This is a genomic window from Stenotrophomonas sp. 10N36, assembly GCF_056395005.1.
On sequence record NZ_JBFTIS010000004.1, the window covers coordinates 1 to 56,367 of the forward strand.

Genomic DNA, 56,367 nt, shown 5'->3' on the forward strand with positions numbered 1-56,367 from the left:
TGATACATGCACCGCGCCATGCGCGATGCAGCCGACCAACGGTCGGCTCTACCGAGATGATGGGTGCCCTCAGGCAACAGCAGCCGACCAACGGTCGGCTCTACCGGGATGATGGGTTCCCTCGGGCAAGAGCAGCCGACCAACGGTCGGCTCTACCTCGATGAGGGGCGTCCTCGGTCGTCGTGCGGCGCGATGATTGGCGCCCTCAGTCCTCGTCCACCGCCGGCAATGCCACCGGCGGTGCGGTGTTGGCGCGGCGCTGCTCTTCGTGCGTGCGGAACGCCTGGTGGATGTGCTTGCGCAACTCGTCGTCGTTCCACGGCTTGGTCAGGAACCGGTAGATCGCGCCGCGGTTGATCGCGTCGGTGACCGTGTTCAAGTCGGTGTAGCCCGACAGCACCAGCCGGATCGTGTCCGGGTACAGCATTTTCACCCGGCCCAGGAACTCGGTGCCGCTCATGTCGCTCATGCGCTGATCGGACAGGATCACCTGCACGTCGTTGATGGCCAGCAGGTCGAACGCATCGCGTACGTTGCCAGCCGCCAGGATCCGGTAGCCGTCGCGACGGAACAGCCGCACCAGCGAGCGCAGCACGTTCTCTTCGTCGTCCAGCAACAGCAGCGTGCGGTCGGGGCGGGTCTCGGCGAAGGCTTCCGGGCGCAGGTAGCGGCGGCGCAGGGTCATGCCCGCCGCGTCGGCCGACATCGGCTCGCCGAACAGGTAGCCCTGGAATACGTCGCAGTCGTTGCGCCGCAGGAAGCCCAGCTGCGCCTGCGATTCCACGCCGTTGGCGATCACCGTCATGCCCAGCTGGTGGCCCATGGCGATAATGGCGCGCGCGATGGCCGCCTCGCGGTTGCCGGCCGGTGCGCTCTTGATGAAGCTGCGGTCGATCTTCAGCTTGTCCACCGGGTAGCGCACCAAGGCGCTGAGGCTGGAATCGCCGGTGCCGAAGTTGTCCAGGCTCAGGCTGATCCCTTCGTTGCGCAGGTTGACCAGGGTTTCATGCACGAAATTGACGTTGTTGGTCAACGCGCTTTCGTTGATCTCCAGGGTCAGCATCTGCGCCGGGACGCCGGCGGCCTGCAGCACCGACATCACTTCGGCGAAGAAGTTCGGGCGCAGCAGCTGCAGGGTGGACACGTTGACGGCGATGGTGAAATCGTCGAAGCCCTGGTCGCGCCACAGCTTGGCCTGCTTCAGCGCGCCTTCCAGCACCCACGTGCCGATCTGCACGATGATGCCCAGCCGCTCGGCGGTGCGCATGAAGCGCTCCGGCACCAGCATGCCCAGCGTGGGCGACTGCCAGCGCAGCAAGGCCTCCATGCCCACCACGTGGCCGTCGCGCGCGCTCACCAGCGGCTGGTAGCGCAGCTTCAACTCGCCATTGGGAATGGCGTCCACGATCTGGCGCGCGATGATGCTTTCGCTGTGCGCACTGGAGGGCGTGTCCACGGCGTGGATGCGGACCGCGTTGCCGCCTTCGCGGGCGGCCTGGTGCAGGGCGTCTTCGGCGTGGTCAAGCAGGCGCGAGGTGCCGGTGGCATGTTCCGGGCACAGGCTCACGCCCAGCTTGCCGGTCATGAACAGCGTGTACGGCAGCACCGACAACGGCAGTTCCAGCTGCTGGCGGATTTCCTCGGCCAGGTCTTCCGGCAACGGCACCCCGGCACTGCGCGGCACCGCAATCAGGAACTCGTCGCTGCCATGCCGCCACAATTTGCCGCGGCCGCGCAGGTGGTGCTGCAGGCGTTGGGCCACCAGCACCAGTGCTTGGTCGCCGACTTCGGCACTCATGTTCTCGTTGACCGACGCGAAATGGTCGATGTCCACGTGCATCAGCATCAGCGGCGTGCCACCGGAGGCGGCCTCGGTGACCATCGCCTGCAGCTCGGGATTGCCCGCACCCAGGCGCGGCGGTGCGTCCTCGATGCTGACCAGGGGCAGGGAAGGGTTCCACATGTTCAGTGTTCCAGTGTATCGGGAGTGGCCGCAGCGCTGCTGCGATACGGCAGGTACAGGTCGATCAGGGTGCCGGCGCCGTGCGCCGATTCGATGCGCAGGGTGCCGCCCACGCTCTGCGCGCGTTCGCGCATCACGATCAGCCCCAGCCCGCGCGGGCCTTCCGGGTCGAAGCCTTCGCCATCGTCGCGCACCTGCAGGTGCAGGCCGCTGTCGCCCACGTCATGCAGCTGCAGGCTTACCTGGCTGGCGCGCGCGTGGCGCAGCACGTTGGTCAGGCTTTCCTGGGCGATGCGGAAACAGGCCTGCTCGATATCGCCCTGCGGGCGTCGCGGCAGCGCCTGGATGTCGGCCAGCAGTTCGATCGCCGCCGAGCGGAACAACATGCCGGCCTGCCAGCGCAGCGCGGCTTCCAGCCCCAGCGCGTCCAGCTGCGGCGGGCGCAGCAGCGTGGAAATGTCGCGCAGCTTGCCCACGGTGGCGTCGGCCAGCTGGATGATCTGCTCCAGGTCTTCGCCGCGGCGCGTGTCATCGGCCTCGTCCTGTGCGGCGTACGCCGACAGCTTCATCGCGGTGATCGCCTGGCCGATGTCATCATGCAGGTCGCGCGAGATCGCGCGGCGCTCATCTTCCTGCAGCGAGAACAACCGCCCGGCCATCGCCTGCAACTCGCGGTTGCTGGTTTCCAGGGCTTCGCGGATCCGCTCGGGTTCGCTGAGGTCGCGCACGATCAACAGCTTGCAGTTGCGTCCGCCATAACGCACATCACCCACGGCCAGTCCGGCCTGGAAGCGCTCCCGGTCCAGCCGACGCATGCCGATCACTTCACCGGCGCCGGTGCTCGGCAGCGGGATCGGCGCAAACAACTGCGCCCGCACCCGCGCCAGATCACCGGCGTCCACCAGCGCCGACAGCGGCTCGCCCAGCAGCGTGTGCTGGCCATAGCCGAACTGGGCGGCCGCGCAGGCGTTGGCATACAGCACGTATTCGTCGGACAGGATCACCACCCCATCGGGCAGCACCCGCACCAGCTCGCGGAACTGCTCTTCGCGCTCGCGCAGCAGGCGGCGCGACTGCTCGCGCTCGGTGACATCCTGCAGGGTGCCCAGCACGCGCGGCCGGCCGGCGTCGTCGTGCCCGCTTTCGGCGCGCAGGTGCACCATCAGCGCACGCCCGTCCATCGCCAGCAGCGGCAGCAGCACGTCGATCTGCACCTGCTCGCCGGTCATGTCCTGCAGCAACTGTTCGCTCAACGCGGCCGTGGCCGGGTCGGCCGGCACCAGCAGTTCCTCGAAGCGATGCCAGCGGCGCGCTTCCGGCGGGCGGCGGCCCAGCAGGTGGTAGACCTGGTTGGAATAGCGGCCCAGCCCGGTGGCCGGGTCCACTTCCCACGCGCCGATGCGGGCCATTTCGTGCGCTTCCTCAACCCGGGCCAGGGCCATGTCACGGCGGCGCAGGGCCTGGGTTTCGCTGGTGCGGTCGATGGCGATCAGCAGCCGGGCAGGCCGCCCGCCGTAATTGATGGCGTTGCTGCGCATTTCCATGCGCCGGCGGCTGCCGTCACGCAGTTGCAGGTCGGCCGTCAATACACACAGTTCGCCGGGCTCGGCGCGGATCTCCGCCAGCTTGGCGGCCAGCTGGGTCTCTTCGCCGGGGGGCCACAGCGCGCTGATCGGCATGGCCATGAACGCCTCGCGGTCCCAGCCAAACAGGCTGCTGGCGGCCGGGTTCACATCCAGGATCGCCAGGGATTCCAGGTCGTAGACCAGGATCGGCCCGGGGTTGCCCTGGAACATCTGTCGATGGCGGGCTTCGGAGCTTTCCAGCTGCGAATGGGCGTGCAACACATGCTGGGCCAGCGGTCGCAGCAGCAGATAGATCAGCCCGGCGCTGGCCACCACGAAAAAGGTGCCCTTGGCGGTCTGCCACCGCGCCGCGGTGGCCATGTCGCCGGCCAGCACCTGCACCGCGGCATCGCTGCTCAGGATCCACACCAGCGCCAGCACCAGGTAACCGGCCACCACCCGCCAGCGGTCGCGGCGCAGGGCCTGGGCGAGCGGGCGTTCGGGGGCGGTGGGGTGGGGCAGGCCGGAGGGAACGACAGGCATGGACGGGTCGGGGACCTTCGGGGCGGGCGAACTGCATCTTAGTGGGTGTCATGCCATTTGGGGGTGCACGCCGCGCACCGCTCAATAATTGGCGAAATCCGCCGCTAACGATTGCGTTCCCGGTCGTCGGGTGCGTTATCGGAGTCTTACCGCGTGGACCAAGGGATTATCGCGAGTCTGCTGCAGCACCCATTGGCGTCGGCCTTGGTCATCCTCGACCGGGCCGGGCGGCCGCTGGCGGCCAACCCGGTCGCGCGCGAGCTTGGGCTGCCGGCAACCGTGGCGGCCTATGGCGAGCTGCTGGAAGACCTGCGCCTGCTGGCGGCTGATGGAGGCCTGGTGCCCTGCCAGCTGCCCGGCGGGCCGCGCGGTCGCCTGGATGGTTGGCTGCGGGCCGTGCACGACCCGGACGGCAACCTGCTGGCGTTCACCCTGAGCGTGCCCGAGCCGGTGGCCAGCTACGCCGGCAGCCGCTGGGAGCTGGCCCTGGACCACGCCGGCCACGGCCTGTGGGACTGGGACCTGCCCAGCGATGCCGTGATCCGGTCACGGCGCTGGGACGACCAGCCGGTGCCGGCCGAAGAAGTCACCCGGGGCGATGTCACCGCCGCCTTGCTCGCCCCGGTCCACCCGGATGACCAGCCGGCCGTGCGCGCCGCCCTCGACGCGCACCTGCGCGGCGACGGCGAGGTGTACGCCGCCCAATACCGACTGCGCCACCCTGACGGGGACTGGCGCTGGGTGCTCGACCGTGGCCGGGTGGTGGCGCGCACCGCCGACGGCCAGCCCTTGCGCATGGTGGGCACGCACACCGACATCCAGGCCCAGAAGCAGTTGGAGGCGCAGCTGCTGGAGCAGCAGGTGCACCTGCGCGAGGCCCAGCGCATCGCCAGCATGGGCAGCTGGTCGTGGGACCCGGCCCAGCGCCAGTTCTGGTGGTCGCCGGAGTTCCGCGCCCTGCTGGGCGTGGGCGAAGATCCGCTGAGCGGTCGCCGGCGCTGGTTGCGCCAGCTTGAACCGCGCTCGCGCAGCCTGCTGCGCCACGCCTGGCGGCGCATGCTGCGCGATGGCAAACCGACCACCCTGGAGCTGGAACTGCCGCGCGAGCGCGAAGGCGCGCTGCACCTGCGCCTGTGGATGCAACCCCTGCTGGGCGCCGACGGCCGCATCCAGCGCCTGCTGGGCCAGGTCCAGAACATCACCGAACAGCACCAGACCGACGCGCTGATCCGGTGGCGCACCGAACTGCTCAACCGCGTGTCGGCGCTGGGCCGCATCGGTGGCTGCGAAATCGAAGTGACCACCCGCCACATGCAGTGGACCGAGGAGTGCTACCGCATCCACGGCCTGCGCAAGGAGCCGATCAGCCTGGACCAGGCGCTGGCCCTGTACACCCAGGACTCGCGCAATGCCTTCGAGGCGGCGCTGGAGCGTATCGCCGACGGCGGCCTGCCCGAGCAGCTGGACCTGTGCTTCTACCGCCAGTCCGGGCTGCGCATCTGGGTGCAGGTGCTGATCGAACTGGACCGCCGCGATGGCCTGCCGACCCGCTTCGTGGTGCTGTTCCGTGACATCACCCGCGAGCGCGAAGCCAACGAGCGCATCGAATTGCTGGCCCACTACGACCTGCTTACCGGCCTGCCCAACCGCATGCTGCTGCGCGAGCAGACCGCCGATGCCATCGAAGAGGCGCGTGACCGTGGCGCGCCGCTGGCGATGCTGTTCATCGACCTGGATGGCTTCAAGACCATCAACGACACCTTCGGCCACGCCACCGGCGATGCGCTGCTGAAGGCGGCGGCCAGCCGCCTGCACCAGAACCTGCGAAACGCCGACCTGTTCGGCCGTTTCAGCGGCGACGAGTTCATCGTGGTGCTGCGTGACCTGGCCGACCCCGAGGACGCCGGCCATGTGGCGCGCAAGCTGATCGCTTCGCTGGCCGAACCGCTGCAGCGCGGCGAGACTACGCTGAAGGTGGGCGCCAGCGTGGGCATCGCCATGCTTGATCAGAGCCACCACGACTTTGAATCGCTGCTGCGCGCGGCCGACGCGGCGATGTACGCCGCCAAGGAAGCGGGGCGCAACACCTACCAGTATTACAGCCAGGACGCGCTGGCCAAGATCCAGCGCAAGCTGGAGATCGAGCACGCGCTGCTCGGCGCAATCGACCGCGAAGAGTTCACCCTGGCGTACCAGCCGCTGCTGCATGCCGAGAATGATCAGCCACCGGCGATCGAAGCCCTGCTGCGCTGGCATCGGCCCGGTATCGGTTACTGCAGCCCGGCCGAGTTCATTCCGATCGCCGAAAAATGCGGTGAGATCGTCCGCATCGGCGACTGGGTGCTGGCCGAGGCCTGCCGCCAGGCCGCCGCCTGGGATGCGGCCGGCCTGGCGTTCGACCGCGTGGCGGTCAACGTCTCGGCGGTGCAGCTGCGCGACCGCGGCTTCGCCGAACGTGTGATCGACATCTGCCATGCGCACGGCTGGCCGCCGCAGCGGCTGGAGCTGGAGTTGACCGAGTCTGCGTTGATCCGGGACACCGACGTCCTGCGCCACTGCTTCGACGTGCTTGAACGCCACGGCGTGCCGTTGGCAGTGGATGACTTCGGCACCGGCTTCTCCAACCTGCATTACCTCAACCGCTTCCCGGTGGGCCGCCTGAAGATCGACCGCAGTTTCGTGCAGGGGATGCTGCACGACACCGGCACGGCCGAAGTCACCCAGGCCATCGTCCACCTGGGCCATGCGCTGGGCATGAAGGTTGTCGCCGAGGGTGTGGAAACCGAGCAGGAAGAAGCCATGCTGCGCCGCCAGGGCTGCGACGAAATCCAGGGTTACCTGTATTCGCGCCCGCTCACCCCGCGCGACCTGGCCCAGTGGCTGAAGACCGGCGGCACCCGCATCGCGCCGCGCGAAGCGCTGGTCGCGCTGACCCACGCCATCTGATCGCGCGCGATCCCGCAACGTGCGCGGGGTTCTGTTGGCCGCGCACCGCCGATCCGCGCGACCTGATCGCCCGCGATCCCTCACCATGCGCGGCGTTCCGTTGGTCACGCACATTTGGCGGGTAGAGCCGACCGTCGGTCGGCTCTACGTTTGTAGATGGCCTTACCCCAGCAGCCCCGGCATCTCCGCCACCGCGTCACCGACCCGCGCAATTTGATCGCACGCGCCCCCCGGTAGAGCCGACCGTCGGTCGGCTGCTCCCGGTGCAGCCGACCAACGGTCGGCTCTACCAGAGAGGGTGGCTTGACGCGGTCTCATCACGCGCCGGCTTCCGGCCCCGAAACGATCATCAGCAGGTCCAGGAACACCAACATCGTCAGTGCGCGCGTCCGGCCGGGGTCCGTGTCGTCAACGGTCAGCGCGCGTGCACTCTGTCCGGACCTGTGCAGCAACGTGCCAGCGGGCAGTCCACGCCATGGGGCCTCCAGCACGAGATAGTCCTGCACATCCTCGGCCCCGTCATCTTCGATGAGGATCGCAGGGGGGCCGTCATCGAGCTGCACCGAGGAAACCTCAACGTTCGCATCGACACTGCCGGCGTCCGCGTCATCAAGGTCCTCCAGTGCGGCATACGGCTGCTGGAAGTCGCCCGTTTCATCCAGGGTGCGCCGGAGAATGTTCAGTTCCATGGGCTCAAGAAGCCACGGCTCGGCACCGGCGGGTAGGGGCTTCAGGTCAATCGAGAGGTGTGGCGTGAATTCAGCCATGGGGAAGCAACTCGTCTCAGGGGGAGCCGATGTTGGAAAAGTCCCGGGGCTGTGTCGATGCAACTTGTTGTAAAGCGCGTGTTTGCCTGGGGGATTGCCTGCCGGTGCAGCCGACCAACGGTCGGCTCTACGCTTGCGGGGTTCCGTGTGGGTGGTGTCCCCGGGGCTGCGGCCATGCCCCCGGCCCACGCGATCTGATCGCGCGCGATCGCTCAACGTTCGCGCGGGTTCCATTGGCCGCACACTCTTGGCGGGTAGAGCCGACCGTTGGTCGGCTGCTCCCGGTGCAGCCGACCAACGGTCGGCTCTACCGCGGATCGCGTGGGTGCGCTTACCCCTGCGGGCCCGGAATCTCCCCTGCCGTGTCGCCTTCGTAGGTCTGCACGGAGATGCGGTAGATGTCGGTCCAGCCAGCGTCGGGGCCAGGGCCCAACCGGTGTCGCCCTCCGAACATGTAGAGCGTTTCGCCCAATGACATGTGGCCGATCAGGTGTTGCGCGGCACTGCTGACCTGGAACTGGTGCAGGAACACCATCGGTTGCCCCTGGTGGTACAACCAGGCCGGCTCACCCACCCACTTCGGCTTGGCATCCATGCAGGGAAAGGCGTTTGCCAGCCGGGTGGCCAGCCATTTCTTGCGCGGCTTGGGTGCGCCCTGTTCCAGGTACTCGCGATAGAGCTGCTGGGCGAAATCTTCGGCGCCATCGGCTTCCATCGAGGCGGCATGCCGCTCCGCCGCCGCCATCGCTTCGCCCCAGAAAAGATGGAAATCTGTCAGTTCGGCCATGCTGTTCCTTGTGGATGCCGACACCCTTGCAGGCCGGCGCAGCAACAGAGGATACCCCCCGTGGCAAATCCGGATCGACGGCTGATAGACTGCGGCGCCTCAGACAATTATGGGGCGGGGCGCACAAACGTCGCCGGCCAACACCCGATGCCACAACTATCGGCCGTCGGCAGGCATTCAACCGCTACCGCAGCGCCATCCCATCCACGGCGCGTGCGTCCAGCTCCGGACATCGATTGAACACCGCGAACCGGTGCAGCGCCTTGCGCAGTGCCGGCAGGAAGTGATCGCGATCCAGATCGTCGCGCTCCACGTGCAGGCGTATCACCTCCAGCCGCTGCTCGCTACGGTGCGCCTTGCAGTCCACCCGGCCCACCACCTGGTCTGCGTACAGCACGGGCAGACAGAAGTAGCCATGCACGCGCTTGCCCGCCGGCACATAGCACTCGACCCGGTAGTCGAAGGCGAACAGGGCGCTCAGGCGGTCCCGGTGGATGACCAGGTTGTCGAACGGGGACAGGATCTTCACCTCGCGACGCAGCCGCATCGGACGGTCCAGCGCTGCCACGTCGACGTAGGTGGTCACCTCGTCGTTGCCCTTGCACACGCTCACCTGACCCGCATCGACCCGTTCGTCGACCACTGCGCGCATCGCATCGCGCAGGTCCTTTCCGGCCTGCAGGTGCAGCAGCTGTTTCAGGGTGAACACGCCGTGTGACCGTCGCGTAGTCTCGAACAGATAGGTCGCGTACTCACCCAGCGTGGGAACACGCAGATCGACGTCGTCGGGCAGGCAGCGCTCGGCCAGGTCGTAGGATTTCTCCATGCCGTTGCGCTCGCACACCATCAGGTCGCCGCGCATGAACAGCGTCTCGAAGGCGCGCCGGCCGGGCCCCTGGTTCCACCAGCTGCCGGCTTCCTTGGTGCCCGGGTCCAGGTGGCGCATCCGCATCGGGCCGTCGGTGCGGATCCGCGCCAGGATCTGCTTCATCAGCTGCGGGTCGCCGCCACGGAAATAGCGGCTTTCTCCCGTCCGTATCGCGTGCATCCGGCGCAGCGCGTAGCGGTAATCGCACATCGGAAGATAGGCAGCCGCGTGATACCAGTACTCGAAAATCTGCCGCTCGCCGACCAGGCGGTTCAAGTGCGCCGGGTCGTAATCGGGCACCCGATTCCACAGCACGTGGTGATGCGCGCGCTCCACCACCGACAGCGTATCGATCTGCACATAGCCCAGGTGGGCGATGGCGCGGTGGGTGCCCGCCGGGCCTTGGCCGAACGGCGCCCGTGACGCCAGCCCCTGCGCATGCAGTGCCACGCGCCTCAAGCCGGATGTCATGGACGGTGCGGGGAGTACGTCAGGTCCGGGGAAGCGGTCACCACGGCATCGCCACTCAGTCCCAGGTCCCAAGCCAGGCCGATCAACGCCGGGTCCATAACAGACGGGCCCAACGACCCGGAAAGCCCGACCTGTGCCGCCAGTTGCGCCAGTTCCCGCTGCGCCAGCTGCTCAAGCTGGGCCAGCAATGCGCGGCCGCGCAGCGGTTCGGGCGTGCGGGCAGGCGAGGGCGGGTGGTTGCATTCCTCTGGCGCAGCCACTGCCTCGGGCAGGGGGGCGGACGAGGTGAGTGCGGCATGGGGGGTGTTCGTCAACAGCATGGGTCGATCATCTGCAGCCAGGACGGATCTTGCAAGCACAACGGCCCCGGGGAAACCGGGGCCGTTGTGGGCGCCGTTGCCGGCACGGAACATCTGGGTCAGAACAGCTCGACCGCGCCAGCGGCCATGCTCTGCTGGGCAACCGCCTTGTGCGGCGGGCGTTCCCACTCGCTGCGCATTTCACGCAGACGGCTGCCGGTACGCTGCAGGGCGCTGACGACTTCTTCGTCGAACACGCCGCCATTGCGGTGCAGCAGTTCCTGCAGGGCCACCGCTTCGCGGTTGATGGCGGTCAGGCGGTCCAGGTGGGTATGCACCCCGCCCAGCGCCTGGGTGGCGATGTCTTCGAACTGCAGGGCGCGGACCGCTTCGGCCACGCTGCTGTCGATGGCACGGCCACACTCGGAGATTTCGCGCATGCCGTCGCCCAGCGAGGCATTGATCTGGGCCACGTTGTCCAGCATCTGCGCCGCTTCGTGGCGCGCTTCGCGGGAGCGGTCCATGTCGCGCGAGGCCATGTGCGAGACCGTCTCGCGGACCTTGGCGATGGCGTCCTTGGAGCTGTGCGCCAGCTTGCGGATCTGCTCGTTGAACGTGGTGGAGCGCTCGGAGAGGTTACGCACCTCGTCGGCGACCACCGCGAAGCCGCGACCGGCCTCACCGGCACGGGCCGCTTCAATGGCCGCGTTCAGCGCCAGCAGGTTGGTCTGGTCGGCAATCGACTTGACGTCTTCCAGCAGGGCGAAGATGCCATCCAGGTGCTGCGCCATCTGGTCGATGTGCTGCACGGTGTTGCTGCTCTGGCCGCTGACCTGCTCCAGGGCTTCCACCAGCTGTTCCATGCGATGGCTGGCATGCTGGGCGAAGCGGGCGACGTCGACACCGGCACCGCCGTCTTCACCGGCACGGTCGACGATGCGGGCCAATGCCTGGCTTTGCTGGCGCGACTTGCGGTTCATGGCGTCGAAGCTGCCACCCAGGCCGCTGACCGCATGGCGGATCAGATCACGGGCGCGTTCGACTTCGCCGCGGGAGCCGTCCACTTCGTTGGCAACGAAGCTGCGCAGCTCGGTAAGCAGCTGGTCCTGCTCACGCAGGATGCGGGCATGCTCGGGTGACCGCTGGGTCTGGGCCCGGGCGGTCCACCAGGCAAAGCCCAGCCAGCTGAGCGTCATCGTGGTCAGGATGGCCCAGCGCAGCGCGGCGGGCCATTCGAAACCGATGGCGAAAGGAAGAAGCAGGGTCAGGACCAGGGGGGCGGCCAGACGGATGAAGATGCGTGAGTACATGGACGTTCTCGGGAAGTGCACGGTTGAGGTATCGGCCGTACCCCCATTTGCTTTAGTGCTGCACTGCACATTCCATCGAAAAACCTCCCCGCGGTAGCGCCTCCCTACGGGTGGCTGCGGGATCCTCGACCGCCCAACCCAGCCACCCCTGGGGTGGCTCTACCCGCATCCATCAACGGTAGCGCCATCCCACGGGTGGCCGCACGCTGCGCTCGGGGCGCCGTGAGTCAGCGCAGCTGGCGGTCCACCGCTTCGATCATCGCCTTGCGCGAGAACAGGAAGTCCCAGTACTGGCCGCCGGTCTGGCGCCACAGCACCGCCGACCGCACCGCCGCCAGCAGCAGGGCGCGGATCTCGGCCACCACCCCGGCCTGGCCCAGGTAGTGCGGGTTGCCCTGGACCATCACCCGCGGCTTCAGATTGCTGATGGTGTCCGCGTACAGCCCGCCCAGGGCGGCCAGCACGTCCGGGTGGGCGCTGTCGCCCAGCTCGGTGGCCTGGCGCTGGGCGCGCTCGATGCCCTGGCTCACCTTGTCCACCACCGCATGCTCACGCACGAACCGGCGCTCCAGCTGCAGCACGGCCAGCGCCAGCCGGGGCAGGGCGTCGTCCTGGCCCTGGTTGCGGAAGTAGTTGTGCAGCAGGCGCAGCCCCGGGGCCACGTTGGCCGGGCTGCCGTAGATGGCCTGCGGCGTCTCGGCATCGATGCGGAACACGCTGTCTACAGCGGTGCGCACCACGGCCGCTTCGGAGTGGCCGGTTTCGGCGATGCGGCGCACCTGCTGCAGGGCCTGGGCGATGCCGGCCAGTGCAAGAACGCGGTCGTCGACGGAAAAACTCATGCAGCAGATACCTCGAAGGGGGAAGGGGCAGTCCGCAGCCGCTGTTCCAGCGGCGCGTCGGTGGCGGCGATCACCGCGCCACCCAGGCAGACCTCATCGTCATACAACACCAGCGATTGACCGGGGGTGACGGCGCGTTGCGGGCGCGCAAACAGCACCTCCAGGGTGCCATCGTCGCGCACCGTCACCGTGCAGGGTTCATCGGGCTGGCGGTAGCGGGTCTGTGCGGTGCAGTCGAAACGGCGGGCGGGCGGGGCGCCGGCGATCCAGTGGGCGGCCTCGGAATGCAGCCGGGTCGAGAGCAGCCAGGGGCTGTCACGGTCCTGGTCCACATAGAGCACGTTGCTGGCCACGTCCTTGCCCACCACATACCAGGGCGCGGCCGGGCGGCCACGCACGCCGCCGATGTTCAGGCCCTCGCGCTGGCCCAGGGTGAAATAGAACACGCCGGGGTGTTCGGCGATCAGGGCGCCATCCGGGTCGCGGATCTCGCCGGTCTTGGCGGGCAGGTAGCGGCCCAGGAACTCGCGGAAGTCGCGCTCGCCGATGAAGCAGATCCCGGTGGAATCCTTCTTGGCATGGGTGGGCAGCCGCGCGTCGCGGGCGATCCGGCGCAGGTCGTTCTTCTGCAGGTCGCCGATCGGGAACAGGGTGGCCGCCAGTTGTTCCTGGCCCAGCTGGTGCAGGAAGTAACTCTGGTCCTTGCTGCGGTCGGCGCCGCGCAGCAGCGCCCAGCGCCCGCCGACCTGGGCTACGCGGGCGTAGTGGCCGGTGGCGATGCGTTCGGCACCCAGCTCGCGGGCCGCGTCCAGGAAATGCTTGAACTTCACTTCCCGGTTGCACAGCACGTCCGGATTGGGGGTGCGGCCGGCGGCGTATTCGGCCAGGAAGTGCGCGAACACGCCCTCCCAGTATTCGGAGGAGAAATCGCGGAAGTGGAACGGGATGCCCAGCAGGCCGCACACCGCCACTGCGTCGCGGCGGTCGTCCTCGGCCCGGCAGTCGCCGCTGCCGTCGTCGGCCCAGTTCTGCATGAACAGCCCGGCCACCGGCTCGCCCTGCTGGACCAGCCGCCACGCCGCCACCGAGGAGTCCACGCCGCCGGACACGCCGACCATCACCCGGGGGGTACTCATGCGGTTTCCTTCAGCAGCGACAGGGGATGGCGCTGGCCGCCCAGGTAGTCGGCTACGACCTCCCAGACCAGCGGGCTGCGCAGGCGTGCCGCGCTGGCCTGCAGCTCGGCCGGGGTCATCCACAGCGCGCGCAGGATGCCCGTGTCCAGCGGCCGGGCCGGATCGTGCTCGACCGGCGCGGCTGCGAAGGCGAAGCGCAGGAAGGCGGTGCCGTCGGGCGCGGTCCACTGGTAGACGCCGATGAAGGCGCTCAGGCGCACCGTCCAGCCGGTTTCTTCCAGCGTCTCGCGCACCGCTGCGGCGGCCAGGCTTTCGCCCGCCTCCAGGTGCCCGGCCGGCTGGTTGAGCACGTCACGGCCGTCGATACGCTCTTCCACCAGCAACAGGCGCCCGTCACGCACCACGACGGTGGCAACGGTGACATGGGGCGTCCAGCGCGGGTCCTGCACGGCAGTCACCTCAGTATTCGTCCGTCTCGGTCAGCTCGTTTTCCATGGCATCGGCGGTGCGCATGGCGGCATCGATGGCATCGCTCAGCGCGGCCGAACTGGCATTGGCATCCACCTTGACCACGAACATGGCCAGCTGGTCCTGCTTCACCCAGGCGCCCAGCTTGGCGTCCTGCGAGTCTTCCAGCAGGCGGTTGGCCACCGCGGCCGGGAACTGCTTGCCGGGGGAGTTGTAGCCGGGCGACCAGATCTCGCGGATCTTGTGGCTGCCGAACTCTTCCACCGACGAACGCACGAACACCAGCTGGGTACGGTCCTCGCCGGCATCGAAGACCAGCTTGTAGTCGCCGTCCTCGTCGATCTCGTAGGGGTAGTCCAGCTGCTTGAGCACACGGCCGACGGCCTTGTCGGGTTCGGCTGCGTGGGCGCCGAACATCGTGGCGGTCAGCAACAGCGCGGTGACGATCCTTTTCATGAAATCCCTGTGAAAGTGTGGGGTGGATGTGCAGATTGTGAAGGGCGACAGAGGCGGCGTCCAATCCCGCTATAATGTGCGGATGCCCCGCGAGCCCAACCAAGAACCCCACCACGATCACGGCGTCATGCTGGAACCGGCCCGGCCGGAGGTGGCGCCGCCGCCGTTCTACCAGGTGATGCTGCTGAACGATGACTACACCCCGATGGATTTCGTGGTGACCGTCCTGCAGAGCTTCTTTGCCATGGACCTGGACAAGGCCACCCAGGTGATGCTCCACGTCCACACCCGCGGTCGCGGCGTGTGCGGGGTGTTCACCCGTGAGGTTGCCGAGTCCAAGGTGGCCCAGGTCAACGAATTCTCGCGCATGAACCAGCACCCGCTGCTGTGCACGATGGAAAAGACCAGCGGCTAGCCGCCGGCGCGTGCCAGTTGGCGCAACGCCATGGCCGTGACGGCCAGGTCGACGTCGGCGTTGCAGCCATCCTCCAGGAACCACACCGCCGACAGTCCGGCGCTGGCCGCGATCCAGCGCAGCAGGCGCGTGCGCTCCAGCCCCGCCAGCGCGCTGACCTGGTCCACCCGGCGGTCAAAGATGGCCGGCTGGGTGGCCACGTGGATGCCCGGCCCGCACAGATCCGGGTTGCAGAACAGCACGGTGTAGTCGAAGGCGCGGTCGCCAAGCAGGCGCTTGGGGTCGATGGCGAGCCAGCCGCGCGCACCGCCGTCGAGCACGTTGTCATGGTGCAGGTCGCCATGCAGTGGGCGCACCTCGATCTGCGTGTCCAGCAATGCCAATGCCAGTGATCTGCACTGTTCCAGCAATGGCGACAGCGCCACGTTGGGCTCCAGCAGTGCCTGGAACCAGTCCTGCAGTGGCACCAGCCCCTCCGGCACCGTGCTGCGCGGGCGGTGGAGGCGTTCGGCGGCCGTACACAGCAGCGCGGTGGCCTGCGCATCCTGGCCGGCGATGGACATCGCCCGCAGCGACCCGCCCGGCTGGGCGCGCTCCAGCAGCACCGCCTCGTGGTCATGGGCCAGCAGCCGTACCGCGCCGTCGCCGTCCCACCAGCGCAGCAGCCGGTGGCCGTTGCGCTCCTCGGTCTCCGTGCTCACCTTCAACATGGCCGCGGAACCGTCGGGGAGGCGGACCGGCCACAGCCGGGCGTGCGGGGTGGTGATGACGTCGCCATCACGGACAAGCTGCCATTTCGTGAGCTGGAGTTCAGGCATCATGGAGTCGCTGGGAAGCGCCTTGGGGAAACCGGGTGGGGTTGGACCGCTAACGCCGTCTGAACGCACCGATCCGCTAGGGTGATGGAAATTGCGCAGCTAGGCCGCATATTGTTCCCACCTGCCGCCGGAGTAGAACATGTTCAGTAAAGACCTCGAACACACCATCGGTCAGTGCTACAAGCGCGCCCGTGAGGCCCGGCATGAATTCATGACGGTGGAACACCTGCTGCTGGCACTGCTCGACAACCCGTCCGCCCAAGCCGTGCTGAAGGCATGCGGGGCCGACGCCGAGCGCCTGCGCCAGGAGCTGGAACAGGCCATCGAGGCCTCGGTCTCGCGCCTGGCCGAAGATGATGGCCGCGATACCCAGCCCACGCTTGGCTTCCAGCGCGTGCTGCAGCGGGCCGTGTACCACGTGCAGTCCTCGGGCAAGAAGGAGGTGACCGGCGCCAACGTGCTGGTGGCCATCTTCGGCGAGAAGGACTCCCACGCGGTCTATTACCTCAACCAGCAGGACGTGACCCGGCTGGATATCGTCAATTACCTGTCCCATGGCATCGCCAAGCTGGGCGAAGACGGCGAAGTGCCGCCGGCGGCCGATGGTGAAGGCCGCGCCGAGGGCGGCGAGGGCGAGGGCAAGGGCGATGCGCTGGCCGAGTTTGCCAGCAACCTCAACGAGGCCGCCCGCAATGGCCGGATCGACCCGCTGGTGGGCCGCCGCGATGAAATCGAGCGCACCATCCAGGTGCTGTGCCGCCGCCGCAAGAACAACCCGCTCTACGTGGGCGAGGCCGGCGTGGGCAAGACCGCCATCGCCGAAGGCCTGGCCAAGCGCATCGTCGAAGGCTCGGTGCCTGACGTGCTGGCCGATGCGATCATCTACTCGCTCGACCTGGGCGCGCTGGTGGCCGGTACCAAGTACCGGGGCGACTTCGAAAAGCGCCTCAAGGGCGTGCTGACCGCGCTGAAGAAGATGCCCAATGCGGTGCTGTTCATCGACGAGATCCACACCATCATCGGTGCCGGGTCGGCGTCGGGCGGCACCATGGATGCCTCCAACCTGATCAAGCCGGCCCTGGCGTCGGGCGAGCTGCGCTGCATCGGCTCGACCACGTTCCAGGAGTACCGCGGCATCTTCGAGAAGGACCGCGCGCTGGCGCGGCGCTTCCAGAAGATCGACATCGTCGAGCCGACGGTGGGTGAAACCTACGAGATCCTGCAGGGCCTCAAGCCGCGTTATGAAGCGCACCACGGCGTGACCTACGCCGATGACGCGCTGCAGGCCGCGGTGGACCTGTCGGTCAAGCACATCGGTGACCGGCTGCTGCCGGACAAGGCGATCGACGTGATCGACGAAGCCGGTGCCCGCCAGCGCCTGCTGCCCGAGGGCGAGCGCAAGGAGCTGATCGACATCGAGGAGATCGAAACGATCGTGGCCAAGATGGCGCGCATTCCGGCCAAGCAGGTCAGTGCCACCGACAAAGACGTGCTGCAGCACCTGGAGCGCAACCTGAAGATGGTGATCTTTGGCCAGGATCCGGCCATCGAGACGCTGTCGTCGGCGATCAAGCTGGCCCGTTCCGGCCTGGCCAACCCGGAGAAGCCGATCGGCAACTTCCTGTTCGCCGGTCCCACCGGTGTGGGCAAGACCGAGGTGACCAAGCAGCTGGCGCTGCAACTGGGCATCGAGCTGGTCCGCTTCGACATGAGCGAGTACATGGAGCCGCATTCGATCAGTCGCCTGATCGGTGCGCCCCCGGGCTATGTCGGCTTCGACCAGGGTGGCCTGCTCACCGAGAAGATCGTCAAGACCCCGCACTGCGTGCTGCTGCTGGACGAGGTGGAAAAAGCCCACCCGGACATCTTCAACATCCTGCTGCAGGTCATGGACCGTGGCGTGCTCACCGACACCAATGGCCGCGAAGCCAACTTCAAGAACGTGGTGCTGGTGATGACCACCAACGCCGGCGCGGCCCAGGCCTCGCGGCGTTCGATCGGCTTCACCCGCCAGGATCACGCCACCGACGCGATGGAAATCCTGCGCAAGAGCTTCACGCCGGAATTCCGCAACCGTCTTGATGCGGTGGTGCAGTTCCAGCCGCTGGGCTTCGAGCACATCCTGCGCGTGGTCGACAAGTTCCTGATCGAGCTGGAGATGCTGTTGCAGGAAAAGCACGTCAGCCTGTCGGCCACGCCGACCGCGCGCGATTGGCTGGCCCGCCATGGCTTCGACCCGCTGATGGGCGCCCGCCCGATGGCGCGCGTGATCCAGGACAAGGTCAAGCGCCCGCTGGCCGACGAACTGCTGTTCGGCAAGCTGGTCAATGGTGGCCGGGTCAGCATCGACGTGCGCGACGACGAGCTGTTCGTGGAAACCCAGGCCGAACCGGAGCGCCTGCTGCCGGCAACGGTGTAGGTCACGACCGTTGGTCGTGACGGCTGGCCGGCGCGTCTTGGCGCCGGCCTGAAGCCTGCGGCGCCTACGCTGCAGGCGGCACATGAAAAGGCCCCGCAAGGGGCTTTTTCATGTCCGCCCCGCAGTCCTCAGCGGCGCGCGCGCGCCCGCGAGCTGAATTCCTGGGCGGTGATCGTCTCCACCTCGCTGACCACGCACCTCTGCGATTTGGTGCGCAGGCTGCTTACGCCGCCACCGCACAGCTGTCCGTCGCGCTCGGGGGTGGCAAAGCGCAGGTCCGACGTACGTGCGGCGCTGGTGCAGCTGTCCTTGAAATGCACGATGTAGTGCTGGTCGGCATTGCGCAGCAGGATGTTGCGATCGGCGCCTGCGCGCACGATCTGTTGGTCGCCAGACAGCGTGATGCATGCGGCATCGGCGGCCGGCAGCGGTTCGGCGGCCTGGGCCGCAGTGGCCAGGCAGGTGCAGGACAGCAGGGTGAGCAGGGAAAGGGTCTTCATGGCAGGGGCCGGGGGATGGCGATCCGGATTGGATCGACAACCAGCGTGCCGGGTGCGGCGCCAGTGCGAATCTGCGGCAAGGCAGGCTTACCGATGTCAGGGTGCACAGGGTCAGGGTGCCGCTTGGCAGGGGGTGGCGGCTTTATCGCGGCCACGCAAAAAGGCCAGCTCCTGGCTGGCCTTCTGGCGGGGCTTCTGTTGGGAAGCCGCCCCGAACCGCTTACTTCATGCGGTACGTGATACGACCCTTGGTCAGGTCGTAGGGCGTCATTTCGACCTTGACACGGTCGCCCGTCAGGATGCGGATGTAGTTCTTGCGCATGCGGCCGGAGATGTGGGCGATGATTTCATGCCCATTTTCCAGTCGTACGCGGAAAGTGGTGTTCGGCAGCGTCTCGCTGACGGTGCCTTCGAACTCGATGGAGTCGTCTTTCGACATGTAGTCCTGTGCAGTTCTGTAAACGGCCGAGCTGGCCTTAAGAGCGGGCATTTTACGCGCGTTCGCCCGTTCATGCAAAGTTTGCGTTAAGCGGCCCGATTTACCAGCGATTCACCCGCCGCGCACCCCGCACTTCCGGCCGCTGGCGGGCTCCCCGCGATCCCGACCGATCACCGGTAGTGCCGGCCGCTGGCCGGCTCCTCCTGTTCTCGACCGCGCCGGGTAGTGCTGGCCGCTGGCCGGCTCCTCAGAATTCCTCGCTTGCCAGCACCGCCGCCGCCATCTCACCAAACGCCGTCGTCCAGCTCCCCGCCGCTGCATCCATCCGCACCTGCTCCCGCACCAGCGCCAGAAAGCGCTCACGCGGCCAGTGTTCGGCCCCCATGCTCAGCAGATGATCGTTCTCCACCTGGGCATCGATCAGTGGCCAGCCCCACTGTGCCAGGTGGTGGGCCAATGCGGCCAACGCCACTTTGGAGCCACCGCTGACCGCGCTGAACATGCTCTCCCCGAAGAACATCTGCCCGATCGCCACACCGTAGATGCCGCCCACCAACCGCTCGCCATCGAACACTTCCACCGAATGCGCGTGCCCCATCCGGTGCAGGGCCACATACGCGTCTCGCATCCCATCGGTGATCCACGTCCCATCCTGGCCCGGGCGGAAACTGCCCGCGCAGGCGGCGATCACCTCGGCAAAGCACGTGTCGGCACGCACCACCCACGGGCTGGCACGCAGGCTGCGGCGGAACCGCGACGACAGGCGCACGCCGTCGGTGCGGAACACCATGCGCGGGTCCGGTGACCACCACAGCAGCGGCTGCCCGTCGGAGAACCACGGGAACACGCCGCCGGCATAGGCATTGAGCAGGCGCACCGGCGTCAGGTCGCCACCGACGGCCAACAAACCATCCGGCTCGCGCAACGCGGTTTCGGCAGGAGGGAAGGGAGCGTCGTGCGCGTCGGCCAGGCGCCAGGGATGCGAGCGGGTCATGTGGGAAGTGTAAGCGCTGGCCACGCGGCCCCGGGCGTCATGCTCACGCCGCTGGCGTCACAGGCTGGCGTGAGCGGCGCAGCATTTCCCAAACGCGCGCGACCGGCTCAGACTTTGCGCCCCGTCCCGCCTGTTACCCACTGCATGAATCCCCTGATTGACGGCATCCTGTCCCGGCATGCGCGCGATGGTCATCGCGTCGACAGCGTCATCCCGATGCTGGACTTGGCCGAGCAGGATCCCGCCGCCCTCGAGACGCTGTTGATGCAGTCCATGCGGTGCGATTGCACGCCGGCAACATTCCTGGACCGTGCGCTGGGCCTATTGACGGACGATCGGCTGATCGCGGTGGCCGACGCCGCATGGCGAACACTCCTGGGCGACCCGGCCCACCGACAGGCGCGCCAGATCGTGGGCTACGCGCTGTACCAGGCCTGCGATGTGCTGATCGACGATTGGGAGGCTCTGCTTGCGGTAGCCGGGCAGCAGGGATGTGCGGCGACCTACCCATGGCGCGGGCTGCCGGCGGACGTGGCTGCGCGTTGGGCGGTTGCGCTGGAGGCGGCGGAAGGGCGGGACGACGTCGACCGGGCCCTGGCGCTGGTCAAAAGCGGGCGCGTAACCGTGCAGGACCGGGCGCTGGCCTATCTGGTGCGGGCGACGGGGCAGGCGGCGGACGCGTGGGCGCACGAGGCGGGATTGGATCGGAAAACCGCGGCGCCACTGCACACCGATCAACCGCTGCACCTGCGTTTCGCGCCCGCACAGCGGGCGGCCCAGAACGCGGATGCAGGGCCGTGGCGTCGGCGGCTCTGGCGGCTGCATGCCACCTGGAGCCAGGGCGAATCACGCGGCCACGCTCACATGGGTGGGCATCTGCAGGCTCGCTGCGGCGTGTGTCACGCGCCGTTGCAGCGGTTGTTGTCGCTGGACGCACGGCACGTGGGCGCCACGGCCGAGGGCGTGTTGACGCTGGGCCTGTGCCTGGACTGCTGCGGCTGGAGCGGCATCGGGCCGCTCTTCTACCGGCATGCCGCCGAGGGACTTCCGCAGGCGCACCCGAGCCAGTGCCGCGATGTGCCTGCTGCGGATGTCGAGGGGTGCGGGGTGCTGATGGAGGCGGACGTTGAGCTGGTGTCGCTGCCCGGGCAACGCTGGCGGGAACAGGATTGGGGGGTGTCCAACCATGACGAAAACCTTTCGCGAGTGGGCGGTGCGCCGAGCTGGGTGCAGTCCGCGCAGTACCCGTCGTGCCCCGACTGTGGTGCGGCCATGCCAGTGGTGATGCAGCTCGACTCCGTTCTGCCCACCGTCGACGGCGGCATCCTGCTGTGGGGCAGCGGGGGCATGCTCTACACATACTGGTGCGATGGGTGCGCGGTCAGTGCGCACCTGTGGCAGTGCACCTGAGGCACGGTTCCCGGCGCCCGCCCGCCGGGTCTCAGGGATCCTGACGGAACGGACTGTGCCCGGCGAGCGTGTGCGCATAGCGCGCCACCTCATTGCGCTCGTGCTCGCACCAGTCGGCCAGCGCTTCGGCAAAGGCGGGCTCGGCCACCCAGTGGCGGCTGCGTACCGTCTGCGGCAGGAAGCCGCGCGCCAGCTTGTGCTCGCCCTGCGCGCCGGGCTCGAAATGCGCCAGGCCTTCGCGCAGGCAGTACTCGATGCCCTGGTAGTAGCAGGTTTCAAAATGCAGGCCGGGCAGGGTGGCCCCGCCCCAGTAACGTCCGTACAGCGTGGTCGTGCCGCGCAGGCAGAGCGCGCCGGCCACGGGCGCGTCGTCGATCAGGGCCAGGAAGATCACCAGCTGGCGCGGCATCCGCGCAGCCAGGTGGCGCAGGAACGGCAGCGTGAGCGCCGGTGCGTTCCCGTACTCGGCAAAGGTCTGCAGGTAGAAGCCGTGCATCGCCAGCAGGTCCTCCTCGCTGGCCTCATCGCCATGCACGATCCGGTAAGTCACGCCGGTACGCGCCAGCTTCGCGCGCTCCTGGCGGATGTTCTTGCGGTGCTTGTGGTCCATCGCCGCAAGGAATGCGCCGAACTCCCGCCACTGGCCGGTGTTGTGCCATTGGAACTGGATGTCCTCGCGCAGCATCCAACCCGGTCCGAACGCGGCGTCCTCGTCGGCCGGATGGAAGTTGATGTGTGCCGACGACCAGCCCATGCGCGCCACTTCACTGCGTAGCCGCTCGGCGAGCACGGCGCGGTCGGCATCGCCACGCGCGAGCAGGCGCGGCCCGGTCACCGGCGAGTACGGCACCGCCCCCAGCCACTTCGGGAAGTAGTCCAGGCCATGGCGCGCGTAGGCATTGGCCCAGGCGTGGTCGAACACGAACTCGCCGTGCGAGTTGTCCTTCAGGTAGCCCGGGATGGCCGCAAGCAGGGTGTCGCCCTCCCACAGGGTGAAGTGGCGCGGTCGCCAGCCCCATTCCGGGCGCAGGCAGCCGTGGTCTTCCAGGCCGGCCAGGAAGGCGTGGCTGACAAACGGGTTGCTGCCGTCATGGAGGGCATCCCAGGCCGCAGCGGGGACATCGGACAGGCGATGCAGAAAGCGTGGATCGGGCATATGGGAAGGATAGGGCAGAGCGATGAGGAGCGGGTGCGTGACGGCGCGCCATGAAAAAGGCCGACGCTTCCGCGCCGGCCTTCTCCTTTCAAACGGTTGGGGCCGGGATCAGCTGGCCATGCCCTTCGCGTCCAGGTAGCGCTCGGCGTCCAGCGCGGCCATGCAGCCGAAACCGGCCGAGGTGATCGCCTGGCGGTAATGCTGGTCGGCCACGTCGCCGGCGGCGAACACGCCTTCCACCGACGTCTGGGTGGCGTTGCCGCCCAGGCCCGAACGGATGTCCAGGTAGCCGTTGTTCATGGTCAGCTGGCCGTCGAACAGGCTGGTGTTGGGGTGGTGACCGATGGCCACGAAGAAGCCGTGCGCCTCGATGTCGCGGGTGCTGCCGTCCAGGGTGGACTTGACGCGCACGCCGGTGACGCCGGCCTCGTTGCCCAGCACTTCGTCCACCTGGTGGTGCCACACGGTCTCGATCTTGCCGGCGGCCACCTTGGCAAACAGCTTGTCCTGCATGATCTTTTCCGCCTTGAGGGTGTCGCGGCGGTGGACCAGGTAGACCTTGCGGGCGATGTTGGACAGGTACAGGGCCTCTTCCACGGCGGTGTTGCCGCCGCCCACCACGACCACGTCCTGGTCACGGTAGAAGAAGCCGTCGCAGGTGGCGCAGGCGGAGACGCCGCGGCCCTTGAATTCCTCTTCGGTCGGAATGCCCAGGTACTTGGCGGTGGCGCCGGTGGCGATGATCAGCGCGTCGCAGGTGTACTCGGCGCTGTCGCCGATCAGCCTGAACGGACGCTGGGCCAGGTCGGCGGTGTGGATGTGGTCGAAGATCACCTCGGTCTCGAAGCGCTCGGCATGGGCCTGCATGCGCGCCATCAGGTCCGGACCCATCAGGCCATGTGCATCGCCCGGCCAGTTGTCCACTTCGGTGGTGGTCATCAGCTGGCCACCCTGCTGCAGGCCGGTGATGACCACCGGCTTGAGGTTGGCGCGGGCGGCGTAGACGGCGGCGGTCCAGCCGGCCGGGCCGGAGCCGAGGATGACGAGCTTCTGGTGGCGGGAGGGCGTGGAATTGCTCATGTAGACTCGCGTAAAGGTGACGGGATGGGGCGCCGGCGGTGCATTGCGGGACGTCCGGGACAGGTCATAGAGTGGCGGCAGGGGCAGGGCGATTCAAGGTGAACGGTGGAACGGTGGAACCTGCAGGGCGTGTGGCGGGCTCCGTGCCGGCGTTTTGACACGGGCCGGGCAGGGTGGGCGTGCCGACCAACGGTCGACACCTACCGGGGTGCCTGCCAGTCGTTTATTATCAAGCACTAACAGTGCATTCCCAAGGTGTGGTCTAAGGTGGCGAAGCAGCTCCCGGAACGATCCAAGTCTCCTGACAGCAAACCGTCGCGCAAAGCGGCAGCCGCGCCTGCGCCTGCCGACAATCCGCGTCGCCAACGGCTGTGGCGCGACCTCGGGCTGATCGCGATCGCCCCGGCGCTGCTGTACCTGGTGGCCAGTCTGTTCACCTATTCGGCCGCCGATCCGGGCTGGTCGCATACCGGCAGCGTGGTGGCCCCGGTGCACAACATGGGCGGCCGCGTGGGCGCCTGGATCGCCGATGTGTTGCTGCAGTTGTTCGGCTACATCGCCTTCGTGCTGCCGATCGTGCTCGGCGCGCTGGCCTGGATCGCAATGTTCGGCCTCAAGCGCGAGAGCAAGGGCGAGCATGATCTGGACCCGGCGCTGCGCCTGGTCGGCCTGGTCGGTTTCCTGATTGCCGGCACCGGTTTCCTGCATGTGCGCCTGTTCACCGGCGACGTGGCCCATGCCGGCGGCATTCTCGGGCGGCTGGTCGGCAATTCGCTCAGCGCCGGTTTTGGTGCACTGGGCGCGAACCTGTTCGTGCTGGTGCTGCTGCTGGCGTCGATCACCCTGGCCACCGGCATCTCCTGGTTCGTGGTGATGGAGAAGATCGGGCGCTGGGTGCTGGCGCTGCCGCCGCTGTTCAACAAGAAGAAAGAGCAGGCCACCGAGTGGCAGCAGACCCGCGCCATGCGCGAAGAGCGCCAGGAAGTGCGCAAGGTCGATGCCGAGGTGCGGGCCAAGCGCGAGCCGGTGAAGATCGAGCCGCGCCCGGAGCCGGTGCTGGAAAAGAGCGATCGGGCCAAGCGCGAGACCCAGATTCCGATGTTCCGCGGCGTCAACGGTGATGGTTCGGACCTGCCGCCGCTGGCGCTGCTGGACGATCCCAAGCCGCAGCCCAAGGGCTACGACGAGGACACCCTGGAAACCCTGTCGCGGCAGATCGAGTTCAAGCTCAAGGACTTCCGCATCGAGGCGCAGGTGGTGGGCGCGTACCCCGGCCCGGTGATCACCCGCTTCGAGATCGAACCGGCACCCGGCATCAAGGTCAGCCAGATCAGCTCGCTGGACAAGGACATCGCGCGCGGGCTGTCGGTGAAATCCGTGCGCGTGGTCGACGTGATCCCCGGCAAGTCGGTGGTGGGCCTGGAGATTCCCAACGTCACCCGCGAGATGATCTACCTGTCCGAACTGCTGCGCTCCAAGGAGTACGACAAGTCGGCCAGCCCGCTAACCCTGGCGCTGGGCAAGGACATCGCCGGGCGCCCGACCGTGGCCGACCTGGCGCGCATGCCGCACCTGCTGGTGGCCGGCACCACCGGTTCGGGCAAGTCGGTGGCGGTCAACGCCATGGTGCTGAGCCTGCTGTACAAGGCCTCGCCGAAAGATCTGCGGATGCTGATGATCGACCCGAAGATGCTCGAGCTGAGCGTCTACCAGGGCATCCCGCACCTGTTGGCGCCGGTGGTGACCGACATGAAGGAAGCCGCCAACGGCCTGCGCTGGTGCGTGGCCGAAATGGAACGACGCTACAAGTTGATGAGCGCGGTGGGCGTGCGCAACCTGGCCGGCTTCAACAAGAAGGTCAAGGACGCCGAAGACGCCGGGCAGCCGATGATGGACCCGCTGTTCAAGCCGAACCCGGAGCTGGGCGAAGCCCCGCGCCCGCTGGAGACGCTGCCGTTCATCGTGATCTTCATCGACGAATTCGCCGACATGATGATGATCGTCGGCAAGAAGGTCGAAGAGCTCATCGCACGTTTGGCGCAGAAGGCGCGTGCGGCCGGCATCCACCTGATCCTGGCCACCCAGCGCCCGTCGGTGGACGTGATCACCGGCCTGATCAAGGCCAACATTCCCACCCGCATCGGCTTCCAGGTCAGCTCCAAGATCGATTCGCGCACCATCCTGGACCAGTCCGGCGCCGAAACGCTGCTGGGCCACGGCGACATGCTGTACCTGCCGCCCGGCACCGCGCTGCCGGATCGTGTGCACGGCGCGTTCGTGTCCGACGAGGAAGTGCACCGCGTGGTCGAGCACCTCAAGGCCAGCGGCCCGGCCGACTACATCAGCGGCGTGCTGGACGAAGTGCAGATGATGGGCGATGGCGTGGTGGTGGGCGCCGGTGGCCTGCCCGAAGCCAGCAGCAGTGCCGGTGATGAGTCCGACCCGCTGTATGACGAAGCGCTGCGCATCGTCACCGAAACCCGCCGTGCCTCGATCTCCGGCGTGCAGCGCCGGCTCAAGATCGGCTACAACCGCGCCGCGCGCCTGATCGAGGCGATGGAAATGGCCGGCGTGGTCAGCCCGCCCGAACACAACGGCGACCGCAGCGTGCTCGCGCCGCCACCCCCCAAGTAGCGCCGGGCTCTGCCCGGCTGCTCCATCCCCGGGCTGTCCCCGGCTGCGGCATCACCCGGCTCCGTCCGGGTACGCGCACCCGGCGATACACCCAACCAAAGCCTCGCCGGGCTCCGTCACCGGCACCCCTGTCCCAAGGAAGCGCAATGAAGCCGATGGTCTGGTTGATGGTGGGCGGGCTGGCGCTGATGACGGCCGCCGCGCATGCCGGGGTGACACCGGCAGTCCCGGCCGCGTCCCCGGCGGCAGTGGCGCCGGCACAGCAGGGCGCCGACGCGCAGGCCAGCAACAACTTCAGTTTCGTGCGCTATCGCGCCGACTATGCCGTGCGCCCCGATGCGGGCAACGTGCAGACCGAAGAGTACGAGATCCTGCTCAAGACCAAGGCGGCCGTCGAGCAGTTCAGCCAGGTGCGCCTGAGCTACAGCGAGAAGATGGAGACGTTGGACGTGCTGGCGGCCTATACGCTGACCGCCGACGGCCAGCGCCGCGACGTGCCGGCCGATCGCATCTATACCCAGGAAAGCTACTCCAGCGCGGCCGCGGCCATGTATGCCGATCGCAAGGTGCGGGTGGTGGTGTTTCCCAACCTGGCCCCCGGCACGCGGGTGGTCTACCAGACCCGCCGCACCCAGAACACGCCGTACTTCCCGGGCTATTTCGGCCTGTGGGAAACCTTCAGCGTGTTCACCCAGTACGACGACGCCCGGGTCACGCTGTCGGCGCCTGCCGGCATGCCGATGTTCGTGCAGCAACGCGGCGTGCAGGGCAGTGATACGCCAACGATCCGTGACGGTCAGGCGCGCTGGGAATGGCAGTACCAGCGGCGCACGCCGATGCTGGCGCAGAACTGGTCGGCCGCGGCCTGGGAGTTCAGCCCGACCATCATGGCCAGCACCTACCGCGACTGGGCCCAGGTCGCCCGTGCCTACCAGCTCAAGGGCGGCGAGGCGGCCAAGGTGACGCCCGGCATCCAGGCGCTGGCCGACCAGGTCGCCGCCGGCATCACCGACCGTCGCGAGCAGGCCGCCGCGCTGTATCGCTGGGTGTCGCAGAACATTCGGTATGTGGCGGTGTATCTGGGCAACGGCGGGCTGGAGCCGAACCCGGCGCAGAGCATCCTCGACAACCACTACGGCGACTGCAAGGACCACGTGGTGATCCTGGAGGCGCTGCTGGCGGCACGCGGCATCCAGAGCACGCCGGTGCTGATCGGCGCCGGCGGCGGACCGACCCTGCCGGCGATTCCGCTGCTGGGGCGTTTCAATCACGCCATCACCTACATCCCCGAATTCGACCTGTACCTGGATTCCACCAGCGCCTACGCCCGCTTTGGCCAGTTGCCCGATGGCGACCTGGGCGCGCCGGTGCTGCTGACCCGCCAGGCCACCGTGGCGCGCACGCCGGAAAACGACGCGTCGCGCAACGGCAATGGCCTCGACGTGGGTTTCCGCTTCGATGCGGCCGGTAACCTGAGCGGGCAGACCGTGCAGCAGCCCAGCGAAATCAGCGAGATCGGCATGCGCGGTTCCTTCGCCCGCCTCAACGCACAGAACCGCGCGCGGGTGGAGGAGTCGATCATGGCCTCGTCCGGGTTCGACGGCAGTGGCGCGCTGACCTTGCTCGGTGATCCGCAGGACCTGGCCCGGCCGTTCAACTACCGCTACGACTTCCATGCCAGTGACTACGTGGATTTCGGTGCGGTCGGCGGCATGCCGCTGCCGGATGCGCCCGGGGGCGAGTCGTTCCGCGACATCTACACCACCACCTCCGCGCCGACCAACGACACCCCGTTCTACTGCACCGACAGCCTGCGCGAGGAAACCTACCGGCTGCAGTTTCCGGCCGGCGTGCCGATCGTGGCCATCCCGCGCAGCCAGCAGTTCCGCAATGCTGCTGGTGAGTACCGGCTGGACTGGACCCGCGACGGCCAGGTGATCACCGCCCGCCATCGCCTGCACCAGCGCGCGGTGCGCGGGCCGCAGGCGCTGTGCGAGGCGCAGGATTACCCGGCGTTCCGCGCGCTCTACCAGCAGGTGCGGCGCGGGTTCCGCGGCCAGGTGGTGTACGGCGACCTGAAGACGGTCCAGGTCAGTCCCTGACCCTGCGCCGCCGGTAGGCGAGCGCAGCAACGCGGCGCATACTATGCCTGATCGCCCATTCAGGTTTGGCTGGGCACACTGCACTCCATCCTTCCCATCTGTTCGGATACCGCGCATGCACACCACTTTCCGTCGCTACCTGGTTGCCGCTACCCTGGTCATGGCCAGTGTGGGCTCGGCGTCTGCCTGGGCCGGTGCCCGCGATGAGCTCAACCGCTTCACCCAGGGCCTGAAGGGCCTGGACGGGCAGTTCAGCCAGCAGGTGTTCGACAGCAAGGGCAAGGTCAAGGAAAACACCAGTGGCCGGGTCGCGCTGTCGGCGCCGCGCCTGTTCCGTTGGGAATACATCAAGCCGCACGAACAGCTGATCGTGGCCGACGGCAAGAAGGTGTGGGTGTACGAGCCGGACCTGGAGCAGGCCACCGTGCGTGCGCAGGGCGCCGAAGAGCAGAACAGCCCGCTGACCGCGTTGATCAACCCGGCGTTGCTGGACAAGCAGTACGACGTCAGTGAAGAGGCGGCCGCCCGCGACGGCCTGCAGTGGCTGGCGCTGAGCCCCAAGCGTGAAACCGACACCGCCTTCCAGTACGCCGCACTGGGCTTCAACGCGCAGGGCCTGGCCCGCATGGAAGTGGTGGACGCCGTTGGCCAGCGCACCGTGATCACCTTCACCGGCTGGAAGCGCAACCCCAGCTTTGCCGCGGGCACCTTCACCTTCGCACCGCCCAAGGGCACCGACGTCATCGGCCAGTAGAGCCGGGCTCTGCCCGGCTGACCGGCTTGGTAGGTACGCGCGAAAGGCAGCGACGTAGAGCCGGGCTCTGCCCGGCTTGGTGGGCGCGCGCGAAACGCAGCGACGTAGAGCCGGGCTCTGCCCGGCTTGGTGGGCGCGCGCGAATGGCCGCCGGGCAGAGCCCGGCGCCACGGGCGGGTCGGCGCACGCGCGGCCACGGTAGAATGGGCGCGTGGCCAGAAATCGAACGACATTCAATGGGCCCGATCTGCTGACCGTGGATCGGGACAACATGCGTCCGCTCGCCGAGCGGATGCGCCCGCAGACGCTGGACGAGATGGTGGGGCAGAAGCGCCTGCTCGCGCCCGGTAGTGCATTGCGCCGCGCGGTCGAGTCCGGACACGTGCACTCGATGATCCTGTGGGGGCCGCCGGGCTGCGGCAAAACCACCCTGGCGCTGCTGCTGGCGCATTACGCCGATGCCGAGTTCCGCGCCATCTCGGCCGTGCTGTCCGGGCTGCCTGAAGTGCGCCAGGTGCTGGCCGAAGCGGCGCAGCGCTTCGCCGAGGGGCGCCGCACGGTGCTGTTCGTGGACGAGGTGCACCGCTTCAACAAGGCGCAGCAGGATGCGTTCCTGCCGCATATCGAGCGCGGCACCATCGTGTTCGTCGGCGCCACCACCGAAAACCCATCATTCGAACTGAACTCGGCGCTGCTGTCGCGTTGCCGCGTGCATGTCCTTGAAGCGGTGTCGCCGGCCGATATCGTGGAGGCGCTGGAGCGCGCGCTGGACGATGCCGAGCGCGGGCTGGCGGCCGAGCCGGTGCAGGTGGCGGCCGAGTCGCTGCTGGAAATCGCCACGGCCGCCGATGGCGACGTGCGCCGCGCACTGACCCTGCTTGAAATTGCCGCGGAGCTGGCCGGCGGCGATGGCGATCGGATCAGTCCGGAGATGCTGCAGCAGGTGCTGGCCGACCGCACCCGGCGCTTCGACAAGGGCGGCGAGCAGTTCTACGACCAGATCTCGGCACTGCACAAATCGGTGCGCAGCTCCAATCCCGACGCCGCGCTGTACTGGCTGACGCGGATGCTGGACGGTGGCTGCGACCCGTCCTATCTGGCCAGGCGGCTGACCCGCATGGCGATCGAGGATATCGGCCTGGCCGACCCGCGCGCGCAATCGATGGCGCTGGAAGCCTGGGACATCTACGAGCGCCTGGGCAGCCCGGAGGGTGAGTTGGCCTTCGCCCAGCTGGTGCTGTACCTGGCCAGCACCGCCAAGTCCAACGCCGGCTATGCCGCCTTCAACCAGGCCAAGGCCGACGTCCGCGACAGCGGCACCGAAGAAGTCCCCCTGCACCTGCGCAATGCGCCAACCAAGCTGATGAAGAACCTCGGCTACGGCGCGGCATACCAGTACGACCACGACGTGGAAGGGGGCATCGCGCTGGACCAGACCGGGTTCCCGGATGCACTGGGCGAGCGCGTGTACTACCAGCCGGTGGCGCGCGGGCTGGAAATCAAGCTGAAGGAAAAGCTGGACCGGCTGCGCGCCGCGCGCGAACAGGCCCGCGCCGACAAGGGCGGGCAGTGATGGACGGCCTTACCCTCTGGTGGCAGCAACTGGGGCTGGTGATGGCCGGGGGAGCGCTGGGCGCGGCGCTGCGCTTCATGATCGGTGACGCGATGCTGCGGCAGTTCGGGCACGGGTTTCCGTGGGGCACGTTGACCGCCAACCTGGTCGGTGCGTTCGCGGCCGGCTACCTGATGATGTGGCTGCAGACGCGCGGCAGCCAAGCGGCGTACTGGCGCGCGTTCCTGATCGTGGGGCTGCTGGGCGGGCTAACCACGTTCTCGGCCTTGATGATGGAAACGCTGGTATTCGCCCGCGCCGGGCGCGGCGCACTGGTGCCGCTGTATCTGGGCGTCACCCTGGTGGGCGGGATGCTGCTGGTATGGCTGGGCGCGCGCCTTGCCGAAGCGACGCGCTGAAAGCAAAACGCAGAAAACCGCGCAAAAGGCTGGATTAAAGTGATGTCTCACGATATCGTGCGCGCCCCCGTTTGCATCTTCGTCCGTCATGCGCGATGAACAAGACCCCGGCACCCTGGAGCTGATGCTGCCGCGCAAGCGCGGCCGTCCGCCCACGTTCGGCTATGCGATGACCGATGCACAGCGCGCGGCACGTTACCGTGCGCGTCGCGCCGGCCAGGCCGATCACGCCGATGTGCGCAGCTGCAGCGACATGGTGCTGCTGGACAAGATCCGCGCGGCGATCACCAGCAAGGACCCGGAACTGACCGGGTTCCTGGTGCACGTGCTGTGGCAGCGGTACCCCTTGCAGCTCAAGTAAGACGCTCACGCGGCAGGGCGCTGGCGTGCGCACGCAGGTGGGCCAGCAGCCGGTCCGCTTCGTCCCAGTCGGTGGGCGCATCCAGCGGTAGTTCGTGCAGGTCTGCGGCGGTATCGGCCAGCGCCTCGCGCCCCAGCATGCGCAGCACCCCCGCCAGCCGATGGGCATGGCGACGCAGCGCGGCGACCTGTCGCTGGTCGCGCGCCTGCTGCAACGCACACACCTCCTCCTGCAGCGATTGCACATACGGCGCCCACATCGGGTCGTCGTTGTCCACGGCGTGGCTGCCGCCCGACCCCGGCGCGATCTCCACATCCAGCACCGCCAGCAATTGCGCCGGGTCCAGCGGTTTGTACAGCACCGCGTCCATGCCGCTGGTACGGCAGCGCTGCACATGCGCTGGCGAGCTGGACCCGGAGAACGCCAACAGACATGCCGGCGGACCGGGCTGCAGCGCCTCGGCCTCGCGCAGCAGGGTCGCCAGCGCATAGCCGCTCATGTCCTTCAAGTCGCAGTCGATCAACACCACGGCGCTGGGCGCGGCACGCTGCGCGCGCAGGGCGCTGGCACCATCGGCGCACGTCTGGACCGTGGCGCCGAGCGCGCGCAACTGCTGCGCAACGAAGGTCCGGGTCAGTCGGTGGTCTTCGATCAGCAGCAGGGTGCGGCCTGCCAGCGGGGCGGGAGGTGCAGCCGGCAGCGGCGGCGGGACCGCGGTGGGCAGGCAGACGTCGAAACGACTGCCCTGACCGGGCGCACTGTGCAGTGTGATCCGGCCCTGCAGGGCGACCACCAGATCGTGGCAGATCGACAGCCCCAGTCCGGTGCCGCCCGCATCCGGCGCGTGGTCCGCATGGCCCTGCGCAAACGGTTTGAACACGCTGGCCTGGCGTTCGGCGGGAATGCCGATGCCGGTATCGCGGATGGTCAGTTGCAGCTCGGTGCCACCGGCGCGCCGCTGCACCGACACCGCGATATCGATGCGGCCCTGCGGGGTGAATTTCAGTGCATTGCCGAGAAGATTGTTCAGGATCTGGCGAAGGGCGGCGGCATCGATCCAGAGCGGCGGCAGCGGGTCCGGGCTCAGTGTCAGGTCCAGTTGCAGGCCCTTGGCGTGGACGCTCGGGCGCACCGCGGCGATGCAGTCATTGGCCAGTTGCTGCACGTCGTGCCAGTCCGGCGCGGGCTGGAACTGCCCGGCGGCCATCCGCGAATAATCCAGCGCGTGGCCCAGCAGGTGGCGCAGGCCGGTGCCGGCGGCGCGCGCCGCGTTGACCAGCTGGCGCTGGCCGGCATCCAGGCCGGACTGGCTCAGCAGATCCACCGACGCCACCAGCGCCTGGGCGGCGTTGCGCACCTCGTGGCTCATTACGCCGATGAAGCGCGCCTGGCGGCGCTCGTTGCGCTGGGCGGACTGCTGGGTACGCAGCAGCCAGAAGGTGGCGGCCAACAGCAACGACAGCAGCGCGCCAGCCCCCAGCACCTGCCACTGGTAGTGCCGGATCAAGGTGCCGAGTGGCGGAATGCTGAGGTAGGTGTTTCGGGCCAGCTGTTGCAGTATCTGGGCATGTTGCTGCGGGGTGATGGCCTGCATCGCCGCATCGATCTCAGCGATCATGCCGTCATCTGCGCCGCGCGCCACCAGGTGGATCGTGGCGGGCAGGTCGTCGGGGGCGCGTTGCAGCAGCAGGCTGTCGAACTCCCGGCGCGCCAACGGCCGCATCAGTACGTCCAGCCCGACCGCGGCGTCGGTGACGCCGGTCTCCACCGCCGACAACGCATCGGGCAGGTCGGTCACCGCGATCACCTGCAGTTGTGGGTAGTGCCGGCGAAGCCAGCTGCCATAGCGGCTGCCACGGACCACGGCGATGCGATGGGGCGCGCCGTCGCCCAACACCACCTGCGCCCGCTGCGCGTGCCGGCTGGCCAGCAGCGCCTCGCCGCGGTAGTAGGCGGGCGATGCGGCCAGTGCGCACGGCGGCTGCTCGGGCAGGCCGACCATCAGCATCAGGTCGGCGCGCTCGTCGCACAACGCCTGCACCGCCGCCCGGCTGGAGGGTTCCATGTGCTCGTCGAAGTGCAGCCCGGTGTGCGCCGTCACCAGTGCGGCGTAGCCGTGCGCCAGGCTGGCGTGGCGGCCCGGGATGGCCTCGCGCGAGAGCGTGCGGTACTGCCCCGGGTCGAGCGCCACCCGCACCGTGCGGGGTGCAGTGGCCGCGCCAGCGGGCAGCGGTGCCGCCAACAGTGCGATCACCAGCAGGCCGTGCCATCGCCCGTTCACAGCGGTGCCAGCTGCGGGCGCAGGGTGAACAGGTCGCGATCGCTGCGCAGGCCGAGCTTGCGGAATGCGGCGTGCTTCTGGGTGCTGATGGTCTTGATGCTGCGATGGCGGTGCAGGGCGATCTCGCTCACGGTCAGGCCGGACAGGCATAGCCGCAGCACATCGCGTTCGCTGCGTGACAGGGGGGCGTCGGGACGTACGTCGCCGAACTCGGCCGGCACCCTGCAGTGGCCGTTGGCCACCTCGGCGACGGCATCGGACAGGGCATCCAGGCGCTCGGTCTTGGTCACCATGCCGGCCGCGCCGACGCGCAGCACCGACGACAGCAGCACGCGGCTGGCGTGGGCGGTGAACAACAGCACACGCACGGCGGGAAAGCGGTCGCGCAGCAACGCCAGCAGGTCGTTGCCGGTCAGGTCATCGCTGCCCAGTGTGTAGTCGACCACCGCCACGTCCACGGGCGTGCGCTGCAGTGTGGTGATCAGCTCGTCGCTATGCGCGTGGCTGCCGACGACGTCGAACCGGGGGTCGGAGGAAAGATGGACGAAGCTGCCGTGCCGGACAACATCGTGGTCGTCGAGCAGGGCGATCTTCAGGGTGCAGGGGGTGGCCTGTCCGCTCATGGGATCTGTTTGCTGTTGGACAAAGGAAAGCACGCGAAGGAGAGTGTTTCGGAATTCTCCTCGCTTGGCTGTGCGGCAATGCCCCTTCCTTGCGTAATTGCGACGATTCCTATGGTCAGAGCGCGAGCGCCGTCACTATCCAGTCGGATCGCTGTCACTCTGCAGGTGTTCAACCCGTGCCGCGTGCGGTGCTCAGCGACGTTCGCGATCGAGCAGTCGTGCGAAGCGCGCGGCCAGTTCACCCACCAGCGGATCGGCGTTGGGCCGATGCAGCAGCGCGATCTCCATGCTTTCCACCGGCGGCAGACCCTGTCGCCGGGTGAGGATGCGATGGTCGCCGGTGGTGGCGCGCGCGGGCAGCAGGCTGATGCCCATGCCATCGGCGACCGCCCCCTGGATGCCGCTGAGGCTGGAGCTGGTGAAGCTGATGCGCCAGCGTCGGCCCATCGCCTCGACCGCGGCGATCAGGTCGTCGCGGTACAGCCCGAGCGGCGGGAAGGTCACCAGCGGGATCGGATCCAGGCCGATGCAGGGCGCGCGGGCGCTGTCGATCCAGCGCATCGGCTCGGGCCAGCAGGCCGCCGCCTGCCGGCTGTTGCGGCGTTGTTTGACCAGCACCAGATCCAGTTCGCCATGGTCGTAGCCACTGGCCAGGTCGCGGCTCAAACCGCTGGTGACCTCCAGCTTCACCTGCGGGTGGCGGCGGTTGAAGCTGGCCAGCAGGCGCGTGGTGCGTGCATTGACGAAGTCCTCCGGCACGCCAAGGCGCACGGTGATCGCCACGGTGGCGCCGGCCAGCGCCTCCCGCATCTGCTCATTGAGGGCCAGCATCTGCCGCGCGATACCGAGCAGGGTCTGCCCGGCATCGGTGGGATGCACGTCGCGGTTACCGCGGACCAGCAGCGGATGCCCGGCCATGTCTTCCAGACGGCGGATCTTCTGGCTGATCGTGGACTGGGTGGAGTGCAGGCGCGCGGCCGCCGTGGTGAAGCTGCCGCAGTCGGCGACGGTGACGATCGCGCGCAGCAGGTCCAGGTCGAACAGGCTGCGTTGGGGTCTTGCGGGGGAAGCCACGGTGCCATCCACATCTGGCAGGGGCTGGAGTTCTAGCATGCCGTCGTGGGAGCGGCAAACCCGGCGCGGCTCAGTGACCCGTGCGTGCCAGGCTGCGCGCCACCCGTTGCCCGGCGTCGCGCAGCTTGTCCTGCAGTTCCGGCGGACCCAGCACCTCGAATTCCAGGTCCAGGGCCATCAGCCAGTACACGATGGCGCCCGCCGGGTTGGCACTGCAGCGCAGCAGGCAGCGGTGCGCGTCGACGTGTTCCAGTTGCCCGGCCGTGTCGGGGATCTGGCGCCGCATGGCCGCCAAGGGCGCGTGCAGGATGATTCGCGCCGGTTCGCTGGATTGGGCAAGCGACAGGGACTGCGCCACCCAGGTGCGCAGGTCACCATCGCCCGGGCCCGCACGCGGGCTGAAGTGCGCCCCGACCACCGGTGCGGCGGTGATGCGGTCGATGCGGAAGGTGCGCCAGTCGTGCCGGGTGGTGCACCAGGCCACCAGATACCAGCGCCGATCGGTATGCACCACGCCGTGCGGTTCCACCCGGCGCTGGCTCGCCTGATCGTTGCGGTCGGCGTAGGCCAGGTGTAGCTGCAGCTGGTCGCGGCAGGCGCCTGCCAGTACGGCCAGCAGCCCGGCATCCACCACCGGACCGGACGGTCCCAGCGGCAGGATCGCCGAGCCCAGCGCGTCCAGCCGCCGGCGCAGGCGGGGTGGCATGACCTGTTCCAGTTTGATCAGTGCGGTGATCGCGGTCTGCTCGATGCCGCTGACGGTGCCGGTCACGGCGGTGCGCAGGGCCACGGCCGTGGCCAGGGCTTCGTCGTCATCCAGCAGCAGTGGGGGCAGGGCGCGCCCCGCACGGAAGGCATACCCGCCGGCCACGCCGCTGCTGGCCTGGATCGGATAACCCAGCTGGCGCAGGCGGTCGATGTCGCGGCGCAGGGTGCGTGGATGCACGCCGGTGCGCTCGGCCAAGGCGGTGCCGGCCCAGTGTGGCCGCGATTGCAGCAGGGACAGCAGGCTGAGCAGGCGGGTCGAGGCGGTGAGCATGGCGGCAGTGTGCGCGACGGTCGCGGACAGAAGGTGTCCGCAATGGTGGCTAGCCTGTGGGTGTGGTGCAAGGCCCCTGCGGCTGCACCCTCCCTCCCAGTCCACCTACACGGAGTTCCGCATGTCCCTCGTCTTCTATTGGCATCCCATGTCCAGCGCCACCCCGGTCGCCTGCGCCCTGGCCGAACTGGCCGTGCCCCACGAGCGTGTCAGGATCGATATCCGCACCGGCGAGCAGCGCACGGCGGCGTATCTGGCGATCAATCCCAATGGCAAGGTGCCGTGCCTGGTGGTCGATGGCACGCCGCTGTTCGAAGGCCTGGCGATCCTGCAGTGGCTGGGTGCGCAGCATGGCGTGGCGCAGGGCGTGTGGCCGCAGGACGGCACCCCCGAACGCCTGCAGGCGCTGTCGTGGACCACCTGGGCGTACGTGACCTACGCCGCGTTGTTGAACCGGTTGTGGCTGGCCACCCGCGACGAGGCGCTGCGCAGCCACGAGCAGGCCGCTGCCGCACTGGCCGGGGTCAACGAACTGCTGGACCTGCTGGAGGCGCGACTGGCTGACCGTCCCTGGATGCTGGGCGAAGCGTACTCGCTGGTCGATCTGGTGGTGGGGTCGGTGGTGGGCTATGGCGTCTACTTCGGGGCCGACGTCGAGGCGCATCCGCAGGTCAAGCAGTGGCTGGGGCGGCTGCAGGCACGCCCGGCAATGCAGGGCGAGGTGTAAGGCCGCCGGCACGGCCCGGCGCGCACGCTGCCGGGCCATGCATTTGATTGCTGCATGTCGGCCATGCCGAGATTTAACTGGTGCATGCCCGCGCCAGCGCCGTATGGTGGCCCGGTCTTCCCTGATCGTGCCCCGTCCATGAAACCTTCGCTGTGTGCCGTGCTTCCGACCCTGTTGATGCTGGCTGCGCCGGCGTTCTCTGCCGAGCAGGCCGATCTGATCATCCGCCAGGCCACCGTGGTGGATGTGGAGCACGCCCGTACGCAGGCCAACCAGAGCGTGGTGGTACGCGGCGCTGACATCGTCGCCGTCGGCGAGGACAAGGCGATTGCACGGCAGTGGCGCGCGCCGCGCCAGGTGGATGCCAAGGGCCGATATCTGATTCCCGGGCTGTGGGACATGCATGTGCATTTCGGCGGCGGCCCGGAGCTGATCGAAGAGAACAAGGCGCTGTTGCCGCTGTACATCGCCCATGGCATCACCACCATCCGCGACGCCTCCGGTGATCTGCCCACGCAGGTACTGCAATGGCGCGGGCAGATCCGTGACGGCAGCCTGATGGGGCCGCAGCTGTTCACCTCCGGCGCCAAGATCGAAGGGGTGAGGCCGGTCTGGAAGGGAACGATCGAGGTCGGCAGCCAGGCCGACCTGGATGCGGCCTTCGTGCGGTTGAAGCAAGACAAGGTCGACTTCGTCAAGATCACCGACAGCACGCTGACCCCGGATCTGTTCCTGGCGGCGGTGCGCGGCGCGCGTGCCAACGGGCTGCGTGCCTCCGGCCACATTCCGATGGCGTTGACGGTGCAACAGGCGGTGGACGCCGGTATCAGTTCCATCGAACACCTGGACTATGCGTACAAGGCCGGGGTCAAGAACGAAGCGGCGATTGCGGCCGCCTTCGCGGACAAGCGCATCGACAGTGCCGAAGCCAACCGGCAGCTGGACGCCGGCTTCGACCGGGACACGGCGATGGCGGCCTACCGCGGGTTCGCGGCCAAGGGGGTGTACGTCACGCCCACACTCAACGGTGGGCGCATCCTGGATTTCCTCGATCAGGACGACCATGCCAACGATCCGTACCTGGCCTACATCGGCCCCAAGCTGCAGGCGACCTATGGCTGGCGCGTCGAGCGCGCCGCCAAGGCGACGCCGGCGCAGATCGAGGCGCGCCATCGCGAGTACCACCAGGTGGCGGCGGTGCTGCCGATGCTGCAGCAGGCCGGGGTCACGATCATGGCCGGCACCGATGCCGGCTTCCTCAACTCGTTCAACTATCCCGGCATCGGCCTGCACGACGAGCTGAGCCTGTTCGTCAAGGAAGGCCTGACCCCCGCGCAGGCACTGTCGGCGGCGACGTGGGCAGGGCCGTCGTGGTTCGGGATGCTGGATCGCTATGGCGGCATCGCGGTGGGCAAGGCCGCCGACATGGTCCTGCTGGATGCCAACCCGCTGCAGGACATCAACGCCACCCGGCGCATCGACACCGTCTTGCTGCGCGGCCAGGTGTACGACCGCAAGGCACTGGATGCGCTACTGGAACAGACCCGGGCCAAGGTGGAGGCATGGCAGGGCGCGGCGAAGTGAGTGCATCGCCCTGGCAGTGACCTGCCAGGGCGGCTCGCGTCACCGCGCTGCGATGGCGCGGCCCAGCGCCGCGCTGGCCTCCAGGTGCGCGTCCGGCGCGATGGTGTCTACTTCCAGCAGCAACGTGGACGACACCACCGGTGCGCCGCAGTAGTCGAAGATGCCGGTGTCGATCTGGGTCTTCATGGCGGTCTCGTAGCCGCGCTTGGTCCAGGTGCGCTGGTCTGCACCGCCCAGGCCGACCAGATGCACCTGCAGGCGTGACAGCTTCTTCTCCACGCGGCCGCTGCTGTCGTCGTAGGCCCAGCCGTTGGAAAAGACCCGGTCGATCCAGCCCTTGAGCTGGGCGGGCATCGCCCACCAGTACACCGGAAACACCAGCACCAGCGTGTCGGCACGGTCCAGTCGGGACTGCTCGGCCAGCACGTCGCTGGGGAACGGCTGCCGCCGCTGGTGGCCGTCCAGGTCGGCCTGGGTGAAGCGCGGGTCGAAGCCTTCGCTGGCCAGGTCGGCCATTTCGACGGTCGCGGTGGGGTGGGCGCTGGTGATCCCGTCGCGGATGCGAGCGGCGACGGCGTGGGTGAGGGCGTCCGGGTTGGGGTGGGAGGTGACGATGAGGGTGTGCATGGGGGGAATCCAGGTGACGGGGGAGGGTGTATACTTTTGGTAAGTTACGTCCAGTAAGTTACGATTGGTATATAGCCATGTCAAGCCGCCTGCCTGAACCTCCGGATGCCGCGCCCCGCCGCCGGCTGAGCCGCGCCGACCGCCAGCAGCAACTGCTGACCGAGGCGTGGCGACTGGTGCGCGAGGAGGGCACCGATGCGCTGACGCTGGGGCGGCTAGCTGAGCGCTCGGGCGTGACCAAGCCGGTGGTGTACGACCATTTCGGCACCCGCGCCGGATTGCTGGCCGCCCTGTACCGCGATTTCGACGCGCGCCAGGACGTGGTGCTGCAGACGGCACTGGCTGCCGCCGGCCCGACCCTGCAGGAAAAAGCCGAGGTGATCGCGCAGGCCTACGTGGCGTGCGTGCAGACCCAGGGGCGCGAAATTCCCGATGTGGTGGCGGCGCTGGCGGGCTCGCCGGAGCTGGCGCGCGTCAAGCGCGAGTACGAGACGGTGTTCCTCGAGCAGTGCCGCGCGCTGCTCGCGCCGTTCGCGCGTGATCAGTCGCTGCCGTCGGTGGGGCTGTGGGGAATGCTGGGCGCAGCAGAAGGGTTGTCGTATGCCGCCGTGAACGGCGACATCACCGCGGCGCAGGCGCAGCGTGAGTTGGCCGAGACGATCGTGTCGATGGTGACGCGCGCCTGAGCGCACGGGCGCGACGGGGCGTGGCAGCGTGCGTTGCTTATGACGAATGCAGGTCTGCATATGCCACGCGGCGCAGCCGCGACACCGAAAACGCATGCGTAGTTCCCTGCTGCCTGTTTCATTGCGATGTCAGTCACAGGCGGTGTCATGAATTGTTTAGTGACATGCGGGCGGCGTCTACGCGCGACGGCCAACTTCGCACGCGCCGCTAACCCGTGCCCGCCTACGGTGCAGTCACCGGCATCATTTCGTTGCCGAACACCGGAGATGCACAGATGGGTACCAACCAGAACCCGCAGCAGAACCAGCAGAATCAACAGAACCAGCAGGACAAAAACCAGCCGGGTCAGCAGGGCCAGCAACAGCAGCAGCGCGATCCGCAGCGCCAGGGCCAGCAGCAACAGCAGGACCAGGATCAGGACCAGAAGCGCGAACGCGCCGGTCAGCAGGGCGGGCAGGACGAAGAAGAATAAGTCGGCTGCCGGTTGAACACTGTGCAGGGGCCCGGCCGATTGGTCGGGCCTCTGCTTTTGCAGGAGGCGGCGGGCGGATACACGCCGTTACAGGGATCTATGTGATAAGCATTCGCATTTAGGATACACTGCGCTGTCTCCATGTGAAGAGGGCGGCGTGGCTCCGTGCTGCCGTCCACCAGTGCCCATGACGTTGTCCTTTGCGGCCCGCCGCCGCGTATATGCCTTGCTGCCCCTGGCCGGTCTGATGGTGGGCCTGGCCTGTACCGTGCCCAGCGCATCGGCACAGCAGCGCAATCCGCAGCAGCGGGTGAGCAACACGATTTTCGAGCAGAAGGCCGAGAGCTATCGCTTCGAGCGCTTCAGCCTGGACAGTCCGGACGGACAGCGCCGCTGGCAGGTCAACGTGGGCATTCCGTTGCGCGGCGGAAACGCGCCGGCGCCGGTGCTGTACATGCTCGACGGCAACGCCGCGGCGATGGTGATGGACCAGCCGCTGCTGGCCGAGCTGGCTGCGCGCAAGGCCGCGCCGGTGCTGGTGTTCATCGGCTACGACAACGACCTGCGCATCGACTCGCCCGCGCGCACCACCGACTACACCGCCTGGATCGACCGCGCCGACGATGAAGGTGGGCAGCCGACCGTGGTGGGCGGCGGTGCGTTTGCATTCCAGGACCTGATCGAACGGCGGATCAAGCCGGAAGTGGAGAAGCGCGCCACCATCGACCGCCAGCAGCAGGCGCTGTGGGGCCACTCGCTGGGCGGCCTGTTCGTGCTGAGCACGCTCTACACCCGGCCGGCGGCATTCCAGTACTACCTGGCCGCCAGCCCCTCGCTGTGGTGGAGCCAAGGTGCGCCACTGGGCGACATGGAGCGGCAGTTCCTGGAGAACCAGCATGGCCAGCCCGCCACGGTGTGGGTGATGCTCGGCGGCGCCGAGCGCGTCGGTGATCGCGGCAAGCGCGACATGAGCAACCCGCGCGTGGTGGCGCACCTGCGCCGGATCGGCGGCGCTACGCCGGATGCGGCCATGCAGTTGTCCCAACGCCTGTCCAAGGTGCCGGGGCTGGAGGTGCATTACCGCGAATTCGATGGTCTGGGCCACGGCCCGATGCTGTCGGCGTCGTTGCAGGCCGCCTTGAGCGCGCTGTATGGCGTGGGCGACCGCAGCCGGGAAGCGCCCACGCAGCCCTGAACCCCCATTCTCTGCACGGCCTGGCCGTGCACCCCCGCTACCCAGGCTTTCCGTGCGCCTCTGCACCGGCCCAGGCAACCAATGAACCCCCGCGCGCTGCGCGGTACCCCGTGCAAGGAGCCTGTCATGTCATTCCGTTCTTCCCTCCGTCTCACCACCCTGGCCGCCGGCCTGCTGCTGGCCGTCGTCGGCAACGCGCAGCCCGTGTTCGACCAGCCCGCCAGCGTGTTCAAGGGCGAAGTTGTCTCGCGTGGTGAGAACGTCGTGCCGGGCAGCACGGCCGACGTGATCGGCCGCGGCTTCGTGCCGGGCCAGCAGGTCAGCCTGCTGCGGGGCGACACCGTGCTCAACGCGCAGCCGCTGACCGTGGATGCCGAAGGCAACTTCAAGACCCAGCTGCAGATTCCCGCCGATGCGGTGCCGGGCACCCACCCGGTGGTGGTGCGCGCCAGCCAGCCGGCCGCCGCGGCCGTGCTCAAGCTGCGCGTGTCGCCGCAGCTGCCGCTGTCCGGGCAGGACCAGTTCACCACCCAGTCCAACAAGCTGGTGCAGGGCCTGTACCAGTCGGCCTACAGCGCGGCCAGCAACGCGGTCTTCGTGACCTCGGCCGTGGGCCGCCCGCCGGTGACCCAGTCGCAGCTGCTGAAGGTGGACCCGAAGACGCTCAAGGTGGTCAAGGCGATCACTCCGGCACAGGTGCCCGACGCGAAGGGCGGCAGCGTGTTTGCCGTGTACGGCGTGGGCGTGGACGACGCCAGCGGCACCGTGTGGGTGACCAACACCCGCCAGGACAGCGTTGCGGTCTACCGCCAGTCCGATCTGTCGCTGGTGCACCAGTTCCCGGTCGGCACGGTGCCGCATGCACGCGACGTGGTGGTGGATGCCAGGCACGGTAAGGTGTTCGCGTCGGCGACCGGTGAAGACCATCTGTCGGTGTTCGATGCCAAGACCTTCAAGGCGCTGGAGCCGATCACCCTGGCGTCGGGCGTGGACGATGAGAAGTTCGTTCCGATGAGCCTGGTGCTGGACGAAGCCAGCGGCAAGCTGTTCACCGTCAGCATCGGCACGCCCGAAGCGGCGGTGATCGACGTGGCCAGCGGCAAGGTCGACAAGGTGATCGACCTGGGCAATTCGATCAGCGCCTCCGGCGTGGCTTATGACGCGCAGCAGAACCGGCTGTACGTGGCCTCGCAGGGCACCGACAACCTGCTGATCGTGGATGTCGCCAGCGGCAAGGTGCTGCACGACGTCGCGGTGGGTGCCGGCGCGCTGAACGTTGCCTTCGATCCGATGGCGGGGCTGGCCTACGTGACCAACCGCGGTGCCGGCACCGTGACCGTGGTGGACCGCAGTGGCAAGGTGGTCGGCAACCTTGACGGCGGCACCTTCCCCAACCACGTGCGTGCCGACGGCAAGGGCAACGTGTTCGCGGTGAACAAGTCGCGCGGCACCGACGATGCCAAGGGCGACCGCATCACCCGCATCGCGCTGCGCCAGCGTTGAGTCAACGAGCAGGGCGGTCATCGGCCGCCCTGTCGAAGGAGTCATGATGAAATCCAGTACTTCCCTGCGGCTGTTGCCGCTTGCCATGGCGGTGGCGCTGGCCGCCTGCAGTGGCCCGGCTACCCCGCCCGCCGCCGATGCGCCCGCGGCAAATGCCGCGTCGGCCAGCGACACGCCCGCTGACGGCGCATTGCCTGCCGACTGGACGCGCCTCGATGGCGGCGCGCTGCCGAGCCTGGTCGGCCAGGCTGCCGTGCTGCCGGCCAAGGTGCGGTCCGATGACGGTGCCGAGGTCGAGGTGGATGACACCAGCCGGATCATCGTCGGCGGCGACGACGTGATTGCGGTGATCGATGCGCTGGGCCTGGGCAAGCAGGTGTTTGCCGCGCCGAAGAACACCACGACTGCGTCCGGCCGCGCCGCGCCGCACCAGTTCCTGTTCAACCGCACCACGGGCGTGGAAGGCGTGCTCAGCCTGCAGGGCTCGCTGTTCCTGGGCAACAGCCTGCGCCGCCATACCGAGCTGGCACAGAAGCTGCGCGCGGTGGGCGAGCCGGCGGTGGTGGTGGACGACCTGCAGCCGGCACCGGACAAGGTGCGCAAGATCGCCGCGGCGCTGGGCCTGGCCGATGCCGGTCAGACGCTGGCCACCCAGGTGCAGCAGCAGCTGGACGAAGCGGCGGCGATCGGCACCGCCAGTGGGCGCAAACCGCGCGTGATCCACGTGTCGGCCACCGGTGCCGGCGGCGCGCCTACCGTGGCCGGTACCGACAGTGCGTCGGCCAAGCTGATTGCGCTGGCCGGTGGGCTCAACATCGGCACCGAAGCGGGCGTGGCCAACTACTCGGCGCTGAGCAATGAGGGCGTGGTGGCGGCGGCACCGGAGGTGATCCTGGTGACCGAGCACGACCTGGCCCTGTTCGGCGGCGCCGACGGCCTGTGGAAGGCCTACCCGACCCTGAAACAGACCCCGGCCGGGCAGGCCAACCGGGTCTGGGTGATGCCCGACGTACAGCTCAAGTACGCCAGCGTCGGTTCGGGCGTGGGCGCACTGACGTTGGCCAAGGCGCTGGCGGCGCTGCCCAAGGCATGAGTCCGGCCGATCGGCGCCGCCGACGCGGGCGCGGCATGTTGTTGCTGGCGGCGGTGGTGCTGCTGCTGGCGGTGCTGGCCTCGTTCGCGGTGGGGCCGTTGCGGCTGCCACCGCTGGAGGTGCTGCAGGCGCTCGGGGTGAAGCTGGGGCTGGTGGACCCGCAGGCGGTGAGCAGCCGTGACCTGGCCGTGGTCTGGCAGCTGCGCATCCCGCGCGCGCTGCTGGGGGCGATGGTCGGCGCTGCGCTGGCGATGGCCGGTGCGAGCCTGCAGGGATTGTTCGGCAATCCGCTGGCCGACCCGGGCATCGTGGGCGTCAGCCAGGGGGCGGCGCTGGGTGCGGTGGCGGCCATCGTGCTGGGCGCGGCCGGTGCGGCCGGCTGGATCGTGCCGGTGGCCGCGTTCGTCGGCGGTGCCGTGGCGATCAGTCTGACCTACCTGCTGGCGCGGCCGGGCAAGGGCAGCGGCAACGCGACACTGTTGCTGGTGGGCATCGCGATGGCGGCGTTCTGCTCGGCGCTGATCGGTTTCCTGACCTACATCGCCAGCGAAAGCGAGTTGCAATCGCTGGTGTTCTGGCAGATGGGGTCGCTGGCGCGGGCCAGCTGGAGCGACGTGGTGGCGGTGCTGCCGTTGTTCGCCATCGGTGTGTTCGCGCTGCAGCGTCTGTCCACGCCACTGGACATGCTGGCGCTGGGCGAGCGCCAGGCCCAGCACCTGGGCCTGGACGTGGCCCGTACGCGACGGCGATTGGTGGCTTTCAGCGCGCTGCTGGTGGGGGCCGCCGTGGCGTTTGCCGGTTCGGTGGCGTTCGTGGGTCTGGTGGTGCCGCACGTGGCGCGCATGCTGGTCGGCCCGGGCCATCGCTGGTTGCTGCCGGTGTCGGGCGTGCTGGGCGCGCTGTTGATCGTGGTGGCCGATACGGCCGCACGCACGCTGGACCCGCCGGCGGAGATTCCGCTGGGCCTGTTCTCTGCCGCGCTGGGCGCGCCGTTCTTCCTGTGGCTGGTGCTGCAGCAGCGTCGCAAGGACACCCCATGAGCGCGCTGTTGCGCCTGCGCGGGGTGATCGTGCGCCGCCAGCTGCGCGAGATCCTGCATGGGATCGCGCTGGATTTCGTGCCCGGCACGGTGACGGCGCTGGTCGGCCCGAACGGTGCGGGCAAGTCGACCCTGCTGGCGGTGGCCGCAGGCGACCTGCAGGCCGATGCGGGCGAGGTGCTGCTGCAGGGCAGGCCGCTGGCCGACTACAAGGCCGGGCCGCTGGCGCGCGAGCGCGCGGTGATGCCGCAGGAACACGGCGTGCGGTTCGCCTTCAGCGTGGAGGAAGTGGTGGCGATGGGGCGGTTGCCGCATCCGCCGGATCCGGTGGCGGACGATGCGCAGGTGGAAGCGGCCATCGACGCCGCCGAGCTGCAGGCGCTGCGCCTGCGCGAGGTGCAGCAGCTGTCCGGTGGCGAATCGGCCCGCACCACGTTTGCCCGGGTACTGGCCCAGCAGACCACCTTGCTGCTGCTGGATGAGCCAACCGCGGCACTGGATCTGCGCCACCAGGAGCGCACCCTGCGCAGCGTGCGCGCGCTGGCCGATGCCGGTGCCTGCGTGATCGTGGTGCTGCACGACCTGAATCTTGCGGCGGGCTACGCCGACCGCATCGTGCTGCTGGAACAGGGCAGGGTGGCGGCCGATGGCACGCCTGCGGAAGTGCTCACCGAAGCCCACCTGGGCCGCGTGTACCAGCAACCGGTGATCGTCCTGCAGCACCCGCAGCGCGGCGTGCCGCTGGTGGTGGTAGCGGACGCGGACTGACGCGCGGCGATGTATGGCGGCGCCTTCCGATCGGTGGGTGCCGAGGTTTGCCTGATCGCGGTGGATGCCAATATTCACCTGATTGTGGATGCCGACGTTCACCTGATCGGTGGGTGCCGACCGTGCGTCTGATCGGTAGGTGCCGACCGTTGGTCGGCACGAAAGGCCAACGACGGGTAGGTGCCGACCGTTGGTCGGCACGAAAACCCACGCACCGGTAGTGCCGGCCGCTGGCCGGCTCCACGCAATTCCGGATCACGAGCAGCCGACCAACGGTCGGCTCTACCGGGGGCGCGATGCCTGCAGCCGACCAACGGTCGGCTCTACCGTGCGTTACCGGGCCCCGTTACCGGGCCCCGTTACCACCCCAACGTCGCAGTCGCCGTCACCGTGCGGCCGCTGCCGTAATAGCACGACGACACGCCGGTGCAGGTGGACACGAAGCGCTTGTCGGCCAGGTTGCTGGCATTGAGCGCCAGCCGCACCGTGGTGCTGCCGATCTGGCCCACGTCGTAGCGGATCGCCGCATCGAACAGCGTGTATGAGGGAATGCGGTACAGATTGGCGCTGTCACCGTAGCTCACCCCGTTGTAGCGCGCCCCGGCCGCCAGGCTCAGGCCCTGCAGTGCGCCGCCGTGGAAGGTGTAGTCGGCCCAGAACGAGGCGCTGTAGTCGGGCACCATCGCCAGCTCCTTGCCTTTGTACGGTGCCGAGCGGGTCATCTCCGAGTCCATGCGCGACGCCGCGCCGATCAGGCTGAAGCCCTCGAACGGGGTGATCCGGCCTTCCAGTTCGATGCCGCGTACCCGGCCTTCGTCACCCTGGATCGAGCAGACGGCGGTGCCGGTGGCGCCGCAGGTGCGGTGGCTGGCGATCGGATCGTCGACGATCATGTTCTGCTGGCGCAGGTCATACACCGCCAGCGTCACCAGCCCATCCACGCTGGCCGGCTGGTACTTCAGGCCGGCCTCCCACTGCGAACCGGTGACCGGCTCGAAGGTGGCCCGGGTGAAGCTGTCCAGCGGCGACTTGGTCGAGGGCTGGAACGACTCGGCGTAACTCACATACGGGGTCAGGCCGTTCTCGAACACATACAGCACGCCGGCGCGGCCGGTGAAGGCCTCGCTCTTGATCACGTTGCGCCCGCCGGGCGTGGAAATGCCGGTGCCGATGTTGCGGTTGGCGCTGCTGCTGTCGTCCTTGGTCCAGTCGTAGCGGCCGCCCAGGGTCAGGCGCCAGTTGCCCAGCGCCAGCTGGTCCTGCAGGTACACACCGCTCTGCCGGTTGACGCCGGCGGTGGGCGTTTCGGTGCTCACCGTGGGCACGTAGTTGGAATACACCGGGTTGAAGATGTCGATCGGGCGCGGGCTGCTCATCGCGCTGCGCACGCCGTCCCAGTCGGCACGCTGCCAGTCCCAGCCCAGCAGCACCGTGTGGTCGACCGCGCCGGTGGTGAAGCGGGCCTGCAGGCGGGTGTCGAAGGTGTCGCCATCCGAGTCGCCGGTACCCATCACGCCGCGACGGTTCTGGGTGCGGCCATCGGCATTGAGCGCGCCGAAGGTCACCACGCCGCGGTACAGCGAATCCACGTGGGTGCGGCGCGCGCTCTGGGTCAGCGTGAGGTGGTCGTTGAACTGGTGCTCGAACAGCCAGCCAGCGGTCCACACGGTGCGGTCGAAGGTGTTCCAGCCGGGCTCGCCGATGAAGGTGCTGTTCTTCATATAGCCGTAGGCGGTGGGGTTGAGCGTGCCGGCGGCGGGCAGGAACTGGTAGGTGGAGCCGCCGTCGTCCTTCTGGTACATGCCGAGCAGGGTCAGACGGGTGCGGTCGGCGATCTGCCAGGTGTAGCTGGGCGCCAGGAACCAGTGCTTCTGTTCGGTGTGCTGGATCTGGGTGTCGCCATCGCGGTACAGCCCGACCAGACGGAACAGATGGCCGTTGCCGGTGGTGCCGGTGCCCACGTCGAAGGCGGCGTTGTACTGGCCGTTGGCGTCCACGCCCAGACGCAGTTGCTGCGGCTGGTCCGGCGTAGGCGTCTTGCTGACCTGATTGACCATGCCGCCCGGCGCCACCTGGCCGTACATCACCGCCGACGGCCCCTTGAGCACTTCCACGCGGTCCAGGTTCCAGCTGTCGAACATGCTGCGGTTCCACTGGCTGCCCTGCGGTGCACGCATGCCGTCCAGGGTGACATTGTTGGCCCAGCTGCCGGCATCGAAGCCGCGGATGCGGAAGTCGTCCACGCGGTTGTCGATGCCGCTGCTTTCCAGGCTGACGCCGGCCACATAGCGCATCGCATCATTGAGCGACTGCACGCCGCGCGCATCCAGCTCGGCGCGCTCGATCACCGACACCGACTGCGGCGTTTCGGCAATGCTGGTGCTGGTCTTGGTGGCGCCGCTGGTGCTGTTGGCGGTGCGGTACGCGTTGACCTGGACCGCATCCAGCGCGGTGGCCTGCTGCGCGGTTGCGTCGTAGGCCAGTGTGGTGGCGGCCAGCGTGCAGGCCAGGGACAACAGGGTGCGGCGCAGCCTGTAGGGGAGGGGGGAAGAAGAGTGCATGGCGCGGCTCGGGACGGAGGGGGCGACTGCCTGGCCGGTGGCGATGCGCAATGCTGCGGACGTCGATTCCGCTCCAGGCAACGGGGAATCTGCACGCCATTTTAACCGGTTGGCGAGCTGATGCAATTGCAACCCATTCGCATATCTGCCATTGCGACATCTGGTCGCAGCGGGCCACGGGGCCGACCCGCCCACGTATCATGCGCGACCCTGTTCGACGTCGAGCTCCATCGACGCGTTTCCGCAAAGGACTGATCGCATGACCCACACCCCCCCACGCATCGCACTCGCCGCTGCGCTCCTTGCGCTCTCTGGCGCCGCCACGGCCGCCTCGTTGAGCACTGTGTCGCTGAACAAAGCCGCCTCGGACGCGGCCAGCATCGACGTGCAGCACCTGCCCGGCAAGGGCGCGGAGATCTCGCGCATGCAGACGCAGCATTTCGCCGACGGTGACCAGCTCACCACCTGGGCCGACGGTGGGGTGATGATGCTGTGCCGCAAGGTGGGCTACATCAAGGTGCCCGCCGACAAACCGGAGGTGGCCACGCTGCCGCTGGAACAGCGGCAGATGCTGGTGTACGCGGCGATGATGGGCAGCGTGGGCGGGGTGGTGCAGGTGATGCAATGGACGGGCGAGAACGTGCAGGTGGCCGACGACGGCAGCGAAACCACGCGCAGCGCCGAATCCAAATGGGCCTATGGCGTGGAGCGCGCCGAGGTGACCACCCAGCGCATGCCCGACGGTGCGTTGCGGGTACGTGCGCGCAAGACCGCCACGGAAGAATCCACGCCGCGTTCCGGACCTGATGCCAGTTTCAGCACCGATGCCGACCGTGACGCACGGATGGCCGAGCTGCCGGCCGTGGGCAGCTGGATGGAGGTGCTGATCGGTACGCAGCCGAAGCCGGCCCGCATCGACCCGGCGTTCTCCCTCACCGGGTGGGTGTCCTCGGGCGAAGGGCACGCCGCAACCGTGGGCGAGGCCCGGGCGGCGGCGGGCTGCAGGGACTGAGTCGTCCTACGCGCCATTGTTCTGTTGTTGGCCGATCCATCGCTGGATGGATGGCAGTGTTCTGCTGGTGTGGCGTAAAAGCCCTTGCCGCCCGCCTGCACAGGTCTACAATGGCGCCATTCCTTCCGGGCCACCCCGATGCGTTCGCAACCGCTCCTGACGTTTTTTACCCAGACCCGCGCAAGCGTGGAACGGGCGCGTCTGCCCTGCGGCTCATCCGGCGGCTGATCGATACCCGATCCCCCTGAACGCCCCAGACAGAGCGCCCCACCGGGCGCTCTTTTCGTTTCCGCGCTTCACTTCCTTCCCCGCTACACAACTTCGCAAAGGAGAACGTGCCATGCACCAGATCGCCGAGCCCCAAACCTGGCCGCACGCCCGTTAGCCAACGGCGGCGTGCGGCTCCCCGATGTTGGCGACACGAGCATTGACCATGAACACCCCTACCCACCTTCTTTCCCACTGGCGCAACCTGGGCATCATTGCCCACATCGACGCCGGCAAGACCACGCTCACCGAACGCCTGCTGTGGAAAACCGGCGAGATCCGTCGCGTCGGCGAAGTGCATGACGGCGCGGCCACCACCGATTTCTCGGCGATCGAGCGCGAACGTGGCATCACCATCGGTGCAGCGGCCGTGCAGGCGCACTGGGCGCCCCGCGGTGGCGACGACCATCGCCTGACCCTGATCGACACCCCCGGGCACATCGATTTTGCGATCGAAGTGGAGCGTTCGCTGCGCGTGCTGGATGGCGCGGTGGCGGTGTTCTCCGCGGTCGATGGTGTGCAGCCGCAGTCCGAAACGGTCTGGCACCAGGCGCGCCGGCACGGCGTGCCGCTGATCGCCTATGTCAACAAGATGGACCGAGTGGGCGCCTCGTTCGAGCGCGTGCTGGGCCAGTTGCAGGACAAGCTGCAGGCGCGGCCCTGGGCGCTCGGCTGGCCGTTGGGCGAAGAAAGCCAGTTCCACGGCTGGGTCGATTTCGTCGACCGCCAGATCGTGGAGTGGGACGACGCCGGCAACCCGACCCGCCAGGACTGGAACGCGGACCAGCAGGCGCAGTGGCAGCCGCATCGCCTGCGCCTGATCGAAGCCGTGGCCGACCATGACGAGGTGCTGGCCGATGCGTGGCTGGCCGGTACCGCGGTGGACGACGCACAGCTGCGCGCTGCGCTGCGGCGGGCCACCCTGGCCGGTGCGGGCGTGCCGGTGCTGGCCGGTGCTGCGTTCAAGAGCAAGGGTATCGACACGTTGCTGGATGCGATCGTGGATTTCCTGCCCTCGCCATTGGACCGCCCTGCGGTCGTTGCCACCCGTGGCGACGACGAGGTGCTGCTGCCGCCGGACCCGAAGGGACCTCTGGCGGGCCTGCTGTTCAAGATCACCCACCAGAGCCATGCCGCGTTGAGCTTCGTGCGGCTGTACTCGGGCACGTTGAAGGTGGGTGACCAGGTGGCCAGTTCGCAGCACGCACAGGGCCGGCGCATCAGCCGGCTGGTACGGGTGCAGGCCGATCACACCCACGACATCACCGAGGCGGTGGCCGGTGAGATCGTGGCGGTGATCGGCTGGAAGGATGCGGTGAGCGGTGAAACGCTCAGTGCGCCGTCCGTGCCGCTGCTGCTGGACACCATCCATGCCCAGCACGCGGTGCTGGCCTGGCGGTTGAACGCCGACAAGGCGTCCGACCTGATCCGGATGAGCCAGGCGCTGTCTAGCCTGGCCCAGGAAGATCCCTCGTTCCGCGTCGCGACCGATGCGGTGACCGGGGAGACCCTGATCTGGGGCATGGGCGAGCTGCACCTGGAGGTGATGGTCGAACGTCTGCGCAGCGAGTGGAATGTGCCGGTGCGGGTGGGTGAGCCACGCGTGGCGTATCAGGAAACACCGGCGCGCGCGGTGCAGGGCGTGGAAGGCAAGGTGGCCAAGCAGACCGGCGGCCAGGGCCAGTTCGCCCGGGTGCTGATCGAGGTGGCGCCCACCGGTGACGATGCGGTGCGCTTTGTCGACCGCACCGTGGGCGGGGTGATCCCGAAGGCGTTTGTGGCGGCGGTAGAGAAGGGCGTGCGTGCGGCGCTGGAAGAAGGCCCGCGCGGGCATCCGGTGGTCGGGATCGAGGTGACCCTGACCGACGGCCAGACCCATGCCAAGGACTCGTCGGAGATGGCGTTCCATCGCGCCGGCAGCGAGGCGGTGAAGGCGGCGCTGGCCACGACAGGCACGCGCCTGCTGGAGCCGGTGATGGAGGTGGCGATCCATGCGCCCTCGGGCAACGTGGGCGATGTGGTGGGCGACCTCAACCGTCGGCAAGGGCGGGTGGCGTCGATCGAGGACCACGGTGCGCAGGTGGAGGTGTTGGGCTATGCGCCGCTGGCGCGGCTGGCCGGTTACACCACGGCGTTGCGCTCGCTCACCCAGGGGCGTGCGTCCAGTGACATGCGCTTCAACGGCTACGAGGAAGTGCAGGCCGCATGACACGCTGGTAGGCGCCGACACACGCCGGTGGGCACCGACACACGCCGGTGGGCACCGACACGCGTCGGTAGGCACCGACCGTTGGTCGGTGCATGCGGGGGCCGGGCAACCGGCCCCCTTTTTTTGGTTCTTCGCCGATATACGGGGCAAGCAGAAGCGTGCCTTGACGCTTTCCAAACGCGGCCGTCGGTGGGTCGGGCGCTGGGCCCCCATGCCCTTTCCGGCGAATGTCCTCCGGCGTCGGCCTGCGGCCGCCACCTCCCCCTTTATTTCGCCTCCAAGGGCATGGGGACCCAGCGCCCGACCCACCGACCACCGTCAAAAAGCGCGGCGTCGTTGCCTATCCTGCAGCAAGGTCGGGGTGGGCGGTGGCCACGGTGAAAGCCAGACGCATTACCACAACGTTGCCGTGGCACTTGGGGCCAACATCAGCCGCCGCTCACCCGGCAGAAGAACACCCATTCGGGATCTCCTTCATCCAGGTTGTCGATGTACCCGCTGCGCTGGAATCCGGCCTGCAGCAGCAGCGCGTGCATTGCGGTGTTGGAGCGGTTGGTCGAGGTGAAGAGTTTGGGGCGCGCGCACTGCGCGCGGAGGTGCTCGACCAGCTGGCGGGCCAGGCCCTGGCGCCGATACCCGGGCCCGACCATCAGCATCTCGATGAATCCGCAGTTGAAGAACTGGTGGTGCAGGACGCCGTAGGCCGCTGCGCGCCCATCGACGAGGAGCACGTGGCAGGTGCCGGCCTGCACCCATGCCTGGATCTGGGCGGCACGCTCGGGCGCGTGTTGGGCCACGCTGTCGAGGGCTACCAGGGCCTCGATGTGGTGGGGTGCGGCGGGGCAGATGTCGATCACGCGTTACCGTCCTTGCTGATTACACGGTGCAAAGGGCACCTTGCCCATTCTGGCCTGCGCGGACGCCGCTGGGACCACCCAGGCGTTCTGCATTTACACTACCGGGCTGGGCCACGCGTTTTCGCGGGGGCCTGTTTCCCGACTTCTGGAGCCTCCGATGACCCTTGCGCACTTTTACCCGATCGGCACCCCCGGACAGCCCTGGGGCGACGCCGAGCGCGCGCAATGGCGGGCCCGCCAGCAGCGCCAGCGCAGCTACCACGAAGACGTGGTGGCCGCGCTGGAGCGCCTGGGCGAGCGGTTCGAGGTGGTCCAGTATGGCCAGCTCGACTATGCCCCGGACCACTACCCGCTGTTTGCGGTGGTGAACCAGGCGTGGGACCCGGCGCTGCCGAGCGCGCTGGTGACCGGTGGCGTGCACGGCTATGAAACCAGTGGCGTGCACGGCGCGCTGCAGTTCCTGGACCAGCATGCCGAAGACTATGCCGGGCGCATCAACCTGATCGTGGCCCCGTGCGTCAGCCCGTGGGGCTATGAGCGGATCCAGCGCTGGAATCCCGATGCGATCGATCCCAACCGCAGCTTCCGTGACGGCGGCCAGATCGAAGAGGCGGCCGCGCTGATGCGCTGGGTGGGCGCCCTTGTAGATGGCCTGCTGGTGCATCTGGACCTGCACGAAACCACCAACAGCGACCTGGAAGAGTTCGATCCGGCCCGCTGCGCGCGTGACGGCAAGGAGCTGGTGCCGGACATCATTCCCGATGGCTTCTACGTGATCGGCAACAGCGAAGACCCGCAGCCGGCGTTCCAGCAGGCGCTGGTGGCCGCGGTGGAGAAGGTCACGCATATCGCACCGGCCGATGCCAAGGGCGAGCTGATCGGCATGCCGTTGCAGTCCAACGGGGTGGTGTGGGGCGAATCCCGCTCGATCGGTGCCTGCGCCGGCTTCACCAACGCACGCTATGCCACCACCACCGAGGTGTATCCGGACAGCCCGCGCACCAATCCGCAGGAATGCAACGATGCACAGGTGGCGGCCGTGTGCGCCGGCCTGGACTTCGCGCTGGCCCAGCGCTGATCACCGCCGTCATGTCGTCACCGGGAACTCCCAACCCCGCTGCCGCCGATGACGGCGATGCGCTGCATTTCTGCAGTACCTGCGCGTTTTCCGATGCGTGCATGTCGCAGGGCTACGACAAGACCGCGCTGGCCGACCTGCATGTGCTGGTGGACCACGTGGGGCCGTTCCGCGCGGGCGAGCACATCTTCCGCGCGGGCGATGCGTTCGATTCGATCGCCGCGGTGCGCGGCGGCATGGTCAAGACCTACCTCAACGACAGCCAGGGCAACGAGCAGGTGCTGGGCTTCAGCCTGCCCGGCGAGGTGATCGGGCTCAACGCGATCCACGGGGCGCGTTACCCCTGCAACGCCGTCGCGCTGGATACGGTGTACCTGTGCCGGTTCTCGTTCCCGCGCATGAGCCTGCTGGCCACGCGCATGCCCGGCCTGCAGGCCAAGCTGTTCAGCCTGCTCAGTGCCGAGATCGGCAAGGTGGCGTTGATGGCGGCCAACCATCGCACCGAAGAGCGCATGGCCGCGTTCCTGCTGGATCTGTCCGAGCGCTATGCACGGCGCGGCTTCTCGCCGCTGCGCTTCAACCTGAGCATGAGCCGGGTGGAGATCGCCAATTACCTGCGCATGGCGCCGGAAACCGCCAGCCGCGTGTTGCGCCGCCTCAGCGATGACGGCGTGATTGCCGTCAACCAGCGCGAAATGCAGGTGCTGCAGCCGGACCGACTGGCTGCGCTGGCTGCGGCAAGCGACGTGCCCGGCGCGGCTGGCTGACACAACGGTCTGGGCCACGGCAGCGCACAGCCCTGCCTTGGCGGAGTAGTCAGTACAGTTCCCGATGCAGCCGGCCCTCGGCCTGCAACGTATCCCATGTGCTAACGCCGCCTTCCTGGGCCGGCATGATCGTGTTGATCGCGTCCTGCACGGCAACGCCCAGGTGCTGCTTGTTGCCGCACAGGTACACGTGCGCGCCACGCAGCAGCAGGTCGCGTACCGTATCGGCCTGCTCAGCCAGGGCGTCCTGCACGTAATACTTGGCCGTGCCGTCGCGCGAGAATGCCGTGTGCAGTCCCTGCAGGCGTCCGTCGGCGCGCCACGCCTCCAGTTGCTGCTGGTAGAGGTAGTCGTGGTCGCGATGCTTCTCGCCGAACACCAGGTGCACCTCGCGCTGCTGGCCGGCGGCGTCAAGCTCGCGCAACAGGCCCATCAACGGCGCGATCCCGGTGCCGGTGCCGACCATCAGTAGCGGGGCATCCGGGTCGCGGGGCAGGTGGAAGCCCGGGTTGGAGCGGCAGTACACGCGGGCGCTGCCGTCGCCTTCCAGCAGCCAGCCGGTGGCGGTGCCGCGGCGCTCGCGCCCGGTGCGGGTGTAGCGCACCTCGCGAATGCACAGCGCCGCCTCTGCGCTGTCGGCAGCCGACGCAATCGAGTAGGCGCGCGGCAGGCACGGCGACAGCAGTGCCACCAGCCGTTCCAGCGGCACACGGTCCGGGCTGGCGTGGTCGTTCAGTACATCCAGCAGGTCAGCCCCATGCAGGTAGGCCTCCAGCGCCTGGCGTTGGCTGCTGCGGAGCAGGTCCTTGAGTGCATCGCTGCCGGTCAGTCGCGCCAGCTCGCGCAGCAGGGACTTGCCCAGCAGGCGCAGCTCTTTGTGACGGAGCAGCTCGACCGCGTCGCCCTGTCCATACCAGCGCGCCAGTGCCTGCAACAGGGCCGGGTCGTTCGGCGCCACCACGTGCAGGGTGTCGCCGGCGCGGTAGGCGATGCCGCTGCCGCGCAGGTCCAGCTCCAGGTGCCATGCTGCCGGATCGCGCGCGTTGAGGCGGCGCCGCGCGATGATCGGCGCCACGAACGCATTGTCCTCGGCATACGCGGTCACCTGCAGGCGAAGGTCGCGGCCGGCGGTCGGGTTGCCGTCCAGCACGTCGCCCAGGACCGGGGCCCATTGCTCGAAAAAGTGTTCGTAGCCGCCATCGGCGTCGACGCGCTGCATGATCGGCCGCGCCTGGCGGTCGCCCAGCAGGCTGTCCAACGTCTTGCTGAAGCCGCAGAACTGCGGGTAACCCGTGTCGCCGAGCCCAAACACGGCGTAGCGCAGCCCGGGCAGGGCAGGGCACTGCCGCAGCGCCTCGGCGAAGCGCTCGCCGTTGGCGGGCGGCTCGCCATCACCGAATGAGCTGGACAGTGCCAGCAGCACGTCGCCC

The 56,367-nt window shown here is 68.3% G+C and carries 48 protein-coding genes (1 of these 48 only partly in view); 23 read left to right on the forward strand and 25 right to left on the reverse strand.

Annotation, left to right across the window (positions count from 1 at the left end):
- Positions 1-205 precede the first annotated feature (205 nt).
- Positions 206-1,963 carry an EAL domain-containing protein gene (locus AC1DCJ_RS06140; protein ID WP_038688418.1) on the reverse strand — a complete coding sequence of 586 codons (1,758 nt, stop codon included), beginning with the start codon at positions 1,961-1,963 and terminating at the stop codon, positions 206-208.
- Between the two features lie 2 nt (positions 1,964-1,965).
- Positions 1,966-4,071, reverse strand: coding sequence for a sensor histidine kinase (locus AC1DCJ_RS06145; RefSeq protein ID WP_428710903.1), 2,106 nt, complete (start codon positions 4,069-4,071; stop codon positions 1,966-1,968).
- A gap of 153 nt (positions 4,072-4,224) precedes the next feature.
- Between AC1DCJ_RS06145 and AC1DCJ_RS06150 the strand changes: the two genes are divergently transcribed.
- Positions 4,225-7,017 carry an EAL domain-containing protein gene (locus tag AC1DCJ_RS06150; RefSeq protein ID WP_478070399.1) on the forward strand — a complete coding sequence of 931 codons (2,793 nt, stop codon included), beginning with the start codon at positions 4,225-4,227 and terminating at the stop codon, positions 7,015-7,017.
- Positions 7,018-7,334: 317 nt separating this feature from the next.
- Here AC1DCJ_RS06150 and AC1DCJ_RS06155 read toward each other — a convergent pair whose 3' ends face one another.
- The 9 genes from AC1DCJ_RS06155 to AC1DCJ_RS06195 form a co-directional block, all read right to left on the reverse strand.
- Complete coding sequence (locus AC1DCJ_RS06155) at positions 7,335-7,784, reverse strand: hypothetical protein (RefSeq protein ID WP_038688412.1); 450 nt, start codon at positions 7,782-7,784, stop codon at positions 7,335-7,337.
- Positions 7,785-8,115: 331 nt separating this feature from the next.
- Positions 8,116-8,571, reverse strand: coding sequence for a hypothetical protein (locus tag AC1DCJ_RS06160; RefSeq protein ID WP_478070400.1), 456 nt, complete (start codon positions 8,569-8,571; stop codon positions 8,116-8,118).
- Positions 8,572-8,755: 184 nt separating this feature from the next.
- Positions 8,756-9,889: a winged helix-turn-helix domain-containing protein gene (locus AC1DCJ_RS06165; protein ID WP_478070401.1), complete on the reverse strand. Its 1,134-nt coding sequence runs from the start codon at positions 9,887-9,889 to the stop codon at positions 8,756-8,758.
- A gap of 17 nt (positions 9,890-9,906) precedes the next feature.
- A complete protein-coding gene (locus AC1DCJ_RS06170; RefSeq protein WP_478070402.1) occupies positions 9,907-10,230 on the reverse strand; it encodes a hypothetical protein in 324 nt (107 codons plus the stop codon).
- A gap of 98 nt (positions 10,231-10,328) precedes the next feature.
- The gene (locus tag AC1DCJ_RS06175; RefSeq protein ID WP_038688404.1) at positions 10,329-11,519 is read right to left on the reverse strand and encodes a methyl-accepting chemotaxis protein; all 1,191 of its coding nucleotides are present in this window, start codon (positions 11,517-11,519) and stop codon (positions 10,329-10,331) included.
- 227 nt (positions 11,520-11,746) lie between these two features.
- Positions 11,747-12,361 (reverse strand): high frequency lysogenization protein HflD, encoded by a 615-nt coding sequence (gene hflD / locus AC1DCJ_RS06180; RefSeq protein WP_137189445.1) that lies wholly within the window; start codon positions 12,359-12,361, stop codon positions 11,747-11,749.
- Complete coding sequence (gene mnmA, locus AC1DCJ_RS06185; RefSeq protein ID WP_137189446.1) at positions 12,358-13,497, reverse strand: tRNA 2-thiouridine(34) synthase MnmA; 1,140 nt, start codon at positions 13,495-13,497, stop codon at positions 12,358-12,360. The genes hflD and mnmA overlap by 4 nt, the downstream gene beginning before the upstream one ends.
- Positions 13,494-13,955, reverse strand: coding sequence for an NUDIX hydrolase (locus tag AC1DCJ_RS06190; RefSeq protein WP_478070403.1), 462 nt, complete (start codon positions 13,953-13,955; stop codon positions 13,494-13,496). The genes mnmA and AC1DCJ_RS06190 overlap by 4 nt, the downstream gene beginning before the upstream one ends.
- Before the next feature lies 1 nt (position 13,956).
- The gene (locus AC1DCJ_RS06195) at positions 13,957-14,421 is read right to left on the reverse strand and encodes a hypothetical protein (protein WP_137189448.1); all 465 of its coding nucleotides are present in this window, start codon (positions 14,419-14,421) and stop codon (positions 13,957-13,959) included.
- 82 nt (positions 14,422-14,503) lie between these two features.
- Between AC1DCJ_RS06195 and clpS the strand changes: the two genes are divergently transcribed.
- The gene (gene clpS / locus AC1DCJ_RS06200; protein WP_038688394.1) at positions 14,504-14,836 is read left to right on the forward strand and encodes an ATP-dependent Clp protease adapter ClpS; all 333 of its coding nucleotides are present in this window, start codon (positions 14,504-14,506) and stop codon (positions 14,834-14,836) included.
- Here the strand turns inward: clpS and AC1DCJ_RS06205 are convergent.
- Positions 14,833-15,654: an APH(6)-I family aminoglycoside O-phosphotransferase gene (locus AC1DCJ_RS06205; RefSeq protein WP_137189449.1), complete on the reverse strand. Its 822-nt coding sequence runs from the start codon at positions 15,652-15,654 to the stop codon at positions 14,833-14,835. The two genes, clpS and AC1DCJ_RS06205, sit on opposite strands and share 4 nt — an antisense overlap.
- 139 nt (positions 15,655-15,793) lie before the next feature.
- On the opposite strand from AC1DCJ_RS06205, the gene clpA reads away from it, so the two are divergent.
- On the forward strand, positions 15,794-18,073 hold the full coding sequence (clpA, locus tag AC1DCJ_RS06210; RefSeq protein ID WP_137189450.1) for an ATP-dependent Clp protease ATP-binding subunit ClpA: 2,280 nt from the start codon (positions 15,794-15,796) through the stop codon (positions 18,071-18,073).
- A gap of 128 nt (positions 18,074-18,201) precedes the next feature.
- Here clpA and AC1DCJ_RS06215 read toward each other — a convergent pair whose 3' ends face one another.
- The 3 genes from AC1DCJ_RS06215 to aat all read right to left on the reverse strand — a co-directional run bounded on the left by AC1DCJ_RS06215 (position 18,202) and on the right by aat (position 20,006).
- Positions 18,202-18,573 (reverse strand): hypothetical protein, encoded by a 372-nt coding sequence (locus AC1DCJ_RS06215; RefSeq protein ID WP_478070404.1) that lies wholly within the window; start codon positions 18,571-18,573, stop codon positions 18,202-18,204.
- Positions 18,574-18,793: 220 nt separating this feature from the next.
- Entirely contained in the window at positions 18,794-19,012 is a 219-nt protein-coding gene (gene infA / locus AC1DCJ_RS06220; protein ID WP_005409596.1) for a translation initiation factor IF-1, read from the reverse strand.
- 247 nt (positions 19,013-19,259) lie between these two features.
- On the reverse strand, positions 19,260-20,006 hold the full coding sequence (gene aat / locus AC1DCJ_RS06225; RefSeq protein ID WP_478070405.1) for a leucyl/phenylalanyl-tRNA--protein transferase: 747 nt from the start codon (positions 20,004-20,006) through the stop codon (positions 19,260-19,262).
- A 144-nt stretch (positions 20,007-20,150) separates the two neighbouring features.
- Between aat and AC1DCJ_RS06230 the strand changes: the two genes are divergently transcribed.
- Positions 20,151-21,416 (forward strand): hypothetical protein, encoded by a 1,266-nt coding sequence (locus AC1DCJ_RS06230; RefSeq protein WP_137189453.1) that lies wholly within the window; start codon positions 20,151-20,153, stop codon positions 21,414-21,416.
- Positions 21,417-21,447: 31 nt separating this feature from the next.
- On the opposite strand, the gene AC1DCJ_RS06235 is transcribed toward AC1DCJ_RS06230, so the two are convergent.
- Together AC1DCJ_RS06235 and trxB are read right to left on the reverse strand one after the other, a co-directional pair.
- The gene (locus AC1DCJ_RS06235; protein WP_478070406.1) at positions 21,448-22,572 is read right to left on the reverse strand and encodes a GNAT family N-acetyltransferase; all 1,125 of its coding nucleotides are present in this window, start codon (positions 22,570-22,572) and stop codon (positions 21,448-21,450) included.
- 108 nt (positions 22,573-22,680) lie between these two features.
- On the reverse strand, positions 22,681-23,652 hold the full coding sequence (gene trxB, locus AC1DCJ_RS06240) for a thioredoxin-disulfide reductase (RefSeq protein WP_141058072.1): 972 nt from the start codon (positions 23,650-23,652) through the stop codon (positions 22,681-22,683).
- Between the two features lie 267 nt (positions 23,653-23,919).
- Between trxB and AC1DCJ_RS06245 the strand changes: the two genes are divergently transcribed.
- The 6 genes from AC1DCJ_RS06245 to AC1DCJ_RS06270 all read left to right on the forward strand — a co-directional run bounded on the left by AC1DCJ_RS06245 (position 23,920) and on the right by AC1DCJ_RS06270 (position 31,474).
- Entirely contained in the window at positions 23,920-26,286 is a 2,367-nt protein-coding gene (locus AC1DCJ_RS06245) for a DNA translocase FtsK (RefSeq protein WP_038688381.1), read from the forward strand.
- 146 nt (positions 26,287-26,432) lie between these two features.
- The gene (locus AC1DCJ_RS06250; protein WP_478070407.1) at positions 26,433-28,388 is read left to right on the forward strand and encodes a DUF3857 domain-containing transglutaminase family protein; all 1,956 of its coding nucleotides are present in this window, start codon (positions 26,433-26,435) and stop codon (positions 28,386-28,388) included.
- Positions 28,389-28,503: 115 nt separating this feature from the next.
- Positions 28,504-29,142 (forward strand): outer membrane lipoprotein periplasmic chaperone LolA, encoded by a 639-nt coding sequence (gene lolA, locus AC1DCJ_RS06255; protein ID WP_313244178.1) that lies wholly within the window; start codon positions 28,504-28,506, stop codon positions 29,140-29,142.
- A gap of 271 nt (positions 29,143-29,413) precedes the next feature.
- On the forward strand, positions 29,414-30,715 hold the full coding sequence (locus AC1DCJ_RS06260; protein WP_478070408.1) for a replication-associated recombination protein A: 1,302 nt from the start codon (positions 29,414-29,416) through the stop codon (positions 30,713-30,715).
- Complete coding sequence (crcB, locus tag AC1DCJ_RS06265) at positions 30,715-31,113, forward strand: fluoride efflux transporter CrcB (RefSeq protein ID WP_137189458.1); 399 nt, start codon at positions 30,715-30,717, stop codon at positions 31,111-31,113. Before AC1DCJ_RS06260 ends, crcB begins: the two co-directional genes overlap by 1 nt.
- Positions 31,114-31,201: 88 nt before the next feature.
- Positions 31,202-31,474, forward strand: coding sequence for a hypothetical protein (locus AC1DCJ_RS06270; protein WP_137189459.1), 273 nt, complete (start codon positions 31,202-31,204; stop codon positions 31,472-31,474).
- Here AC1DCJ_RS06270 and AC1DCJ_RS06275 read toward each other — a convergent pair.
- The 4 genes from AC1DCJ_RS06275 to AC1DCJ_RS06290 form a co-directional block, all read right to left on the reverse strand.
- Positions 31,467-33,728, reverse strand: a complete 2,262-nt coding sequence (locus AC1DCJ_RS06275) for an ATP-binding protein (RefSeq protein ID WP_478070409.1) — start codon at positions 33,726-33,728, stop codon at positions 31,467-31,469. The genes AC1DCJ_RS06270 and AC1DCJ_RS06275 overlap by 8 nt on opposite strands.
- A gap of 23 nt (positions 33,729-33,751) precedes the next feature.
- A complete protein-coding gene (locus tag AC1DCJ_RS06280) occupies positions 33,752-34,378 on the reverse strand; it encodes a response regulator (RefSeq protein ID WP_137189461.1) in 627 nt (208 codons plus the stop codon).
- Between the two features lie 192 nt (positions 34,379-34,570).
- Positions 34,571-35,452 carry a LysR substrate-binding domain-containing protein gene (locus AC1DCJ_RS06285; protein ID WP_478070410.1) on the reverse strand — a complete coding sequence of 294 codons (882 nt, stop codon included), beginning with the start codon at positions 35,450-35,452 and terminating at the stop codon, positions 34,571-34,573.
- A 70-nt stretch (positions 35,453-35,522) separates the two neighbouring features.
- Positions 35,523-36,491, reverse strand: coding sequence for a helix-turn-helix transcriptional regulator (locus tag AC1DCJ_RS06290; RefSeq protein WP_478070411.1), 969 nt, complete (start codon positions 36,489-36,491; stop codon positions 35,523-35,525).
- 121 nt (positions 36,492-36,612) lie between these two features.
- Between AC1DCJ_RS06290 and AC1DCJ_RS06295 the strand changes: the two genes are divergently transcribed.
- Positions 36,613-37,218: a glutathione S-transferase family protein gene (locus AC1DCJ_RS06295; RefSeq protein ID WP_478070412.1), complete on the forward strand. Its 606-nt coding sequence runs from the start codon at positions 36,613-36,615 to the stop codon at positions 37,216-37,218.
- Positions 37,219-37,356: 138 nt separating this feature from the next.
- The gene (locus tag AC1DCJ_RS06300) at positions 37,357-38,802 is read left to right on the forward strand and encodes an amidohydrolase family protein (protein WP_478070413.1); all 1,446 of its coding nucleotides are present in this window, start codon (positions 37,357-37,359) and stop codon (positions 38,800-38,802) included.
- Between the two features lie 39 nt (positions 38,803-38,841).
- Here AC1DCJ_RS06300 and AC1DCJ_RS06305 read toward each other — a convergent pair whose 3' ends face one another.
- Positions 38,842-39,429 carry an NAD(P)H-dependent oxidoreductase gene (locus AC1DCJ_RS06305; protein WP_478070414.1) on the reverse strand — a complete coding sequence of 196 codons (588 nt, stop codon included), beginning with the start codon at positions 39,427-39,429 and terminating at the stop codon, positions 38,842-38,844.
- Between the two features lie 77 nt (positions 39,430-39,506).
- Between AC1DCJ_RS06305 and AC1DCJ_RS06310 the strand changes: the two genes are divergently transcribed.
- From AC1DCJ_RS06310 to AC1DCJ_RS06340, 7 genes are all read left to right on the forward strand, one after another.
- Positions 39,507-40,115, forward strand: coding sequence for a TetR/AcrR family transcriptional regulator (locus tag AC1DCJ_RS06310; RefSeq protein WP_141058063.1), 609 nt, complete (start codon positions 39,507-39,509; stop codon positions 40,113-40,115).
- A gap of 275 nt (positions 40,116-40,390) precedes the next feature.
- Positions 40,391-40,588 (forward strand): hypothetical protein, encoded by a 198-nt coding sequence (locus AC1DCJ_RS06315; protein ID WP_137189468.1) that lies wholly within the window; start codon positions 40,391-40,393, stop codon positions 40,586-40,588.
- Between the two features lie 187 nt (positions 40,589-40,775).
- The gene (locus AC1DCJ_RS06320; RefSeq protein WP_478070415.1) at positions 40,776-41,783 is read left to right on the forward strand and encodes an alpha/beta hydrolase; all 1,008 of its coding nucleotides are present in this window, start codon (positions 40,776-40,778) and stop codon (positions 41,781-41,783) included.
- Positions 41,784-41,909: 126 nt separating this feature from the next.
- Entirely contained in the window at positions 41,910-43,286 is a 1,377-nt protein-coding gene (locus AC1DCJ_RS06325; protein WP_478070416.1) for a YncE family protein, read from the forward strand.
- 46 nt (positions 43,287-43,332) lie between these two features.
- On the forward strand, positions 43,333-44,379 hold the full coding sequence (locus AC1DCJ_RS06330) for a heme/hemin ABC transporter substrate-binding protein (protein ID WP_478070417.1): 1,047 nt from the start codon (positions 43,333-43,335) through the stop codon (positions 44,377-44,379).
- A complete protein-coding gene (locus AC1DCJ_RS06335) occupies positions 44,376-45,419 on the forward strand; it encodes a FecCD family ABC transporter permease (protein ID WP_478070418.1) in 1,044 nt (347 codons plus the stop codon). The genes AC1DCJ_RS06330 and AC1DCJ_RS06335 overlap by 4 nt, the downstream gene beginning before the upstream one ends.
- Positions 45,416-46,186: a heme ABC transporter ATP-binding protein gene (locus AC1DCJ_RS06340; protein WP_478070419.1), complete on the forward strand. Its 771-nt coding sequence runs from the start codon at positions 45,416-45,418 to the stop codon at positions 46,184-46,186. The genes AC1DCJ_RS06335 and AC1DCJ_RS06340 overlap by 4 nt, the downstream gene beginning before the upstream one ends.
- Before the next feature lie 359 nt (positions 46,187-46,545).
- Here the strand turns inward: AC1DCJ_RS06340 and AC1DCJ_RS06345 are convergent, their stop codons facing one another.
- Positions 46,546-48,747, reverse strand: coding sequence for a TonB-dependent siderophore receptor (locus tag AC1DCJ_RS06345; RefSeq protein WP_478070420.1), 2,202 nt, complete (start codon positions 48,745-48,747; stop codon positions 46,546-46,548).
- A 259-nt stretch (positions 48,748-49,006) separates the two neighbouring features.
- Between AC1DCJ_RS06345 and AC1DCJ_RS06350 the strand changes: the two genes are divergently transcribed.
- Positions 49,007-49,759, forward strand: coding sequence for a hypothetical protein (locus tag AC1DCJ_RS06350; protein ID WP_478070421.1), 753 nt, complete (start codon positions 49,007-49,009; stop codon positions 49,757-49,759).
- A 433-nt stretch (positions 49,760-50,192) separates the two neighbouring features.
- A complete protein-coding gene (gene fusA / locus AC1DCJ_RS06355) occupies positions 50,193-52,235 on the forward strand; it encodes an elongation factor G (RefSeq protein WP_478070422.1) in 2,043 nt (680 codons plus the stop codon).
- Between the two features lie 428 nt (positions 52,236-52,663).
- On the opposite strand, the gene AC1DCJ_RS06360 is transcribed toward fusA, so the two are convergent.
- Positions 52,664-53,092 (reverse strand): GNAT family N-acetyltransferase, encoded by a 429-nt coding sequence (locus tag AC1DCJ_RS06360; protein ID WP_314402526.1) that lies wholly within the window; start codon positions 53,090-53,092, stop codon positions 52,664-52,666.
- Between the two features lie 157 nt (positions 53,093-53,249).
- Here AC1DCJ_RS06360 and AC1DCJ_RS06365 point away from each other — a divergent pair, with 157 nt between their 5' ends.
- Positions 53,250-54,170: a M14 family metallopeptidase gene (locus AC1DCJ_RS06365; RefSeq protein ID WP_478070423.1), complete on the forward strand. Its 921-nt coding sequence runs from the start codon at positions 53,250-53,252 to the stop codon at positions 54,168-54,170.
- A gap of 11 nt (positions 54,171-54,181) precedes the next feature.
- Complete coding sequence (locus AC1DCJ_RS06370) at positions 54,182-54,937, forward strand: helix-turn-helix domain-containing protein (protein ID WP_313244198.1); 756 nt, start codon at positions 54,182-54,184, stop codon at positions 54,935-54,937.
- Positions 54,938-54,986: 49 nt separating this feature from the next.
- Here AC1DCJ_RS06370 and AC1DCJ_RS06375 read toward each other — a convergent pair whose 3' ends face one another.
- Positions 54,987-56,367, reverse strand: the 3' portion of a protein-coding gene (locus AC1DCJ_RS06375; RefSeq protein WP_478070424.1) for a flavodoxin domain-containing protein. The gene runs 161 nt beyond the window's last position; only the last 1,381 of its 1,542 coding nucleotides appear in the window; its start codon lies beyond the right edge, outside the window; its stop codon occupies positions 54,987-54,989.

What these genes read in the sequence shown, in the direction of transcription:
- AC1DCJ_RS06140 (WP_038688418.1), bottom strand. Translation starts at nt 1,963, where the DNA reads ATGTGGAACCCTTCCCTGCCCCTGGTCAGCATCGAGGACGCACCGCCG.
- AC1DCJ_RS06145 (WP_428710903.1), bottom strand. Translation starts at nt 4,071, where the DNA reads ATGCCTGTCGTTCCCTCCGGCCTGCCCCACCCCACCGCCCCCGAACGC.
- AC1DCJ_RS06155 (WP_038688412.1), bottom strand. Translation starts at nt 7,784, where the DNA reads ATGGCTGAATTCACGCCACACCTCTCGATTGACCTGAAGCCCCTACCC.
- AC1DCJ_RS06160 (WP_478070400.1), bottom strand. Translation starts at nt 8,571, where the DNA reads ATGGCCGAACTGACAGATTTCCATCTTTTCTGGGGCGAAGCGATGGCG.
- AC1DCJ_RS06170 (WP_478070402.1), bottom strand. Translation starts at nt 10,230, where the DNA reads ATGCTGTTGACGAACACCCCCCATGCCGCACTCACCTCGTCCGCCCCC.
- AC1DCJ_RS06175 (WP_038688404.1), bottom strand. Translation starts at nt 11,519, where the DNA reads ATGTACTCACGCATCTTCATCCGTCTGGCCGCCCCCCTGGTCCTGACC.
- hflD (WP_137189445.1), bottom strand. Translation starts at nt 12,361, where the DNA reads ATGAGTTTTTCCGTCGACGACCGCGTTCTTGCACTGGCCGGCATCGCC.
- mnmA (WP_137189446.1), bottom strand. Translation starts at nt 13,497, where the DNA reads ATGAGTACCCCCCGGGTGATGGTCGGCGTGTCCGGCGGCGTGGACTCC.
- AC1DCJ_RS06195 (WP_137189448.1), bottom strand. Translation starts at nt 14,421, where the DNA reads ATGAAAAGGATCGTCACCGCGCTGTTGCTGACCGCCACGATGTTCGGC.
- clpS (WP_038688394.1), top strand. Translation starts at nt 14,504, where the DNA reads ATGCCCCGCGAGCCCAACCAAGAACCCCACCACGATCACGGCGTCATG.
- AC1DCJ_RS06205 (WP_137189449.1), bottom strand. Translation starts at nt 15,654, where the DNA reads ATGCCTGAACTCCAGCTCACGAAATGGCAGCTTGTCCGTGATGGCGAC.
- clpA (WP_137189450.1), top strand. Translation starts at nt 15,794, where the DNA reads ATGTTCAGTAAAGACCTCGAACACACCATCGGTCAGTGCTACAAGCGC.
- AC1DCJ_RS06215 (WP_478070404.1), bottom strand. Translation starts at nt 18,573, where the DNA reads ATGAAGACCCTTTCCCTGCTCACCCTGCTGTCCTGCACCTGCCTGGCC.
- infA (WP_005409596.1), bottom strand. Translation starts at nt 19,012, where the DNA reads ATGTCGAAAGACGACTCCATCGAGTTCGAAGGCACCGTCAGCGAGACG.
- aat (WP_478070405.1), bottom strand. Translation starts at nt 20,006, where the DNA reads ATGACCCGCTCGCATCCCTGGCGCCTGGCCGACGCGCACGACGCTCCC.
- AC1DCJ_RS06230 (WP_137189453.1), top strand. Translation starts at nt 20,151, where the DNA reads ATGAATCCCCTGATTGACGGCATCCTGTCCCGGCATGCGCGCGATGGT.
- AC1DCJ_RS06235 (WP_478070406.1), bottom strand. Translation starts at nt 22,572, where the DNA reads ATGCCCGATCCACGCTTTCTGCATCGCCTGTCCGATGTCCCCGCTGCG.
- trxB (WP_141058072.1), bottom strand. Translation starts at nt 23,652, where the DNA reads ATGAGCAATTCCACGCCCTCCCGCCACCAGAAGCTCGTCATCCTCGGC.
- AC1DCJ_RS06250 (WP_478070407.1), top strand. Translation starts at nt 26,433, where the DNA reads ATGAAGCCGATGGTCTGGTTGATGGTGGGCGGGCTGGCGCTGATGACG.
- lolA (WP_313244178.1), top strand. Translation starts at nt 28,504, where the DNA reads ATGCACACCACTTTCCGTCGCTACCTGGTTGCCGCTACCCTGGTCATG.
- AC1DCJ_RS06260 (WP_478070408.1), top strand. Translation starts at nt 29,414, where the DNA reads ATGCGTCCGCTCGCCGAGCGGATGCGCCCGCAGACGCTGGACGAGATG.
- crcB (WP_137189458.1), top strand. Translation starts at nt 30,715, where the DNA reads ATGGACGGCCTTACCCTCTGGTGGCAGCAACTGGGGCTGGTGATGGCC.
- AC1DCJ_RS06270 (WP_137189459.1), top strand. Translation starts at nt 31,202, where the DNA reads ATGCGCGATGAACAAGACCCCGGCACCCTGGAGCTGATGCTGCCGCGC.
- AC1DCJ_RS06280 (WP_137189461.1), bottom strand. Translation starts at nt 34,378, where the DNA reads ATGAGCGGACAGGCCACCCCCTGCACCCTGAAGATCGCCCTGCTCGAC.
- AC1DCJ_RS06290 (WP_478070411.1), bottom strand. Translation starts at nt 36,491, where the DNA reads ATGCTCACCGCCTCGACCCGCCTGCTCAGCCTGCTGTCCCTGCTGCAA.
- AC1DCJ_RS06295 (WP_478070412.1), top strand. Translation starts at nt 36,613, where the DNA reads ATGTCCCTCGTCTTCTATTGGCATCCCATGTCCAGCGCCACCCCGGTC.
- AC1DCJ_RS06300 (WP_478070413.1), top strand. Translation starts at nt 37,357, where the DNA reads ATGAAACCTTCGCTGTGTGCCGTGCTTCCGACCCTGTTGATGCTGGCT.
- AC1DCJ_RS06305 (WP_478070414.1), bottom strand. Translation starts at nt 39,429, where the DNA reads ATGCACACCCTCATCGTCACCTCCCACCCCAACCCGGACGCCCTCACC.
- AC1DCJ_RS06310 (WP_141058063.1), top strand. Translation starts at nt 39,507, where the DNA reads ATGTCAAGCCGCCTGCCTGAACCTCCGGATGCCGCGCCCCGCCGCCGG.
- AC1DCJ_RS06315 (WP_137189468.1), top strand. Translation starts at nt 40,391, where the DNA reads ATGGGTACCAACCAGAACCCGCAGCAGAACCAGCAGAATCAACAGAAC.
- AC1DCJ_RS06320 (WP_478070415.1), top strand. Translation starts at nt 40,776, where the DNA reads ATGACGTTGTCCTTTGCGGCCCGCCGCCGCGTATATGCCTTGCTGCCC.
- AC1DCJ_RS06325 (WP_478070416.1), top strand. Translation starts at nt 41,910, where the DNA reads ATGTCATTCCGTTCTTCCCTCCGTCTCACCACCCTGGCCGCCGGCCTG.
- AC1DCJ_RS06330 (WP_478070417.1), top strand. Translation starts at nt 43,333, where the DNA reads ATGAAATCCAGTACTTCCCTGCGGCTGTTGCCGCTTGCCATGGCGGTG.
- AC1DCJ_RS06335 (WP_478070418.1), top strand. Translation starts at nt 44,376, where the DNA reads ATGAGTCCGGCCGATCGGCGCCGCCGACGCGGGCGCGGCATGTTGTTG.
- AC1DCJ_RS06340 (WP_478070419.1), top strand. Translation starts at nt 45,416, where the DNA reads ATGAGCGCGCTGTTGCGCCTGCGCGGGGTGATCGTGCGCCGCCAGCTG.
- AC1DCJ_RS06345 (WP_478070420.1), bottom strand. Translation starts at nt 48,747, where the DNA reads ATGCACTCTTCTTCCCCCCTCCCCTACAGGCTGCGCCGCACCCTGTTG.
- AC1DCJ_RS06350 (WP_478070421.1), top strand. Translation starts at nt 49,007, where the DNA reads ATGACCCACACCCCCCCACGCATCGCACTCGCCGCTGCGCTCCTTGCG.
- fusA (WP_478070422.1), top strand. Translation starts at nt 50,193, where the DNA reads ATGAACACCCCTACCCACCTTCTTTCCCACTGGCGCAACCTGGGCATC.
- AC1DCJ_RS06365 (WP_478070423.1), top strand. Translation starts at nt 53,250, where the DNA reads ATGACCCTTGCGCACTTTTACCCGATCGGCACCCCCGGACAGCCCTGG.
- AC1DCJ_RS06370 (WP_313244198.1), top strand. Translation starts at nt 54,182, where the DNA reads ATGTCGTCACCGGGAACTCCCAACCCCGCTGCCGCCGATGACGGCGAT.